Annotated in this window: 48 protein-coding genes (1 of these 48 running past the window's edge); 17 read left to right on the plus strand and 31 right to left on the minus strand. The window is 34.9% G+C overall.

What is annotated here, in order from left to right; genetic code table 11:
* Positions 1-83: 83 nt before the first annotated feature.
* Together ACFS6I_RS00005 and ACFS6I_RS00010 are read right to left on the minus strand one after the other, a co-directional pair.
* Positions 84-998, minus strand: coding sequence for an Rpn family recombination-promoting nuclease/putative transposase (locus ACFS6I_RS00005; protein WP_380917196.1), 915 nt, complete (start codon positions 996-998; stop codon positions 84-86).
* A 219-nt stretch (positions 999-1,217) separates the two neighbouring features.
* Positions 1,218-1,667, minus strand: coding sequence for a nuclear transport factor 2 family protein (locus ACFS6I_RS00010; protein ID WP_380917198.1), 450 nt, complete (start codon positions 1,665-1,667; stop codon positions 1,218-1,220).
* 187 nt (positions 1,668-1,854) lie between these two features.
* Between ACFS6I_RS00010 and ACFS6I_RS00015 the strand changes: the two genes are divergently transcribed.
* Positions 1,855-2,415 carry a suppressor of fused domain protein gene (locus tag ACFS6I_RS00015; protein ID WP_380917200.1) on the plus strand — a complete coding sequence of 187 codons (561 nt, stop codon included), beginning with the start codon at positions 1,855-1,857 and terminating at the stop codon, positions 2,413-2,415.
* Positions 2,416-2,460: 45 nt separating this feature from the next.
* Here ACFS6I_RS00015 and ACFS6I_RS00020 read toward each other — a convergent pair whose 3' ends face one another.
* Positions 2,461-3,231 carry a hypothetical protein gene (locus tag ACFS6I_RS00020; protein ID WP_380917202.1) on the minus strand — a complete coding sequence of 257 codons (771 nt, stop codon included), beginning with the start codon at positions 3,229-3,231 and terminating at the stop codon, positions 2,461-2,463.
* Between the two features lie 497 nt (positions 3,232-3,728).
* Here ACFS6I_RS00020 and ACFS6I_RS00025 point away from each other — a divergent pair, with 497 nt between their 5' ends.
* The 5 genes from ACFS6I_RS00025 to ACFS6I_RS00045 all read left to right on the plus strand — a co-directional run bounded on the left by ACFS6I_RS00025 (position 3,729) and on the right by ACFS6I_RS00045 (position 11,692).
* Entirely contained in the window at positions 3,729-4,310 is a 582-nt protein-coding gene (locus ACFS6I_RS00025) for an RNA polymerase sigma factor (protein ID WP_380917204.1), read from the plus strand.
* A gap of 90 nt (positions 4,311-4,400) precedes the next feature.
* On the plus strand, positions 4,401-5,423 hold the full coding sequence (locus ACFS6I_RS00030) for a FecR family protein (RefSeq protein WP_208696868.1): 1,023 nt from the start codon (positions 4,401-4,403) through the stop codon (positions 5,421-5,423).
* A gap of 24 nt (positions 5,424-5,447) precedes the next feature.
* A complete protein-coding gene (locus ACFS6I_RS00035; RefSeq protein WP_380917206.1) occupies positions 5,448-8,798 on the plus strand; it encodes a SusC/RagA family TonB-linked outer membrane protein in 3,351 nt (1,116 codons plus the stop codon).
* 11 nt (positions 8,799-8,809) lie between these two features.
* Positions 8,810-10,192 (plus strand): RagB/SusD family nutrient uptake outer membrane protein, encoded by a 1,383-nt coding sequence (locus ACFS6I_RS00040; RefSeq protein ID WP_380917208.1) that lies wholly within the window; start codon positions 8,810-8,812, stop codon positions 10,190-10,192.
* 27 nt (positions 10,193-10,219) lie between these two features.
* Positions 10,220-11,692: a TlpA disulfide reductase family protein gene (locus ACFS6I_RS00045; protein WP_380917210.1), complete on the plus strand. Its 1,473-nt coding sequence runs from the start codon at positions 10,220-10,222 to the stop codon at positions 11,690-11,692.
* A 325-nt stretch (positions 11,693-12,017) separates the two neighbouring features.
* Here ACFS6I_RS00045 and ACFS6I_RS00050 read toward each other — a convergent pair whose 3' ends face one another.
* The 6 genes from ACFS6I_RS00050 to ACFS6I_RS00075 form a co-directional block, all read right to left on the minus strand.
* Positions 12,018-13,520, minus strand: coding sequence for a glycoside hydrolase family 32 protein (locus ACFS6I_RS00050; RefSeq protein ID WP_380917212.1), 1,503 nt, complete (start codon positions 13,518-13,520; stop codon positions 12,018-12,020).
* Between the two features lie 154 nt (positions 13,521-13,674).
* On the minus strand, positions 13,675-14,298 hold the full coding sequence (locus ACFS6I_RS00055; RefSeq protein ID WP_380917213.1) for a hypothetical protein: 624 nt from the start codon (positions 14,296-14,298) through the stop codon (positions 13,675-13,677).
* 119 nt (positions 14,299-14,417) lie between these two features.
* The gene (locus tag ACFS6I_RS00060) at positions 14,418-16,100 is read right to left on the minus strand and encodes a RagB/SusD family nutrient uptake outer membrane protein (RefSeq protein ID WP_380917215.1); all 1,683 of its coding nucleotides are present in this window, start codon (positions 16,098-16,100) and stop codon (positions 14,418-14,420) included.
* 33 nt (positions 16,101-16,133) lie between these two features.
* Positions 16,134-19,259 carry a SusC/RagA family TonB-linked outer membrane protein gene (locus tag ACFS6I_RS00065; RefSeq protein ID WP_380917217.1) on the minus strand — a complete coding sequence of 1,042 codons (3,126 nt, stop codon included), beginning with the start codon at positions 19,257-19,259 and terminating at the stop codon, positions 16,134-16,136.
* A 59-nt stretch (positions 19,260-19,318) separates the two neighbouring features.
* Complete coding sequence (locus ACFS6I_RS00070) at positions 19,319-20,248, minus strand: carbohydrate kinase family protein (protein ID WP_380917219.1); 930 nt, start codon at positions 20,246-20,248, stop codon at positions 19,319-19,321.
* Between the two features lie 65 nt (positions 20,249-20,313).
* On the minus strand, positions 20,314-21,642 hold the full coding sequence (locus ACFS6I_RS00075; protein ID WP_380917221.1) for a sugar porter family MFS transporter: 1,329 nt from the start codon (positions 21,640-21,642) through the stop codon (positions 20,314-20,316).
* A gap of 547 nt (positions 21,643-22,189) precedes the next feature.
* On the opposite strand from ACFS6I_RS00075, the gene ACFS6I_RS00080 reads away from it, so the two are divergent.
* Complete coding sequence (locus tag ACFS6I_RS00080) at positions 22,190-24,946, plus strand: substrate-binding domain-containing protein (RefSeq protein WP_380917223.1); 2,757 nt, start codon at positions 22,190-22,192, stop codon at positions 24,944-24,946.
* A gap of 461 nt (positions 24,947-25,407) precedes the next feature.
* Entirely contained in the window at positions 25,408-26,088 is a 681-nt protein-coding gene (locus ACFS6I_RS00085; RefSeq protein WP_380917225.1) for a YiiX family permuted papain-like enzyme, read from the plus strand.
* 369 nt (positions 26,089-26,457) lie between these two features.
* On the opposite strand, the gene ACFS6I_RS00090 is transcribed toward ACFS6I_RS00085, so the two are convergent.
* Together ACFS6I_RS00090 and ACFS6I_RS00095 are read right to left on the minus strand one after the other, a co-directional pair.
* Complete coding sequence (locus ACFS6I_RS00090; RefSeq protein WP_380917227.1) at positions 26,458-28,467, minus strand: hypothetical protein; 2,010 nt, start codon at positions 28,465-28,467, stop codon at positions 26,458-26,460.
* A 200-nt stretch (positions 28,468-28,667) separates the two neighbouring features.
* Positions 28,668-29,117, minus strand: a complete 450-nt coding sequence (locus ACFS6I_RS00095) for a nuclear transport factor 2 family protein (protein WP_380917229.1) — start codon at positions 29,115-29,117, stop codon at positions 28,668-28,670.
* Positions 29,118-29,906: 789 nt separating this feature from the next.
* On the opposite strand from ACFS6I_RS00095, the gene ACFS6I_RS00100 reads away from it, so the two are divergent.
* Both ACFS6I_RS00100 and ACFS6I_RS00105 read left to right on the plus strand, forming a co-directional pair.
* Entirely contained in the window at positions 29,907-30,638 is a 732-nt protein-coding gene (locus ACFS6I_RS00100; RefSeq protein WP_380917231.1) for a hypothetical protein, read from the plus strand.
* Positions 30,639-30,885: 247 nt separating this feature from the next.
* On the plus strand, positions 30,886-31,662 hold the full coding sequence (locus ACFS6I_RS00105; RefSeq protein ID WP_380917233.1) for an esterase/lipase family protein: 777 nt from the start codon (positions 30,886-30,888) through the stop codon (positions 31,660-31,662).
* Positions 31,663-31,885: 223 nt separating this feature from the next.
* Here ACFS6I_RS00105 and ACFS6I_RS00110 read toward each other — a convergent pair whose 3' ends face one another.
* The 5 genes from ACFS6I_RS00110 to ACFS6I_RS00130 form a co-directional block, all read right to left on the minus strand.
* Positions 31,886-32,410 (minus strand): NADPH-dependent FMN reductase, encoded by a 525-nt coding sequence (locus ACFS6I_RS00110; RefSeq protein ID WP_380917235.1) that lies wholly within the window; start codon positions 32,408-32,410, stop codon positions 31,886-31,888.
* A gap of 22 nt (positions 32,411-32,432) precedes the next feature.
* Positions 32,433-32,927 carry a GNAT family N-acetyltransferase gene (locus ACFS6I_RS00115; protein WP_380917237.1) on the minus strand — a complete coding sequence of 165 codons (495 nt, stop codon included), beginning with the start codon at positions 32,925-32,927 and terminating at the stop codon, positions 32,433-32,435.
* 541 nt (positions 32,928-33,468) lie between these two features.
* Positions 33,469-33,840 carry a nuclear transport factor 2 family protein gene (locus ACFS6I_RS00120; protein ID WP_380917239.1) on the minus strand — a complete coding sequence of 124 codons (372 nt, stop codon included), beginning with the start codon at positions 33,838-33,840 and terminating at the stop codon, positions 33,469-33,471.
* A 129-nt stretch (positions 33,841-33,969) separates the two neighbouring features.
* A complete protein-coding gene (locus ACFS6I_RS00125; protein WP_380917241.1) occupies positions 33,970-34,239 on the minus strand; it encodes a hypothetical protein in 270 nt (89 codons plus the stop codon).
* 197 nt (positions 34,240-34,436) lie between these two features.
* Positions 34,437-35,609 carry a hypothetical protein gene (locus ACFS6I_RS00130; RefSeq protein ID WP_380917243.1) on the minus strand — a complete coding sequence of 391 codons (1,173 nt, stop codon included), beginning with the start codon at positions 35,607-35,609 and terminating at the stop codon, positions 34,437-34,439.
* Between the two features lie 345 nt (positions 35,610-35,954).
* Here ACFS6I_RS00130 and ACFS6I_RS00135 point away from each other — a divergent pair, with 345 nt between their 5' ends.
* Positions 35,955-36,764, plus strand: a complete 810-nt coding sequence (locus ACFS6I_RS00135) for a hypothetical protein (protein ID WP_380917245.1) — start codon at positions 35,955-35,957, stop codon at positions 36,762-36,764.
* Positions 36,765-36,964: 200 nt separating this feature from the next.
* Here ACFS6I_RS00135 and ACFS6I_RS00140 read toward each other — a convergent pair whose 3' ends face one another.
* The 7 genes from ACFS6I_RS00140 to ACFS6I_RS00170 form a co-directional block, all read right to left on the minus strand.
* Positions 36,965-37,879 carry an NmrA family NAD(P)-binding protein gene (locus ACFS6I_RS00140; protein ID WP_380917247.1) on the minus strand — a complete coding sequence of 305 codons (915 nt, stop codon included), beginning with the start codon at positions 37,877-37,879 and terminating at the stop codon, positions 36,965-36,967.
* On the minus strand, positions 37,866-38,273 hold the full coding sequence (locus tag ACFS6I_RS00145) for a hypothetical protein (RefSeq protein ID WP_380917249.1): 408 nt from the start codon (positions 38,271-38,273) through the stop codon (positions 37,866-37,868). The genes ACFS6I_RS00140 and ACFS6I_RS00145 overlap by 14 nt, the downstream gene beginning before the upstream one ends.
* Before the next feature lie 49 nt (positions 38,274-38,322).
* Positions 38,323-39,321 carry a DUF6268 family outer membrane beta-barrel protein gene (locus ACFS6I_RS00150; RefSeq protein ID WP_380917251.1) on the minus strand — a complete coding sequence of 333 codons (999 nt, stop codon included), beginning with the start codon at positions 39,319-39,321 and terminating at the stop codon, positions 38,323-38,325.
* A 66-nt stretch (positions 39,322-39,387) separates the two neighbouring features.
* Positions 39,388-40,230, minus strand: coding sequence for a helix-turn-helix domain-containing protein (locus ACFS6I_RS00155; protein ID WP_380917253.1), 843 nt, complete (start codon positions 40,228-40,230; stop codon positions 39,388-39,390).
* Positions 40,231-40,768: 538 nt separating this feature from the next.
* Positions 40,769-41,989: a TCR/Tet family MFS transporter gene (locus ACFS6I_RS00160; RefSeq protein WP_380917255.1), complete on the minus strand. Its 1,221-nt coding sequence runs from the start codon at positions 41,987-41,989 to the stop codon at positions 40,769-40,771.
* A gap of 117 nt (positions 41,990-42,106) precedes the next feature.
* Positions 42,107-42,979, minus strand: coding sequence for a helix-turn-helix domain-containing protein (locus tag ACFS6I_RS00165; RefSeq protein ID WP_380917257.1), 873 nt, complete (start codon positions 42,977-42,979; stop codon positions 42,107-42,109).
* Positions 42,980-43,284: 305 nt separating this feature from the next.
* Positions 43,285-44,268, minus strand: coding sequence for a hypothetical protein (locus ACFS6I_RS00170; protein ID WP_380917259.1), 984 nt, complete (start codon positions 44,266-44,268; stop codon positions 43,285-43,287).
* Between the two features lie 443 nt (positions 44,269-44,711).
* On the opposite strand from ACFS6I_RS00170, the gene ACFS6I_RS00175 reads away from it, so the two are divergent.
* The 3 genes from ACFS6I_RS00175 to ACFS6I_RS00185 all read left to right on the plus strand — a co-directional run bounded on the left by ACFS6I_RS00175 (position 44,712) and on the right by ACFS6I_RS00185 (position 46,560).
* On the plus strand, positions 44,712-45,425 hold the full coding sequence (locus ACFS6I_RS00175; RefSeq protein ID WP_380917261.1) for a hypothetical protein: 714 nt from the start codon (positions 44,712-44,714) through the stop codon (positions 45,423-45,425).
* Between the two features lie 239 nt (positions 45,426-45,664).
* Positions 45,665-46,186 carry an alpha/beta hydrolase gene (locus tag ACFS6I_RS00180; protein ID WP_380917263.1) on the plus strand — a complete coding sequence of 174 codons (522 nt, stop codon included), beginning with the start codon at positions 45,665-45,667 and terminating at the stop codon, positions 46,184-46,186.
* 92 nt (positions 46,187-46,278) lie between these two features.
* A complete protein-coding gene (locus tag ACFS6I_RS00185) occupies positions 46,279-46,560 on the plus strand; it encodes an alpha/beta hydrolase family protein (RefSeq protein ID WP_380918153.1) in 282 nt (93 codons plus the stop codon).
* Positions 46,561-46,895: 335 nt separating this feature from the next.
* On the opposite strand, the gene ACFS6I_RS00190 is transcribed toward ACFS6I_RS00185, so the two are convergent.
* The 8 genes from ACFS6I_RS00190 to ACFS6I_RS00225 all read right to left on the minus strand — a co-directional run bounded on the left by ACFS6I_RS00190 (position 46,896) and on the right by ACFS6I_RS00225 (position 55,675).
* A complete protein-coding gene (locus tag ACFS6I_RS00190; RefSeq protein WP_380917265.1) occupies positions 46,896-47,561 on the minus strand; it encodes an ATP-binding cassette domain-containing protein in 666 nt (221 codons plus the stop codon).
* Positions 47,562-48,345: 784 nt separating this feature from the next.
* Positions 48,346-49,779 carry a serine hydrolase domain-containing protein gene (locus ACFS6I_RS00195; protein ID WP_380917267.1) on the minus strand — a complete coding sequence of 478 codons (1,434 nt, stop codon included), beginning with the start codon at positions 49,777-49,779 and terminating at the stop codon, positions 48,346-48,348.
* Between the two features lie 44 nt (positions 49,780-49,823).
* On the minus strand, positions 49,824-50,939 hold the full coding sequence (locus ACFS6I_RS00200; RefSeq protein WP_380917269.1) for a nuclear transport factor 2 family protein: 1,116 nt from the start codon (positions 50,937-50,939) through the stop codon (positions 49,824-49,826).
* 99 nt (positions 50,940-51,038) lie between these two features.
* Positions 51,039-52,079: a helix-turn-helix domain-containing protein gene (locus tag ACFS6I_RS00205; RefSeq protein WP_380917271.1), complete on the minus strand. Its 1,041-nt coding sequence runs from the start codon at positions 52,077-52,079 to the stop codon at positions 51,039-51,041.
* Between the two features lie 360 nt (positions 52,080-52,439).
* The gene (locus tag ACFS6I_RS00210; RefSeq protein WP_206368188.1) at positions 52,440-52,631 is read right to left on the minus strand and encodes a hypothetical protein; all 192 of its coding nucleotides are present in this window, start codon (positions 52,629-52,631) and stop codon (positions 52,440-52,442) included.
* Positions 52,632-52,646: 15 nt separating this feature from the next.
* The gene (locus tag ACFS6I_RS00215; protein ID WP_380917273.1) at positions 52,647-54,212 is read right to left on the minus strand and encodes an ABC transporter permease/substrate-binding protein; all 1,566 of its coding nucleotides are present in this window, start codon (positions 54,210-54,212) and stop codon (positions 52,647-52,649) included.
* Positions 54,209-55,129, minus strand: a complete 921-nt coding sequence (locus ACFS6I_RS00220) for an ABC transporter ATP-binding protein (RefSeq protein WP_380917275.1) — start codon at positions 55,127-55,129, stop codon at positions 54,209-54,211. Before ACFS6I_RS00220 ends, ACFS6I_RS00215 begins: the two co-directional genes overlap by 4 nt.
* Positions 55,130-55,534: 405 nt before the next feature.
* Positions 55,535-55,675, minus strand: a complete 141-nt coding sequence (locus ACFS6I_RS00225; RefSeq protein WP_380917277.1) for a hypothetical protein — start codon at positions 55,673-55,675, stop codon at positions 55,535-55,537.
* Between the two features lie 278 nt (positions 55,676-55,953).
* Between ACFS6I_RS00225 and ACFS6I_RS00230 the strand changes: the two genes are divergently transcribed.
* The 3 genes in view from ACFS6I_RS00230 to ACFS6I_RS00240 are tightly spaced (at most 21 nt apart) and all read left to right on the plus strand, a layout consistent with a single transcriptional unit that may run on beyond the window.
* Positions 55,954-56,526, plus strand: coding sequence for an RNA polymerase sigma-70 factor (locus ACFS6I_RS00230; protein WP_380917279.1), 573 nt, complete (start codon positions 55,954-55,956; stop codon positions 56,524-56,526).
* Between the two features lie 21 nt (positions 56,527-56,547).
* Positions 56,548-57,150, plus strand: a complete 603-nt coding sequence (locus tag ACFS6I_RS00235; protein ID WP_346599187.1) for a hypothetical protein — start codon at positions 56,548-56,550, stop codon at positions 57,148-57,150.
* 9 nt (positions 57,151-57,159) lie between these two features.
* A protein-coding gene (locus tag ACFS6I_RS00240; RefSeq protein WP_380917281.1) for a hypothetical protein crosses the window boundary here: on the plus strand, positions 57,160-57,671 show its 5' portion. 688 nt of this gene lie beyond the right edge of the window; 512 of the gene's 1,200 nt are visible here — the first part of the coding sequence; the start codon lies at positions 57,160-57,162; its stop codon lies beyond the right edge, outside the window.

A 57,671-nucleotide genomic window follows, 5' to 3' on the forward strand; every position in this document is an offset into this window, starting at 1 on the left:
GAAATAGTCAAGTAAGGATAATTATCGTTAAATTTATATGTCAACCTATTCTAGGACGCTACATTTTATATGATCTATTTGATTTATTTCAGCTTTCCAATCTCGTCGATGGTAAGGCCTGTAGCTTTGGCAATCTGTTGAGTAGACAAACCCATCTCTTTCAAATTCAAAGCTGTCTCAATGGCTTTTTTGTGTTCGCCTTGGGCAATCCCTTCTTTTAAACCTTCTTTTAAGCCTTCTTTTAAACCTCGATCATGTCCAATACGCTGAGCAGTAGAATAGGTATTCTCTGCATCGCGCTTATGTTTTAAACTTGCTTCGTATGCCATCTTATCCTCCGGTGTTAATTTTGCGACTTCGCCTATGTCAAAGATAAGACCAAATACCCGCTTATCCAAAAAATCCGGTATTTTATCAAGTTTACTCATGTTTTTCAATAGATATAACCACATATCCATATCTGTCTTTATATCAGCCTCATTCTTATTAAAATTTGGTAATACTAAGAGCTTGTAACCAAGCTTTTCATAAAAAACACGATTACTCCGCTTATCGCAAAGGGCAACATCGTAAAAATACTTACCGCGTTCAGTTTCTCCTAACTCAAACTCTAAGATACCGATAAAATATACTTCGGGAAGTTCGTATGTATTTCCCTTATAGCCCTTGGGTATAAGTTTATTGATAAGCCTGGATGTATAAAAAACGGTCCGGTCTTTAAAAAAATCTTGATAAAGCTGTTGCATCTCTATAATGAAATGCTCACCATCAATACCGGTACAATAGAGATCGAAAATAACCTTCCGATCATTTTCAACATCGCCATCATGCTCCAAAGGCCGATAATAAAGATCTTGAATAACTTTCTCTCCCTCAAAGAGTCCATTTAAAAATCCAATTAAAATAGGCTTATTTTCTTCTCTTCCAAAATAAAATTTAAAACTCCAGTCGCCACTAAAACCAACATACTTGCCCATGTTACTTTTTGTCTTTTTCATAATAATATGCTTTGCTTAAATAATTAATATTGCTAAGCAAACATCAGAAAAACTAAAATTATTAGCCGGTTATTAAACGTTTGTTGTCGATAGTAGTCGTTTGTTGTCGGCTAGCTGGCAACAAAAGCATTAACTTGTTAACCTAGTCTTGCTTTCCAGACACAAAAAAAGCCACATCTTACGACGTGGCTTTAACTAAACATATGATTAAACAATAAATTACTTATAAGAATTGATCGATTGGGATACTTTCCAGTTACCGCCGTCATTGACTAAAGTCACGAGATCGGTTTTGGTAAAACCTTCAAACTGCATGGTTACTTTGGCGATCATATAGTCTGCTGACTCCTGTACGATAGTGGTGCTGGTTTTACAATTCAGCTGCTCACCTTTTTGCTTTTTTAAGAAGGAAATAACTTCTGAACGGCTATTGCTTTTATCTTCTGATGCATGAACTTTTTGACTAAAATCGGATGTAAACAACTGCTCTACTCCTGCCGACTGACCCTCTGTCATAACTGCTACATAATGATCAATGGCTAAATCTGCTGTAGATAAGTTGACTACTGCTTTTTTAGGGTTTGATACCTCTGGTTTGCCTGCTGCCATAGTGAATGTTGATACTGCGATCAAGGCTGCTGCTGCGAATGTTTTTGCTATAGTATTCATAATGTCTTTATGTTATATTGTTAGTTTTATCTTATTTGTTGATTCAAAAGTAGGGTGTGATTCGTCCCTACCCTATGGCAATTAGATTAAACCAATTAAAAACTCGGTGAATGAGGGAAATAGATAGGTGAAGTTGCATGGATCGATTCAAAATGCTAAATTCAGTACATAAATTGTTGTATAAAATATGATCAATGTTTATATAGATAAGTTGAAGAGGCATTATGAACAATACTTTGGTATTTCAGGAATTGTGCATAAAATTGATAAGGGACCAATAAATAAACTCGATCCTGAATTTTTCATATTAGAGTTTCCTCCCAATCAGATTCATAATATGTACACCTATTGTACAGTAGGAATGTCATTAAACAGGTGGGATGAAAACTTGATTGAGTTATTCATTTATGCCGCTGAAAAGAATTCATTACTTGTAGACCTTCTCTGCTACTGTGCAAGCTACCATCGAAACGATGCGCCATTGAACTTACATCACACAGTTAATTTAGGACAACCTTGGTTGAGGGAATCGTTATGCGACCATGGCTTTATATCTTTTCCTTATCTGGAAAAACCTGACTATGAGCAAATAGATATAGATCATAAAACCATCAAATGCTTTTGGTATATTCCTATAACAAAAGCTGAACGGGATTTTAAAATTGAATTTGGATATGATGCTCTAGAGACAATTTTTGAAGAAAAAGAATTAAATTATCTAAGTCCTGAAAGAGCCAGTTTAATTTAAAAATTAACATTTTTTGATTCAAGATTATTGTTCAAAATCTTATTACTATTCTTTCTTTTTGATCACTTCTCCACTTGATGATATTATATTGGTGAATGAATAATCATATACGCGGTGCAGTATTCCCATTTTCTTTAATATTTCTTCAGCATCAGTTCTTATGTTTATCCAGCTCGGATGTTCTTCCAAATATTCCCAATCCCATATCTCACTTGGCATTTGATCCACCTTAGTTTTGAACGTCAGTAGTTCTTGTTTGTATATGATTGGTATTAGCTTTTTCCTAAATACCGTTTCGAAGCACACAGGTATATACGCATATTCCAATTCCTCATAAAGCTCTGTCATTGGGTTGAAAAAGGGAGATGCCATTAACGCTAGTTCTCTAGAGTTATAAGTGAACAGAATAAGCGAATTTACGATATTGGTATAGTAGAACTTGACGTGCTTGTCATACTCTTCCAATTCAGATTTTGTAAATCCTAATTTATCAACCTCGTCTATTTCATAAATTTCAGATGTTATCAGGTCAATTTGTTTTCGGCAATAATTTGCATCTTCATCTAGCCCTATTTCGTTAGCCAGCTGATATAGTTCAACCCACACTTCTTTAGTGAACTGTACGGTTCCGTTAATACCTAACTCTATCAGACTTTCAATTGTAAGCTCCCACTCCTCCTGATGGTTGTATTCTACACTTTGTTGAAAATATTGCTTATCAGCAAATGATTCATTAAAGGAATTAAGCAGTTTTCTTAATCTCTTCTTTATTGAAGGTTTGCTATTCCATCGTTTCAAAAAATCAAATGTACCCATTTTAAATAGACGCTTTATTATCCCTTATTAAATATGTTGATTAATGATGAATATTTCAGCATTTTATTCACATAAGAATTCCTTTCTTAAATCATAAAACGATTATTTAATATAAAACAATAATAAATTTTGAAAAACTGGTATTATGCAATAAAAATTTCAGCATAACAGTCGTGAAAAATTTATGTACAATAATATATTCGAAAGTAAAACACTGTTACGCTTTCTTCATAAACAAATGTTAACTTCGACTATAAACCAATTGATTATTAACAGCATAAATCATGTATAAAATTCTTATTCAAGAAATTATGGACTCCTCAACTCATGCAAATATTATCACCCATACAGACCGAATACGTTTTTTCATAAAGGATATATGAATAAAATTAACAAAAAAGTTGTCATAAGCCATAAATATTATTATAATTGAAAAAAAATACAATATTATTTAAACATTTGGAAACCAAAACCAAGTGATTCACACTAATATCATAATGAAAAACGAACATGTATGGCATAGTAACGAGAGTTTACTAGAGCGTCTAAAATTGGGCGATCTGGATGCTTTCAACGTTATCTATGAGCGATACTGGTCCGTTCTAGTGAATGAGTCCTTTAAACGACTTAATAATATGGCTCTTTGTGAGGAAGTGGTGCAAGATGTATTTATAGATCTTTGGCAGCAGAGAGCGGTGAGAGATATCCAGAATCTTGAAGCCTATCTGCGTACCTGTATGAAGTTCAAAGTTTTTGAAGTTTACAAGAAAAACAGGAGAACAAAATCAATGCTCGAAGAAAATCTATCGTTAATGCAGAAAAATGAGATTTCCGAATATGATCAATATGCTGAAAAAGATTTAAAATCTCTAATAGAAGAATGGATTGCCCATTTGCCACAGAAAAGAAAAGAAATTTTTAAAATGAGATATCTCGATGAATTTTCTACAAAAGAAATAAGCGAAATGACTGAAAGCTCACAAAATACAATACAAAACCATTTAGGTATCTCCATTGCTAAGCTAAGAAAATTAATCATTCAACATTTTTTAGTTTTTATACTAACTTTATTTTATTGATTTCAAGCAAGTTGCAAATAAATCACTTTTAGACTAGTACGATATTCCGATTTAAGTACACTGTATATATAAATACTGTACTAATCAAAAATGGAACATCATAACCCAAGGCTTCAAAATCTTATAGATAAATACTTAAAAGGTAAATGCAACAAAGAGGAAGCGGAAATTGTCGAAAATTTTTTTGAAAGTTTTTCATCACGCCCAGATATCTTGGATCAACTTGATCATGAAAAACAGAATGAAATAAAAAGAAGAATCCAGGAAAATGTCGTAAAGAAAATTTCTCCAACACCCATCCGAAAAATCGGTATGATTAAACTTGCTATTGCCGCGACTGTAGCACTTTTCTGTATTTCTATTGCATATCAATATCTGTACAAAAACAGTAGCTTAAAAAATATAGAAATCAACTTAGCAAATGGACAACAGCGCCATATTACCTTAGAAGATGGAACAAAAATTACGCTAAATGCATCCAGTAGAATTATTTATCCTAATTCTTTTAAAGACTCTTCTAAACGTGAAGTGATTTTAATAGGTGAAGCATTTTTCGATGTCGCTAAAAATCCAAAAAAACCTTTTATCATCCATACTCCTAGAATGGAAATCAGCGTCCTGGGAACTGCTTTTAATGTTCGTGACTATGAAAATGAAAGAAATGCAGAAACTGCTTTAATACGGGGAAAAGTTTCGATATGGAAAACTGGCCATACGGATAAAAAATTTATCTTGAACCCGAATGAAAAGTTTGTGCTGTCTAATGCGATTATCCATAACAATGCACAATCTACCAATCCAAAAGTTGTTTCTCTGCAAAATGCCACAGTTGCAGTCCAGCCTTTAGTTGTCTCAAATCAAGACGGTACTGCACTCGAAACAGAATGGATGCTTAAACGGATGACCATCCGTGATGAAAGATTGGCAGATATTGTTATAAAATTAGAACGTATGTATGGTGTGGAGATACAGATCTTAAGTAGTAAAATCGCAACTCAGCGCTTCTCTGCGACATTTGAAAATGAAGATTTAGACAATATCTTAAAAGCACTGCAGACGGTCAATTACTTCCAGATCAAAAAGACAGGTAACAATCAAATACAGCTATTTTAAAACAAACTAACCTACATAACTCATATGAACAAAACAGTACCTAAATTTAAAAAAGAATCCAGATTGGCACTGCTTCTGGTTTGCCTCAGCACAGTGCATGTGCAGAGTTTTGCCTATTCACAAACTGAAAAAATTGATGTATCCATAAAGTCTGGCAAACTGGAAGACGTGTTTCAGACAATAAATGAAAACAGTAAATACAAAATGTTCTTCAGCAAGGCTATACTTCCCAATTCAACAGTAAATATTATAGCTGACAAAATCAGTATCAAGGACGTGCTCTCAAAATCTCTTTCAGGAAGTAATCTGACCTGGGAACTGCTGGATAATAATATAATAGCCATAAAAGAAAAGAAACAAAGTCAGCTACATTTGGCCGGACAAGTACTTAATGAAAATGGCTCTCCGTTAGCAGGTGTGTCCGTGATAATAAAAGATTGGCAAAAAGAGGCATACCGGAATATACAGACAAGTACAGCTACTGATGTGAATGGACAGTGGGGATTGAGGATACCCAATGAAGATATCACCATCATATTTTCTTTCATGGGTTACCAGAAGGTGGAGATCTCAGCCAAACAGCTTCTAGCAAACACGACTCCTATCCGGTTGAAGCCTGAAGAAGGCAGTTTAGAAGAAGTTGTCGTGATCGGATATGGAACAACAACACGTCGATTAAATACGGGATCCGTAGCTTCGATAACAGCTAAAGATATTGCATCTCAACCTGTAAGTAATCCCCTGGCAGCATTAGCGGGTAGAATGTCAGGTGTACTGATTGCCCAAAATAACGGTGTACCAGGAAGTGCGGTACAGATACAGATCAGAAACCAGGCTTCATTAAGCGGGACGACCTCAGGGTCTATTCCTTTGTACGTTATTGATGGGGTGCCTTTCACGAATTTTAACGGCGGTCAACCTGCAACCGACAATCTAAACTCTTTTGGTATTTCTGGATCTTCTGGCGGTCTAAGTCCATTTAGTATGATTAACCCTTCTGACATTGAACGTATAGATGTACTGAAGGATGCCGATGCCACAGCAATTTATGGTAGCCGTGGTGCCAATGGTGTCGTATTGATTACGACAAAGAAAGGATCATCGGGACGCACGCGCATCGGTGTTAATTTTAACACTGGATTTACGGAAGTTAATCGATTTATCCCGATGATGAATCTGGAAGAATACCTATCCTTGAGAAAGGAAGCTTTTGTTAATGATGGTATGGTACCAACTGCAACAAATGCTCCAGACCTTTTGTTGTGGGACCAGAATAAATCTACAGACTGGCAAAAAATGCTGATCGGCAATAAAGGTCATATTACCGATATGCAAGCGAATATGTCCGGCGGAAATGAATCTACACGCTTTTTCTTTAATTCAGGATACAGACGCGAAAGCACGGTATTTTATGGAGACAGTAAAAATAGCAGGTTTACCTCTCGTCTCAACCTGGATCATACGTCTGCAGACAAGAAGTTTAATGCGGCACTATCTGTAAGTTATGCCAATGATAATTCGGATATGCCATCTTCGGATATTACTTCCATGTACAACCTGCCTCCCAACTACCCTATTTATGATGACAACGGCAGATTTTATTGGCTACCGTCATCAGCAGGGATCAACAATCCTATTGCTATGCTCAACAGAAAATACATAGGAACTACAAATAACCTTATTTCAAATGCAAACTTGAGTTATAAGATTATCCCTGGACTGACCGTTAAAACAAATTTCGGGTACACCATAACACAGCTGAACCAAAATAACCAGACACCGATTTCGTCCTTAAATAATACCCTGACGAATCCATTGGGCTCATCTGCTTTTTCTAATACAAAAGCTGAGAACTGGATTATCGAACCCACATTGGATTACGTCAAAAATATTGGTCAAGGTAAATTAACAGCATTAATCGGTACGAGTTTCCAGCAGAATTCCTCCCGCTCACAGACAACTAATGGATCTAATTACAGCAATGATGCACTTTTAGGATCGCTCAGTGCAGCAGGAACTTTCACTGCAAGCAACAATCTTGTTTATTATAAATATAATGCTGTATTTGGAAAAGTGAATTACGACTGGAATGAGAAGTATTTATTTAATGGAACATTCAGAAGGGATGGTTCTTCACGTTTTGGCCCAAAAAACAGGTTTGGAAATTTCGGCGCGATAGGCCTTGGCTGGGTATTTGGAAAAGAAGATTTTGTGCAGGACAAACTGCCGTTTCTAAGTTTCGGGAAGTTAAGAGCAAGTTATGGTACAACCGGGAATGATCAGATATCAAACTATATGTATCTGCCACTCTATTCCTCTGCTACAGCCTATCTAAATAATCCTTCGATGAACATTGGAACACTTCCTAATGAATATATCAAATGGGAAACAACCAAAAAGATGGAATTTGCGCTGGATCTTGGTTTCTTAAGAGACCGCATCTTATTCACGGGTAACTATTTTAGAAACCGGTCAGGTGATCAGATTACCGATCTTATTCTAAGTACTCAAGTTGGGTATAACAGTTATAAGGCTAATCTTCCTGCACTTATTCAAAATACAGGTCTGGAATTGGAATTGAATACCACCAATATTGCTACAGAAAATTTCACATGGAAAACATCGGCCAACTTCACATTCTATAAAAATAAATTAGTGGAATTTCCAGGAATTGAAAATACGTTTTATGCAAGCAGTTTTCTAGTTGGAGAACCGCTTAATCTGATCCGTCTTTATCATTATCAAGGGGTAGATGAAACAACTGGCAGAGCAACTTATGAGGACCGTAATGGTGATGGAGTTATCAATGGAGATGACCGTTATGTTGCTGATTTAGGAACACCTTTTTATGGTGGATTTAATAATACGTTTTCATACAAAGGATTTGAGCTGGGCGTATTTTTCCAGTTTAACCATCGATTTGGAGTAACCAAAATTTTAAATACAAGACCTGGAGCAATGGTTAACCAGAATGAATACTGGCTTGGAAGATGGTCTCCAACAAATCCGAATACAGATATTCCTGGTGCGATCACCCCGTCATCACCAACTTCTACGCCTGCAGGAACTGCTTTAAATAATTCATACAATCTATACAGTAGCTCTGATGCTGTGTACGGGGATGCATCTTATATTAAATTGAGGTCTATAAATCTTTCCTATAACCTGCCAAAAAACTGGACTTCAAGATTGAGAATGTCCAATTGTAGTGTATTTATGCAGGGGCAGAATCTGTTTACCTGGGCAAAAAATAAGTATGTACTGGATACGGAAACTACCGTCCAGGGTGGTCCATCTGGTTTAGGTACAGGAACTATCGCACAAGTGCTACCTCCACTGCGCACAATTGTCTTTGGATTTAACTGTCAATTTTAAAACGTACAACAATGAAATTAAACAATAAAATCATCATATCGCTTATACTGACCAATGGGGCACTTTTATTTAGTTCCTGCGAAAAATTTGTAGATCTTGGCGCTCCACCGACTCAGGTTATCACTGGAGATGCGTTTGCATCAGATGCATCAGCAAATAGTGTGATCCGTGGATTGTACAGCACAGTATTAAATATCAACTTGTCTGGTACGACCACGTTCTTTACTGGAATCGCGGCAGACGACCTTCAATATAATGCGACAGATGCTGGTATAACAGAGTTCGCAAGTAATAATATCTTAAATACAAATAATAATGTGGCTAACCTGTGGTATAATTGTTATCAATTGATCAAGAATACCAACAACGCTATCTCAGGTTTGGATGCTTCCAATTCCCTCACGCCAACTATAAAAGATCAGCTGATAGGTGAAGCTAAATTTTTTCGAGCTTATGCTTATTTCTATCTTGTGAATCTATATGGTGATGTTCCTTTACAATTGCGGAATGACCTGTATTCATTTGAAGATGCTTCTCTACCAAGGACAGATAAACAGCAGGTCTATGATCAGATCGTCAGTGACCTCAAAGATGCAGAGAGTAAAATGCAGACCAACTATGATGCAACTGCCAGTCCAAGAGGACGGGCAAATAAAGCTGCCGCCAGTGCCCTATTGGCCAGAGTATATTTATATCAAAAAGACTATCAAAATGCCGAATTGTATGCGACCAAAGTATTGCAGTCTTCTGATTATGGTATGCCTGCTCCAGACAAAAACTTCCAAAACACCAGTAGCGAAGTTATCCTTCAACTGGGAAATCTGACTGGTGTCACAACTTTCGGAGCAAACTACATTACCGCAGCGACTGCTGTCCCTGGTTATACGCTTCCCGATGCAGTATACAACAGTTTCGAGTCATCGTCCACAACGGATTTAAGAAAAATGAACTGGACAAGTCTTAAAACCATTTCAGGTAAGAACTACTATGCCATCACTAAGTATAAAGTAGCTTCTGGAACAGGTGCAGAATATCATATCATACTACGTTTGGCTGAACAATATCTTATACGTGCTGAAGCCAGAAGCAGACTCAATAACCTAAGCGGTGCACGCGCTGATATTGATGCTGTACGCAGTCGTGCCGGATTAACAGGTATCAATAACGGCAGCAACCAAACACAATTATTGACCGCGATAGAAACTGAGCGTCTGCATGAATTTTTTGGAGAGTATGGTCATCGCTGGCTTGATCTTAAACGTACTGAACGTGCTAACGAGGTTCTTTCGCCTGTTAAATCAAATTGGCAACCTACAGATGTGCTTTTTCCAATTCCTCAGGCTCAAATTCTGATCAATACTAAACTGACACAAAATCCTGGATACGAAAACTAAATTATTATCTAAACTGATTATTAAAAAATGAAAACAACAATCTTAATCATTGCCTTGACTTTTGCCCTAGCTAATGTAATGGCACAAAAGGCATCAGGAGACAAATTTCAAAAATATCTCCCTATAATAGAAAAAGGCAGCATAGCTCAAAAAGATTCGCTTACAAATGTACTTTTGACCGAAATTAAGAGCTATAAAACAGAGCAAGAGTTCCGTACAACAATCAATATCCTAAGGTCATTGGGAAAGGAACAGCAACAGGCTTCGGTAGAAGCTATTGCGAAAAAAAAATATCCTAAGGGATCACTGACCCGCGATGCTTTTATTACCAATGTTTTTTATAACGCATCTACTGTCCAGGAGAAAGAAAAAGCTTATAATGACCTGAACAAAAAGTGGCCGTCCAAAAACTTCAGCGAAGAGCTTTTGACCTATGATTATGTTTTAGCCAATTTAGCGCAGGGATTTGCAAATGATGGAAATGCCCCTAAAGCTATCCATTACCTTGGCGAAATGAAAGAAAAATTTTGGCGTGGCAATGGATATCTACCCGTAGGCCAGATTTTATTATCGGCAGGAGATACAGTCACCGCAGCACCGATCCTAAAAACTGCGATGGATGACAGTTATTATTACCTAAGCCTGCCTGAGGATCAAAAAGACAATAAAGCAAGATTTGCTTCCATGGGTTATGCCAGCTCTATGTCTGCTTATGTCAATATCTTAGTAGCTCAGAAAAAATATAACGATGCACTTGGTTACATAGAAAATGCACTGAAAGCAGCTCCTGAACAAGCTGACGGATTAGCAATGGTTTACTACAAGTCGTTGATGGGAACCGGACGAAAACTTGAGGCATACAATATTTTGACGAAATTATATGCTAAAGGACAATTTGCTGTTGAAAATGATCTTAAAAAACTCTATTTGGAATTGAACGGATCTGCTCAGGGTTACGAAAATTTTAATGCATCATTAAAAGAAACTTTAACACAGACCATACGTGACCATATTAAAGAGATGGCAACCTTCAAACCTGCTCCAAATTTTGAATTGCTCAATTTAAAAGGTGAAAAGGTATCGTTAGCCAGTTTAAAAGGAAAAGTTGTCATTCTTGATTTCTGGGCTACTTGGTGTCAGCCTTGTGTGCGTTCATTTCCGGGGATGAAAGCTGCACAGGAATCATATGCAAATGATAAAGATGTTCAATTCTTGTTTATGAATACTTGGGAACGCGACAAAAATTATAAAGAAAATGTGTTGTCTTTTATAACAAAAAATAATTATCCTTTTGAAGTTCTTTATGATGATCAAAAAGATCCTCAAACTGGTGAGGTAATGGCTGCCAAATTTGGTGTGAAAGGTATTCCTGCTAAATTTATTATTGATAAGGAAGGAAATATTCGATATTTCTTAACAGGATCAACGCCGAATGTTGACTATATAAAATTAGAAATGAAGGAGTTGATCGAAGCTGCAAAGAAACCCTTTAAAGGTTAAAAAATACTAGATTTAAAATTAAAATAGTAGGGAAAATTACTACCCTACAATGGTGCGGTTGTGCTAGGTTAATATTAAAAAATTATTGCAAATTTTCACTTTATCACAAAAGCCAGCTTTTTTAATAGAAGCTGGCTTTTCTAATTTTAAACATATTATAAATTTATAATACTAAGTTGCGGATAAGTGAAGTTTTGAATGTAAATAAATCAAATTGATGCCACACCTATGCTAAAATCCAAAAAACACTTCCTCCAATCTAATGAAGAAAGCGTTTCTGGGCTGGCTAAAATTAATTCCTATAGCCGTCTATTGCTGTAATTGACTATTTTTTATATTCTGAAATAATGATATTTTGATATTCTAAAGGAGCATTGCTTGAAATTTTTAAATGGGTCATAGGACTATCAGGGAAAAATATGTCTGTCATCACCGAAAGTCCGTTATCTGCAAAAAACTCGACAGAAGTCACATCAAAAAATACGTTCATGTCTACTTGAGACTCTTTTGAAAGACGGGGAGCTACATGTTTTTTAGGAAAATCGTGACTAAAGGATATATTTCCAGATTCACTACGATTGATAAAATACTGATCTTTGGCTTTATTATACCCAACTGTTAGCTCATTTCCTTCTTTATTGAATAAAATAATCTTAAAATCCTGTACTTTCAGTTTACTGATGTCCAATTGGAATCCTGTAGGCAGATGATCACTTAACAGAATCTCGTTTACTTTTTTAGGAGCAATTGTTTTCGATATTTTAAAAGCATTTTCAATTTCTTTAGCGGGTTTACTTGCTACATAATACTGTTTATTTATGCTTGTCAGTGATAATTCACGTGGGATCGTAGAAGCCGACCGCCATTTTAATGTGGGTACCTCATTCGCATACTGCCAATTGCTCATCCATCCGATAAATAAATGACGATCCTTCACATTATTCCAGGTTACACCCGCATAATTATCTGTTCCCCAATCCAACCACTTAATCTGGGTATCATCTGTTGTGAAATGCTTTCCATCAAAATCGCCAACAAAATACTGTGTCGCAGAACCACCATTTGGTCCTCCTGGATTTATACTGACCAATAATATCCATTTTGTTACCCCATTATCTGTCATTGGAAACAGATCTGGACATTCCCATACGCCACCATGAGCTCCGTTTTCTTTTCCGAAACTACTCTCCATCTTCCATTCTTTCAGATTTTTAGAGGAATAAAATGTGATACAGTCCTTTGTTGCTAAAGTCATGATCCATGCTTGTGATTTTTCGTGCCACATCACCTTTGGATCTCTGAAATCCCAGATTCCAGGATTTGGTAATACAGGATTTCCCTTGTACTTTTCCCAAGTTTTACCTTGATCTAAACTATATGCCAAGCTCTGGTATTGATGTAAACCGGTTCTCTTGTCTTCTTCTTTGTGGTTGTGATGCGTAAAGATTGCGACCATGGCATCTTTACCAAAACCAGCTGTATTATCTTTATCAATAACAGCGCTCCCTGAAAATATGGTCCCCAGGCTATCCGGATATAGCGCTATTTTCTGTTCTTCCCAATGCACAAGATCTGTGCTGGTAGCATGTCCCCAATGCATGGGACCCCATTTAGGTTCATCTGGATTATGCTGATAGAAAAGATGATAAGTACCATTGTTATATACCATTCCATTTGGATCGTTCATCCACCCTTCTTTAGGTGTAAAATGATATAAAGGGCGATAATTTTCCACTTGTACCATTTGCTTATCTTGTTTCGTACTTCCAGTCTGAGCGTAGCTAAATAAAGGAAGTGCTAGTAATATAAATGCTAATTTCTTCATCATGATTTAAATTTTTCTATAAGGTTTATCAAATACAAATTAATTGTTTTATTATTATTTCTCCGTTTAATTCCGCTAACTTTAATCAATTCATTAAAAAAGTTTCAAACTTTGATTTATAATATGTGCATTATAAAAGCGGCAGTATACATATTCTTTATGCTGGTTCGTCGCCCAAAACTACAGTCACCGTGTATGGAAATGTTTGCCCCATATAAGTAAGCGTATACTTTACGGCTGAACTGAAATCAACATATCCGCCCTGCCCCGGTGCTATACTTGCTCCATTAGTAAATTCTACTGATGGATTGAGTTCTTTTACAGCTGTACCAACCGGTAAATATATGGTGATACTTTTATTTTCTTGATTAATAATACCCACTTTGTTACCGATACGGAAAGCTGTTATTTCGGCTATAATCTCCTTAACTGTTACCTGGTAGGTATTAAAAACGTTTCCATTATATACACGATAAACTAACGGTGTTGTTGAAGAAAAGGTGAAATTCTGAGCACTTCCAGAAGCTGGGGCGACAGTTGCATTTTCAGGTAGCGCAATACTCGGCTTTACCGCAGAAAGATCCGTCCCTGCTGGTACAAGCACACTAATTGTTCCTTTCTCGTTATCGACAACGCCTGCTGTATTTACCACTTTAAAAGAAAGGATATTGACATCCGAACTCAAATCGAGCGATGTAGCTGAGTCCTCCTTACAAGATGTAAACAATCCGATAAATAGCAGGAAAATTCCTAAGCCTATATTATTTTTTAATGTTTTCATTCGTTTATAATTGTTTTACAAGTGATATCAATGCATTCGAGCATTGATTGATTCATGTCTCTATTTATTTAGCAGAAATTTTTTTCCACTTCATTTCACCATCACAAAATGAACAAGTGTTAATATCCTGCATTCTGCTTATACAAGTATTTACTCAATCTGATCTGTGCTTCCGGAATAGGCAGATACTCATACTTATCGGCAGTAAAATGGGAAGAAGCATAATATGATCTACGTGATTTTTCGACATCGTAATAAGCGTTCATAGACTCACCTGCGATCCCCCAGCGCACAAGATCAAAAAAACGTCCGTTCTCCATGGCCAATTCTAATCGGCGCTCCCAACGTAAGGCCTTGCGTGCATTTTCTTCGTTCCAAATGATATTTTCTCCATTTTTATACGTTTCAATGAGCATCTTATCTGTTGCATAGCCCGTCAGTGTCACACTGTTTTTTGCACGTATGCGTACCTGATTGATTAATTGTAGTGCTTCTTGGGAACGGTGAAGTTCAATAAGTGCTTCGGCACGCATTAACAATACATCGGCAAAACGAAGGACGATACGATTTTTTGTATTCGCATAAAAGGGTACCATCGGAACAAAACAATCACAGTCTGGATCAACATTTTCTTTCAAAGAGGCGTACATAGCGTATTCCGACGGATTACGGGTCCAGCTTTCTTCATACACATGTTTCGCACTGTATTTATATGGTAAATTTGGAATTGCAACAGTATGAAAAAGCCTAGGATCGTATTTCTCCGCAACATTAAATGTATTAAGTGTATTATAGTTATCCAACGGCAGTCCTTTTCCCGTGGTACGGAAGGCATTCACCAAACTTTGACTAGGTTTATTGAAATCACAGCACCCCAATCCCATCGGCACAGAAAGGACATCAGATAAGTTCACTCGACCAAATTTCGTTCCGTCATCTTTGGAAAATTGAATCGAAAAAAGTGCTTCGGTACCGTTTTCATATTGACCCGGCAGGAAATTAAATCCGAAATCTGTTTCTAATGTACGATTTGAGGATAAGACAATATCTGTACTCTGTACTACTTTTTCAAGATCTGTCTGATTTATACTGGTGACCGCATGTCGCTCTTGATTGTCCTGACGGTAAGCTTTATACAAATATGTTTTTGCTAAGTACGCGGCAGCCGCAATACGGCTGGCACGACCAACCTCTGTCTGAACAACTGGCAAATGATCTGCTGCATATTGAAAATCATCTGCGATCTTCTGCCATAATGCATCATTGGTTAACGCTCGGTTATCAATCGTTTCATAGCTATCTATCGGCACTTGCTCATCAATATACGGTACATATTTGAAAAGGATCTTGAGCATAAAATAAAAGTGTCCACGGAGAAATCTTGCTTCTGCCATTTTTTCGTCTTTATTCGCAAAATCACCCATTTCCTGAATCGTCCGGATCGTGGTATTAGCACGGGAAATCGATACATATAGTTGAAACCAGAGACGGTTTACTTCATCAAAAGTCGGTGTAATATTGTTTGCCGTTTCCAGAAAATGAAAGACCTGTATATCTTGGGGCCCTGAACCTCCTTTATAGGCATCGTCAGATCGTACCGTTCCATATGGCCATAAACTAAATGGAACATCATAGTGATCGTTTCCCAATGCTGCATAAGTGGCTGTAAGTAATCTTTCAGGCTCCTTCACCTGATCGGAACTCAATACGCCTTTTGGTGTTTCGTCCAAGAACTTATTACATCCGGACAAAAGTCCTGCGGCCAATACCGTTATTATTATTTTATTAAATGTTGTTTTCATGAGAATAATTTTTTTTAATCACACACTCATTAATTAGAAACCAATGTTAAGTCCTGCTGTCCATGTGGTCGGTATGGGATATCCCCATCCGACGTTTTCAGGATCAACACCCGTAAAATTCTTTGATTTTAAGGTAAATAGATTCTGACCGGTAACATATATGCGTAAACGGCTCATGCGTAACCGCGAGGCGGTATCTGTTGGTAATGTATAGCCCAGAGATAAATTACGAAGTTTCATATACGATCCATTTTCTATAAAATAATTGGATAGACGTCCCTCATCGTTATTGTTTACTGTCTGCAGTGCTGGAATAGTAGAATTAGCATTCTGTGGTGTCCAGGCATTGAGTAAGCGGGTACCTTTATTGGAGTTTACATCATCAACACTCCAAAAATCGGTCTGCTTCTTTAACCAATTTTCAACATCAATACCCTGTACTCCCTGAAAGTAAGCCGATAGATCAAACCTTTTGTATTTCAATGCAATATTTATACTGTATGAAAAATCGGGGTGCGGACTACCGATCCAAGTACGGTCCAGATCTGTAATCTGACTATCGCCATCATAGACATTCACATACCTTAGGCGTCCAATACCTTTACCTGCCTGATTGACATGCGCATCGACCTGATCTTGATTCTGAAAGATTCCGTCAGTCACATAACCATAGAATGAGCCTAATGGCCGACCTATGATATTATCACCCTGACGGCCACCATATGAATTTTCAACGGCTTCTGGTAAATGGGTAATTTTATTTTTATATGCTGAAAAAACTCCTGTTATATCATAGTCTAAACCAAAAGCAGTTTTATTACGATATCCTGCAGAAATGTCCACACCTTTATTTTCCATCGAAGCTCCATTAGCCCAACGGTAGCCACCTTCTCCTACTACACCGATATAGGCAGGATTGATCAACATGTCTTTTGTTGCTTTGACATACCAGTCGATCGATCCATATAGACTCTGATTAAAGAATGAAAAATCTAACCCAATGTTGGTCTGTGTGGTTGTTTCCCACTTCAGATCATTATTTTCGGTTTGAATTTTACGGTATCCTGATGGCAATATTCCCGATCCTGTTCCCGAAAGATCGTATGCTGTCCCGTCTATAATATTCCAGGTTGGATCGCCAATACCATACTCTGGGACAAACAGTGCATAAGTAGCTAGATCTCCAATTCCTTGATTTCCGGTCTGCCCCCAACCTACACGAAGTTTTAAATCTGATATATAACCTTTTGTTCCTTCCATAAAGCGCTCTCCTGAAATCCGCCATCCTGCGGTCACGGCTGGAAATGTTGCAAAACGATTATTTTTTCCGAATCGTGATGAACCGTCATGTCGCACAGTAAAGGAAGCGAGGTAACGGTCATCGTATGCATAATTCGCCTTTCCGAAGTAAGAAAGAAGCGAAAAGCCAGTTGAACCGCCACCTACTGCTGCTGTTCCAGTACTTACACCTGGCCACATGTATTCAGGTGTTTCAATAGCAAAGGCACCATTACCTGCAGTATATGCATTGAAGCTGATATCATTTTGACGATTCATTTCCATACCAGCTAATAAATCAATTGCATGCTTTTCAATAACTTTCCTATAGTTTGCCGTATTGGATAAGGTCCATTTCATACCGTGCTTCTGTTCCATATTCACACCGCTCCGATCGCTGTTCATGAAGCCCGAACGATAAGAAAACTCCATATTCCGCTTGTAAAAATTACTATAATCAATACCATAACTGGTACGGACATGTAAGTCTTTTATGATCTGTAGATCGGCATAGACATTGCCAAATAGACGCCAAAAATTATATTTATTATTTCGATTATCATACAGTAAACGCATTGGATTATGACGGTCGTTCATACCTAATGACGGGCCACCCCATCCTGCTCCGTCTACGGTATGTACCGGTATAATCGGCAAGGCTTTTAAAGATAGATCTAGGACATCTCCCGGTACTTGAACTTCACCCGTATTGTTGACCGTGAAATTTTCTCCGATAACCAACTTACCGTCGAAGAGTTTGTAGTCTGTATTCATACGTGCTGATATCCGTTGGAAATTTGTATGTTTAATTGTACCGTTATTGTGCAGATATCCTAAAGAAAAAAACGAACTCGATTTTTCTGTCGCTGAACTAAGTGTCGCATTATAAGATTGGAGCAAACCTGGTTTGGAAACTTCATTGAACCAATCTGTATCAGCAGCATACATGGTATGCTCCCGGTCAATATATTTAGAAACGTACACATGATTTAACTGTGGATCACCATTGGCATTATTGTTCCAATCAAATTGATATCCAATATTATTAGCATTAGGATTTCCGCCACTGTTCATGGTTGCCTGCCATAAAGCTTGACCATATTCCAAGGAATTGAGTACCTTCATACGGTTATTAAAATAGGTATTGGTTAGAAATGCGTCGAATGTAAGCTTTGGGGCTCCAATTTTGCCTTTCTTTGTCGTAATTACAATGACACCATTGGCAGCACGAGAACCATAGATACTCGCCGATGAAGCATCTTTCAATACCTGAATACTTTGAATGTCATTGGAATTCAGTTCGTGCATACCCCCCTGTGATGGCATCCCATCGATAATATATAGTGGGTCCTGACTACTGTTGATTGAGCTGATTCCTCGCATGCGCACTGTAGCAGCACCGCTTGGATTACCATCAGATGTCACGGTCATTCCTGCTACCCGGCCCTGAAGTGCTTTGATGGGATTATTTTCAGGGGCTTTCATCATTTCTGTAACATTGACCACACTGACTGCACCTGTGAGATCTCGTTTCCGCTCTGTCTGGTACCCCGTCACCACGACTTCATCAAGTCCTTGTTCTGTGTTGACTAGACGGATCTCCACAAACTTCTTTTCCCCGATTGCGATAGTTTGTGTTGTATAGCCTACATTCGATATTTCAAGTGTAGGATTGCTACTGGATACCTGGATCGTAAATTCTCCTTTTTCATCTGTCTTGGTTGCCTGCCCCGTACCTCTGGCAATCAAAGATGCACCTTCTAATGGTGCTGCCGTTCCACTATCTGTGACTCTTCCTTTAATCGTTGCCTGCTGTGCATAACTGGCTACAGAAAAAAGAATCAAAGACAGAAACAGCATGATTTTCTCTCTCGTAAACATAATTTGGTTATTTTATAAATGGATAATTATTTAGATTGATTTTCTTATGTAAAATTTAATTATTGCAACTCATTCAGCCACACAAATCGATTTATGGCCGTAGCATCATAATTTGGGCATGCACCGCTACTCTGCGTAACATAACCGCTTAGCGTAGCTGCAAACTCCAAAATTTCTTCTGCAGGGATATTCTTGTCATTGCGGCAACGTAACGATAAAAAAGCTGCTAAAAATGAATCGCCACTACCAATTGTGTCCTTCACTTCCACTTTCAGCGCAGGATAATGATGACTGAAATGTCCCGTTGTAGAATGATAGATTGCACCGGCGGCGCCATAGGTCACAATCAATTCCGGAACTGCAAAATGTTTCATCACGGCCTCCGATTTCGACTGATCGCTCATATCTGGAGGTAAGCCTAACCACGCCGAAACAAAGCCCAATTCTTCTTCATTCATTTTGACTAAATCAGCATAGCCTATCAATTCAAAAATCCGTTCTTTTGTATAAAATGGTGCGCGAAGATTCACATCAAGGATCTTATATTTTGCTTGTTTAACTAAGCCTTTTAATGTCTGGTAGCTGACATCATTTCGTGTGGATAAACTCCCGAACACAAAAAAATCTGCTTCACGAACTGTTTGTAATTCTAGTTCGCCAAGTGTAATGTGATCCCAGGCGACGGGATAGACGATTTCATAGCGAACATCCTTCTTGTCATCAATATGGACTTCTACTGTAGATGTAGGTAAGATATGATCTTCCTGAAATAATGTTAAAGGAATCGAAAGCTCACGGCACAATGAAACAATTTCCTGACCATTTGCATCGCTCCCTACCCTTGTAAGCACATCGGTATAAATCCCCAATTTATTGAGGTGATAGGCAACATTTAGCGGAGCACCACCTAATTTTCTTCCTGTAGGCAGATTGTCCCAGAGAATTTCTCCAAAACAAACCCCCTTAATATTTAATACCTCGTTTTTCATAATATTTTTATCTGAATCAGATGTTTATGATCTTAATTAACCGTAATTCTGTTTTAAATCCTGACTTAGTGCATGGGTATCGGTCCATCCATATCTTCCAAAGATTTTCCTTTGGTTTCTGGCATCATCTTCCATACGTACAATAGCTGCAAAAACATGCAAACTGCAAAAATCATGAAGGTATAACCTCCACCAAGCAGTTCTGTTAATGCAGGAAAACAAAATGTAATTACTGCGGCCATCACCCAGTGGGTTAAGCTTCCCAATGTTTGCCCCTTGGCACGGACATCATTCGGAAAAATCTCAGAGATAAAAACCCAGATTACCGCTCCCTGCGAGAGTGCAAAAAATGCGATAAACAACATCAAATAAATGGTGACTTTTATTCCCTCAATTTGACCCGCAAAGAAAGCGTGCGAAACAAGAGAAAGAGAAGCGATTAGCCCAAATGAACCAATGAACATCAGTTTGCGACGGCCAATCTTGTCGATAAAATTTATACCAATCAAAGTAAACACAAAATTAACAACACCAATACCAACAGTAGAAAGTAAAGAACTCTGACCGCCTAAACCTGCCATCTCAAAAACACGTGGCGCATAATAAATAATGGCATTGATACCGGATACTTGATTAAAAACTGCAAATAGTACCGCTAGAATAACAGGTGTACGGTTCGATTTGGAAAATAATTGGCTCTCACCTTTTTCTTGACCTCTTTGACGGCTGTTCAACATCTGTTCAACATCATTTTCAGCTTGATCACCGCTTACTTTACGCATAATCGCTATTGCTTCATCCTTTTTACCTCGGTGCAAAAGCAACCAACGGGGACTTTCCGGAATAAAGAATATCAGCACAAAGAAAATCAATGATGGGATTGCCTGTACTCCGAGCATCCAACGCCAAGACTCTTCCCCTGTTTGACCTATAAAATAATTTGAAAGGTATGCGACCAAGATCCCAAACACAACATTGAACTGAAATAATCCGACTAGCTTGCCACGGGATTTTGCAGGGGAAATTTCAGAAATATAAATTGGTGCGGTTACAGAAGAGACGCCGACTCCTATCCCGCCTAGAAATCGAAACAAAATAAACATGTTCCAATCTAGGACCAGAGCTGTACCTATAGCAGAGAAAAAATAAAGTGCGGCAACCAGAAACAAAGTATTCTTACGTCCTAATCTGTCCGATGGATATGCGCCCATTGCTGCTCCTATAACTGTACCTAATAACGCGATCGCCATCGTAAGACCATGTTGAAATTCACTTAGAGACCAGAATACCTGAACAGCCTTCTCGGCACCTGAAATAACTGCTGTGTCAAAACCGAAGAGAAATCCCCCCAAGGCCACCACGAATGACCATATCAAAACTGAATTTTTGTTCATTTTAAATTTATAATTGATTTACTCAAAATTAACAGCTAAGATTACAAGACCTGAATTTTTACATGACAAATTGCATCAAATTTATATCAAGATCAAAAAACACATAAACAATTAAAAAACAGCACATTAAAATACTTTACTAAACAGTGAAAAAGTGTTTTTTTGACAAAAAACATAGGTGATGTTACATTCATCTATAAATCAAAAACTGTGTTGTTTTTACACTAAGTGTATTTTAAAATCTTTGAAAATGGGTGAAATTTGACATTTGTCTACACGAGGATCTGCGCTTTATCATAATTGATCAAGATGATCGGTTTTATTTTCTGCGACCTTGAAATATAATTTAGAATAAAACCAATTTATCAAATACGCTGAAAAAGCAATTGGGTGATTAAAAAAAATATGGTTCGTTTTTTTCTATAAAAATAATTCTTGATGACAGTGGAGATATCAATATATTTGTTTAATATGTGATGCAATTGTATATGAAGCAATATATACATCTAAGTTTGAGCATATATCATCAATAATCCATTAATCCAACATGTTAAGAGTATACTGTATATTGTCGATCATGATATCGCTATTGTTTCATTCTTGTAATCCTAAGAATGAGGGCAAAAATTACACAATAGCATTCTCACAATGTACTGGTAATGATTCTTGGCGAGAGACCATGTTGGAGGAAATGAAAAGAGAGTTGTCTTTCTATCCTAATGTTAAATTTATATATCGAGATGCTGAAGGGAGTAACCAAGTACAGATTTCGCAAATTAGGGAACTGCTAAAAAATGATATTGATCTCTTAATTGTTTCTCCGAATGAAGCGGCTCCCGTGACACCAATTGTAGACTCAGTTTTCCAAATGAAAATCCCTGTCATCGTTACAGATCGAAAAACGTCTTCGGGTCTTTACAATGCTTATGTTGGAGCTGATAATCTTACAATTGGTAAATTAGCGGGCCAATATATTTCAAATGTTCTTAATGGAAAGGGACAAATCGGGGTTATTACTGGCTTAAAGGGTACTTCAGCTTCTATAGAAAGAAAAAAAGGCTTGATGATGGGGCTAGATAGTGCCGGTAAAACGCAGGTAGGATTGGAACTTCATTCTGATTGGAGCAGGGCTACAGCTTATGCTTTAGCGAAAAAACAAATTGAAGATTTACAGAAACAAGATCTTATCTTCGCTTTTAATGACCAAATGGCCTTTGGGGCCATCCAGGCTCTCCGTGAAAATGGTAATGACAAAAAGAAAATTATTGGTATCGATGCATTGCCTGGAGCAAACAATGGTTTGGAAGAAATAGCAAATGGTGCGCTTTACGCTTCTATGCTTTACCCAACCGGGGGCACAGAAGCGATCCGGACGGCAATAGCAATTTTAGAAAAAACTCCTTATAAACGGGAAAACATACTGGGCACGCTGGTTATAAATAAAGAGAATGCGAACCTGATGATGCTCCAGTCGAATAAGATTCAAGAACAACAAAAAGATATCGACAAGAGACAGGAGTTTATCGTAAAGCAAAATCAGATTTACAACAACCAAAAAACAACTCTCCAGGTTGTCATGACGAGCCTTGTGATCTCGATTATTCTAGGAGGTATTTCGATTGTTATGATTGGCAACAACCGTAAAAAAAACAAGCAACTTAAAAATCAGAACGAAGAAATTTTACAACAACAGCAACAGATTGTTGAGATGAATCAACAGATTCAAAATGGAGCAGAAGAACAGAGCAAGTTTTTCACCAATGTTTCCCACGAATTCAAGACTCCCCTGACCCTTATCATGGGACCACTTGAAGAATTAGAAAAAGAAAAATCTCTTTCCGCTAACAGTAGAGAAAAACTTGCGTACATCGAACGGAATGCTAAAAAACTTCAAGACCTCGTGCACGACCTCATTGATATCCATAGGATTGATAAATCTAAATTAAAATTACAGGTTACTGCGGTACACATTGATAATTTCATCCAACAGATCATTGCTAATTTTAGACCTTTGGCCAAGAAGAAGGGCATCTCCTTAAGTTATCTCAGCAAGACACCTGTGAAAGAGATCTGGATAAGCGAGCAACTGATGGAACATGCTTTTTCGAACCTGCTATCCAACGCATTTAAATATACCCCAAAAGGAGGAACCATCAGCTTGACCGTAGAAGAAAATACATTTGGAGATTATTTTCTTATCCGTGTAATTGATAATGGATCAGGTATCGCAGCCAGTGACTTAGATCATATATTTGACAATTTCTACAAAGGTGAACAGCATCTTCCTGGATCGGGAATAGGTCTTGCTTATGTAAAACAGATTGTTGAACTTCATCATGGACAAGTAACCGCTAGCAGTAAAAAAGGAATGGGATCTGCTTTCACTTTACGCTTGCCTACGGGTCATCTTCATCTTTTGGAAGAAGAAAAAAAGAACTCCCAATATGAGCCTTCAATATTACATTTTGAAAGAAACTTGCCACAGGAAAATTTGGAAGATTTTGATGTTGATTCGGTCTCCTTCTGTTCCAACAGAGCAGCTAATATCTTGATTGTTGAAGATCATCCTGATATTATGCGTTTCTTGAAAGAAATTTTAGAAAAAGAATATAATCTCATTTTTGCCAAAAGCTATTCCGACGCTCTTAAAAAAATGAAAACCAATTATCCTGACCTGATCCTCAGCGATATTATGCTTCCTGATGAAACAGGTATCGAATTATTGAAAACCGTTAAAAACAATTCGCAGTTCAACCAAATACCCGTACTTCTACTTAGTGCTCTTGATACGGAGGAAAGTATCATTGAGGGAATGCGCCATATGGCAGATGCCTATCTGACAAAACCATTTAAGGTGGACCACCTTAAAGCAGTAGTCGCCAACTTAATTCTGTCCCGTCAGAAACTCAAAGAGCAGTATGGCACTTTGCCCAAGCCTTCGGAAAATAAAACAGAAATTGATTCATATACTCCGCAGGACAAACGTTTTTTACAGGGATTGTCCATGGTTGTCGAAGGACATCTTTCCGATAAAACCCTGAGTGTCGAGGACATTGCCAAGGAACTGAATTTATCACGGATACAACTTTATCGAAAAACAAAAGCATTATTAAATTGCAGTGTCAATGACTATCTGTTACAACGGCGTATGGCTAAAGCACAAAACCTACTGCTCGAAGGCCTACATGTAAATGAAATTGCAGAAAAAGTAGGTTTTTCGTCCGGGACATATTTTACGGCAGCATTTCGTAAACAGTTCGGTGTAACTCCAACCGTTTTTCGAAAGGATCAATTAAAAGGATAAGTCGTTGGAATTTTCTACGGCGAAACCCTTTGGCTTGAAGTGCTTTTGTAAGTAATATAATTTGAATTTAACAATTTTAGTGTATTAACTGGAATGGACTGTAAAAAATTAACAGGGTAGTAATCAAGATTTAGTCTGACAGTTATGATAAATTTATGCCTGAATCAGAAATTAGAATTATTACTACACAAGAAAAAATTAATAACAACAAGTTCGGTGTTTTATAGCTTGCTCAAAACTTGAGGAATGTTTGTCTTGCATGAAAAATAATAGTGTATTCTAGATATAATTTTTAACTCTTTAAAGAATTGTACGAGCAAAGTGACGAACAGGCTCTTCAATACTTATCAAAAAAAAAACCTATCTTAAAAACAAAGTAAAAGCAAAGGAATATTGATCAATCTAGGTGATGTTAGAAGCATTTGTAATGTTTTCAGAGACCAAAACAACAAAAGACAAGTATGAAAAAAGGGATAATTTTACTAGGGCTTTGTGTACTGATTGTCGTCGGTGGCCTTTATGCTAAAAGAAAATTTTACGATCCGAACCATCGACTGAACAAGGTAAAAACAGAGGCAAAAAATTTTGCAAACAAAAGAGAAATTAAAAATGGCGACTTAATTTTTCAAACTTCACTTTCAGGACAAAGCAAAGCAATCCAACTTGCAACAAAATCAAAATATTCGCATTGCGGTATTATTTACATTGACAATGGAAAATTTTACGTTTTTGAGGCAGTTCAGCCCATTAAGGCAACACCACTTGACAAATGGATTGCACGGGGCAAAGACGGACATTACGTAATTAAGCGACTAAAAAACGCTGATAAAATTTTGACAACTGAAACGATTCAGAAAATGAAACAAGAAGGCGACAAGTTTAAAGGTAAAAATTATGACATGATTTTTGAATGGAGTGATGACAAAATTTATTGTTCTGAACTGATCTGGAAAATCTACAAACGTGCGACAGGGCTCGAAATTGGCAAACTTGAAAAACTAAGCGACTTTGACTTAACAAACGAAGTTGTTAAACAAAAAATGAAAGAGCGTTATGGACACAAAATACCGCTGAACGAAGTTGTAATTTCACCAAAAGCGGTATTTAACAGCGAACTATTAGAAACAATAAATGCAAATTAATAAATAGCCATTATACCTGTATGGCGTTTGGGACTGAAACCTATAATCGCATCAGTCCAATAGCTACGGTCCATTTTGCTTGAAAGCCTACACTATTATATAGCTTCTGTAATTTATCTTCATAATTGTGGGAACGTCCACCGAAGAAGTCTACGAAGCGGCGCCTATTTCACTCAAAGCATTGGCTCCAATAACAGCTGTTGATGAAATGGGATTGTTATTGTGACCGGTTTGATTAGAAATTACGGGAAGTAGTAAGAATGGTATATGAATATAGTAAGCCATTCTTACAAAAATGGCTTACTATGTTTAATGTAGTTTATTTATTTCTATCTCCTCTATTAACTAGAAATGTGATAGTTAATATTGTTATTGCCAAATATATAAATATAATCCTCTAACTTTTTGTCCAATGTTATTCACTGGCCAGGTTTGCCCTGCATTAATAGAATTAATATCGTAACTACCCATATTTCCTTTTTTCTCCATCGTAAACTGCCAATATCCAGAATCACCATAAGGATACCAATAAGGTGCCATTAAAACATATCCTTGCTCTTTTCTGACAATTTCTTTTAAATTATTGAATCCTCGACCCAATGAATCTGCTAAGTCTGTACCTAAAACTATCGCCTTAAAATCATTTTTATTCTCTCTAATAGCTGAAGGGATGTAGTCATTTAAATCAATATCAGCACCATTATAAGGAATATAGATTTGAAAATTAGTGTCCTTTTTTATATCAAAATTACTGATTGAATTAAATGAAGTCATATTACCACTTGTCATTGACTGGACTTTACTGGAAGAAATACAGTTATGAAAAAATACATTTTTGAACGTGCTTCGGATGTAAAAATTATCCGGGATTTGGAAAATACAATTATTTAAATAAAAATCATTGGACCATTGGGTGTATCCATAGAAACTATCAAACTTAATATTTGCACTCCCAAAATTTTTAAAAATACAGGAATTAAAACTCACATTCTTGGCTCCGTCGTAAAAATTCACATTTTGTTTTTTAAAGTCAAAATATGTATTATTGAAACTTTCGGCAGAACCTAGAACAATATGCTTTATTGCATTTAACTTTGGATTTACAATAACTGTACCCCCATTGAAAATAACATATCCATCTCCGAATTTTATATTAATGGATGTTATATTTAATCCAGCTTCTAAACCATCTGTTTCAGACAGTTCAATATTACAATTATTAAAATGGAAAAATGAAGTGGCTGAAGCTTGTGTTGATAACGTATCCAAATTGGAGATATTCACGTTATTAAAATTTATATTCCAAATGCCCGAAAGCTCAGTATGAATTCCTTTTGCGAAATTTTTAATTTCACCACCGTAAATGTTAAATATGCTTTCTTTTTGATAAGATTTCATAAATTCAAAAACAATACCTGCTCTTGAAAAAGTTCCTGAATTACTTAGTTTACCGTGGAGTTTACAATCATACAAACTATAAACCGCATTTTCTTTACTTCCCATGAAATGAAAACCATCACCATAGCTATCTCCTAATTCAGTTTTTCCATTTACTAACTTCTTATCACGGCTACCGTAATCAAATACATTAACTTTAGAAGCCTCAAAATATTTGGCCCCTAGAATTTTATAGCAACTACCAATACCTCCATTTGTATTGATACTTTTCAAAATAATTTTTTCAGCACTAATTTGAATAGGTGATATTAAATCATTATTATAAATAGTTTCACTTCTTTCCGCATTATAAACAGAACAATCAAAATTTAAACCTTCGATTGAAACCTCATGCTTCAAATTATAATTAAAGGCTTCATCGACATTATTTATAGGCCATTTGGCGGGTGTACCTATTGAGAAAAGAATATTTTCTCTATTTTGAGTTGTTTTCCAGATTGTTTCACTAGCAATTAATTTTTGATCAAGTTTTATTATTGCTCCATTTGATCTAATAGATAAACTTTGTGCCTTATCTTTTTCTAGTATTACTCTTGCAGTATACTTAAAATTATATGTTTCATTTAAACGGTCTATCCAAACATACCCTCCATTATTAATTACGTAATTACAACAATTAGTAAATTTGATATGGTTACTTTCTGTTTTTGGAAATAATCCAAAATATCTAACATCAACTAAATCTAGCTTTGATATTTTCAATTTTATACTATTGATAGCGATAAGAGAGCCTCCGTCATCTAAAGAATTAGAATTAGTTAGAAAATAATTAATAGGTGCCGGTGTATCTCCTTTCTCGTAATACCCCAATAGTTGTACTCCAGTATAAGTTGGAGTTGGGCCTTGCAATGATGTGATTTCCATTGCAGATAAGTTTCTCATATCTGCCATCGTGTTCTTAATTAAAAATTGATTTGCCATATTTTATGTTTTTTAAATTTGTACAACAAAAGTATAGCTAACCATAGGGGTATCTAAGAAGAATAGCTGTTATCTAAGCGGTAAATGAGATCTACCGAAAAGTCCGTCATCTTGAATAACTCAACATGAGCAATTATAGTAAAAAAAAGAAAAGCCACATCGTGAGATGTAGCCTTAACTAAACATATGATTAAACTTGATTAATTATAAGAATTGATCGATTGGGATACTTTCCAGTTACCACCGTCATTGACTAAAGTCACGAGATCGGTTTTGGTAAAACCTTCAAACTGCATCGTTACTTTGGCGATCATATAGTCTGCTGACTCCTGTACGATGGTGGAACTTGTTTTACAGTTTAACTGCTCACCTTTTTGCTTTTTCAAGAAGGAAATAACTTCTGAACGGCTATTGGTTTTATCTTCTGATGCCTGAACTTTTTGGCTGAAGTCTTCTGTAAACAGCTGCTCCGCTCCTGCCGATTGACCTGCTGTCATAACCGCAACGTAATGATCAATGGCCAAATCTGCTGTAGATAAATTGACCACTGCTTTTTTAGGGTTTGCTCCCTCTGGTTTGCCTGCTGCCATAGTGAATGTTGATAATGCGATCAAGGCTGCTGCTGCGAATGTTTTTGCTAAAGTTCTCATAATGTCTTTATTTTATAGTTTGTTAGTTTTTATTTGTTGATTCAAAAGTAGGATGTAAATCGTCCCTAGCCTATGGCAATTAGACTAAACCAACAAAAAACTCGGTGAATGATCGAAATGAATAGGTGAAATTATTTTAAACTTTTTTGAACTATTTTATTCGACAGGTGTTCTTATTATACAAAGCGATAACAAACATACTTTCAGAATGAAAGTGGATAACGATAAATGACGTAGTACAGTAAATAAATCCAATTGCTTGAAAACAATTTGGATGATGAAACAAAAAAGAGGAAACGATAAGAAACATAAAATTACTGTGCAGTTAAACGCCAAGATAAAGGGTCTAATGAGAATTAGGCCCTTTTGATGTTTAAAAATGGCCTAATTCTCATGATTATTTACAGTGTTATATATCGTTTTATACGTAACTTAATACGATTAAATTTATTGGTTATAATGACTAAATCTATTTCTTCAAACTTTATCAAATATAGCTTATCTAGGTACTTTATGATTGTTTCATTATTGCTCTGTAGCTATAGCGCTAAAAGTCAAGAAGAAGAAACAATTCAATTTTAAACACTCGAGAGTTTTATACCGACTCCTCGAATTGCTATATAATTTGTATGAAGAACTTTTGAAAGCTTTTCTAAAAACTTATGAAAGAATCATGATAGAATTTAGTGCAATTAAAGTCAATAATTTATAAGACATAAATTCTGTAGGTAAAATTTATAGGATATACTCTTTGAAACAAAAATTTGAAAATAAAACAAAGAAATTAACATGAAACTGATCTTCCTTTTTTTCTTTTCAATAGGACTTACTTATGGTCAGTCAGGCCAAGAGCTGGCTGTAGGCTATGCAGATCGCTATGACAGCCTTCCAGAAATACATATTGAGATTGCAGAGAAACAACTTTATGAAAGGACTGCTCCAGCTGCGAAAATGATATTTTCCCACGTTTCCATAAAGAAGAACACACTGATAGTACCTACAGGAAAAGGTCTCATTAAACTCAAAAAATATGACGATTCGCCCAGACAAGACGACGGTTTTCGCGGCTGGCAGTATATGGGATATTTGCCGCGCTTGCAGATGCATGCTTTAGTAAGCCATAGTGTTTCTGAACATCTCGGATTCAGCGACATGGTATTGCTGGACAGCGCTACTTCCGACCAGTATGGGATTGTCTCTATCGGGGATGCTGCCGTATCGCTCCCCATCCATTCTCCCGACGGACGCTTTCTTGCCTACTACTACAACCATGTATATGAACGCAATAGTTGCTTTATAGGACTTCTAGAAATACGCGATGGCATGATCAGCTCTCATGCCCGAATTTCAGAAATGGCAAGCTTTCAGACCAAGAATTGGGCAGTGGAAGATATGAGATGGGTCGACAATACGTCCTTTATCGTGAAAACTTATGTCCTAAAGGGACGAGGAGTACTGGGGGAAAGGCAGTATACTTATTACTTGGCTAGGCTGAATAGTGCGATTAAGAAAACTAAATAATTTCATAATTAAAAATAAGGATGTGAAACCATCAAATATCTTGGTTGGCACGTCAGATTTATTTCTAATGCTGGAGTAATAGCCTATACCCAAAATAGTGAATATTCATGGAGTGGAGAGATTACTGTCAAATTGGTACAGGATATGGAAGCGATAATTTGAAATGAATATATAAAAATAGGTATATTGTATTTTAAAAATTCAGACAATCCTATTATGCTTTGTATCTGCACAAAATAGAAACTAAATGTTAAAATATCCACTTATACTGATACACGGAACTGGAGCAAAAGACAATACTTTGTTCTGGGGAAGAATTCCCAAATTGTTAAAGGAGTTAGGAATTAATGTATTTTATGGGTATACAGATGCTTGGGGCTCAATTGAAGATAATGCAAAGTTACTTCAATTAAGAATAGAAGATATAATCCATAAGACCGGTGCAGAAAAAATTAATTTAATAGCGCATTCAAAAGGTGGGATTGACGCGCGCTTCCTGATTTCGACTTTGCAATATGGACAAAAAATAGCTTCCTTAACAACAATATCAACCCCCCATCATGGTACTTTAATTGCAGATTATTTTTTAAATAACAGAACCTTCCAAAGTTCACCTGCGAAACGTATACTCCCTGTTTTGGTCAAAATATTCGGTGACAATAACCCAAATATTTATAATGTAATAAATGAGCTAAGCATAAATTATATGGAAAGTTTTAATCAAAATAACTTAAATGATCCATTGGTATATTACAATAGTTATGCATCTGCTATGGCTTCTAAAAAAGATGACTTCCTATACTCCTGGACATATCAGTATTTAATAAAGAACGCCGGAGAAAATGATGGACTTGTACCTGTGAAATCGGCAGTTTGGGGTGATAAATTTCAATTATTAACGGATAGTAGTCGTGGTATTTCACATGGTGAAATAACTGACATCAAACGGAGGAAAATTGGAGCATTTGACATTCCCGAGATTTACCGTAAAATAACCGATGATCTTTCTAAAAATGGTTTTTAATGGTATACTTCTGAAAAACATCATGTTTCTTAACTAGATAATGAAATCAAAATTATTTAATAAAATGCCTAATGATGGAAAAAACATGATTTGCTACTTTTTCAATATCTTCAAATAAAAGATAAATAAAAATTTGTTTTTTCAAAAAGGAAATAACTTTAGAACGACTGCTGGTTTTAATTCTATGATCAATCTCGCAATAAATCTGATTCCCAATTTCAAACTATGACATCAGTTTTTCAAAGGCATCTACAAAATTTAATAGCGCAATATTTGTTTTAGAATCCGTTAAATGCCCTTTTTCATTTATTTTCCCTTTTATTCCAGAAATTAAAAGTGTAGTCTCTGTCGTGAAATTTGCCATTAAAGTTTCCATAATTAGCTGCAATTCTACATGTCCTTTTTCTCCATGAGCTGATGCTGTTATTATCCCCAACGGTTTGCCAGAAAATACAGTTGTTGACACACACCATTCGATCACATTTTTGAGTCCACTGGGTATACTAAAAACATACTCAGGTGTACAAATTAAAACCCCTTCAGCTATTTCAATCTCTTTTCTAAATTTTAAGATTTCTTCTGGTGTATTGTCGATAGAAAGTTCAGGATCAAAATGCGGAAGAGTTTTAAGATCATTAAAAACTTTGATATTTAGAGTATCCTGTGTAAGGTCAACGATTAAAGTTATAAGCTTTTGATTTGAGGAATAGCTACTCGCACTACCATTTATTACAAAAATATTTTTCATAAGTTATTTTTATCCTAAATTATTAAGAGCCAATCGCCTTTTCATAACAATTGAAGACTCCTTTTCGAAAATTAACAGTGCCTACCAGATGATATCCTTTTTTTAAATAAACGGCATTCGCTGTTTCATTTAATGAAAAGGCATCAAAACGAATGGATTGGTATTTGTGTTCAACAGCATATTGTTCTGCATATCTGATCATCTTACTAGAAATTCCTTTTCCTTGAGCAACTGGTTTTACATATAGACGATGAATCACAAGAAAAGGAATACTGGTATTCCAATTTAAGTCATTATATTCTTCATCACATTTTTCATTTAGAGCCATATACGCGACTAGCTCGCCCTGCTCTTCATAAATAAATGCCTGCTCCTTATCAATATCCTGTATAAGTACCATCTCATTTGGATATTCTTGATCCCACTGGTCAACACCTTCACGCAACATATCAATCTTTACCTCCTCCAGCACCTTTGACGTTTGAATAATATCGCTTTGAATTGCTTTTCTAATCATTTCGTTAACTATCGTTCTATTTTGAAATTTATGCTTGCAAAGCTTAAACTAATAATCATTTTAAAATATGGTTATTTAACCTAAACTTCCTACAGTTGTGTATAGCTATAAATAGCATTAACCTTAATTTTTCCTATTCTAGTTGAAAGATATTATCAAATCTAACCAAGTCAAAACTACAATCTTTTTCTCATTTAACAAGTTCTAAAAGAAGTTAGATTAGTGCTTAGTCATGGTTTAGTTTTACGCTATGGAACAGATTTAGACATTACAAATTAAGCCGATGTAACTTCATTCTTCTGTATAATTGCCATAACGCAACGAATCAAAATAAATTATATTGTCGACCTTAGTGCGAGTTATTTCAGCTCTATATTTCTTTGAATCAAAGTCACTTAACATTGTCTATTTTCGTGAAGCAATAAAAAAATATTCAATACTTTGTGAACGTGGTCTTTCTATCGAAAAGCAGAAGCCACATCTCTCAACGTGGCCTCAACTAAAAATATGATTTAGCAGTAAATTACTTGTACGAGTTGATCTATTGGGATACTTTCCAGTTATCGCTGTCATTGAATAATGTCACGAGATCGGTTTTGGTAAAGTTTTCAAACTGCATGGTTACTTTGGCAATCATATAGTCACCCGACTCCCTTACGATGGTGGTACCGGTTTTAAAGTTTAACTGCTCTCCTTTTTGCTTTTTCAAGAAGGAAACAACTTCCGAACGGCTATTAGTCTTATCTTCCGACGCCTGTACTTTCTGTTTGAAATCTGATGTAAACAACTGCTCCACTCCTGCCGATTGACCTGCTGTCATAACCGCGACGTAATGAACAATGGCTAAATCTGCTGTAGATAAATTGACCACTGCTTTTTTAGGGCTGGCTACCTCTACCTTGACTAATGCCATAGTGAATGTTGATACTGCGATCAAGGCTAATGCTGCGAATGTTTTTGCTAAAGCTTATTATCTAGCTAATTTGTTATTTAAGGGTGATAAAGCTATCATGAGAAGACCAATTGTTATTATTTCGGCATGTTAACTCAATGACTTTGTTTCGATCATCAATTGCGGTTGTAAAACAGCTATTTCACCCTCTTTTATTTCATATTCAAGAAAATGGATTTGCGATTTCATGGATCCTTTTATCATAAATCCCAATAATAAACCATCAAACAGACGACAATGATTTGTATATTTCTTATTTAGGTCGTTTTGCTGACTAAGAATTACTATCCCTTCCGTCTTTTCCGAAGGATCGAGATCATATAATTTATAGACATTATCCAAAGTTATAAATAGAGCCATGTTCAAATGTCGGAAAAAAAACAAATGTGTAGCAATGGTCGCAAGGTACTATCCTAGAAATTATATGTAAAGACAATAAAATTGCAAAATTATATATGAAATAATTTAACTGCTTATATATAGGAAGAAATGTTTGATATGATGCTAGCCATCCCTGATTTTGGAACAGTCAAAGTTGAGCTTATTACCCCATTAATCTACATCAAATATTTTTGTACATATACCATCAGCATCTGTTTTTTGTAGTCATTCATTCCTTCTGATATAATATCTATTTCCTTCTCGAACATTTTTTCATTTCTCATTTTGCGAAACTCCCTAGCGATCTCTAACCTGATTCTTTTCTTTAAGGAGATATTACCAAAAGGATCAAAATAAGAATCTAGACGAGTCTTATCCTTAATACCATTCCAAGTAAAAACTGTAGTATCATCCGTGATGGTGAGTAATTTTTGGTAATGGTCTAAAGCCTGTTTCGATGATATTTTATTCAAATATAGATCAAATTTTACTTTAAAAAACTCCTTCTCTGCTGATGTGGTCTTTTCTAAGTGCTCGAATGCGTGATCAATAATTTTAGGATTTATTTTATTAATATGGGACTGCATGCCAAGTAAGTTAAAAGACAATATAGCATAAGCATCTTCTAGTTTGAAATTCTTATTGATATCTTGCATACTTATTTTACCAAATGAAGAAGGCTGTATAACGGTGTATCCATTTTCCGCTAGATTCTTCTCAATATCATTTTTGTGAAATGAGCCAATGACTACCAAAATAGTATCTTTCTCTGAATAATTTTCTAAAACTTTTTCAATCCGCTTGGCCTGTAGAAAAGTACGGTATAAAAATAGCCTCCTTGGAAAATCTAAACTCGTTTTTTGTGGATGTTGAGCATACCATTTCTCGATTCGGTTACCATAATCTGGAGAATCGGCAAAATAAAGCCCATCTTCAAAGTCGTTTTCTTCGCTAAAAACTGTAAAGCCTAAAAACCCGCTTCTACTTCTGATAAATCGAGGAACCTCAAGATTCTTTACACCAAAAGCAAGATCCGAATCAGCTTCTTCCGGCAGCCAGTCTATTGGATGCAAAGGCTTCATTAAAGCTTTCGCATAAGGTACGACCACATATTGCTGTTCGTATGTAAATTCGTAAAAATCATTTTTTGTAAATTCTTCAGGCGATCGTTCAATACAAATTGCAGCTGGATCTACCTTATTGATAAACGCTCGTATTGCAGCAGGTTGCTGATCAAAGTTGATTAGCTGCGTAGAATGTCCGACACCGAGAACCACAACTTTAGGTTTTTGTGCATAAACTGAACTAATTATAATAAAAGAAAAAACAATTAAGAGAAACTTTGGCATCACATTCATTTTTATAAATCATCAATTTGGCTAAAATACACAGTAATGTCAAAATTGGCAAGCCATAAGCGAAAATGTCTCCGAAAAAATAGCTTGCCCAGTCAAAATATTAATCGATTAAAAAAATAGGATGAATTCGTTAATTTCATTATCTTGATAGGTGAAATATAATATTATTAAATTATAGCTTAGCTAAATATGATATTGCCCAATTATACGCTTTTTCTAAAAAAAATAATAAAAGATATTTTATTATTACTTTTTATGAGTTATCCTTTGTTTTGTTTTTCTCAATATAAACTTAAGGATACTACGCAGTTTATAGAAGATAATTTATCAGATTATATGAACAAGTTGGATCAATATAAATTTAAAAATATACCGACAATTAGCAGAGAAGCAACTGTTCGAATATTGATGCGTGAATATTATATTGATGAATTGGTCTCAGGAAATGATACGTTAAATAAGGATCATTACTATGCTCTTAACCATCACCTTTCACAAAAATCATTAAATTCGCTCACAAGTCGTGATCTATTTAACTCCTGCATGATAGTACAAGAATATTATTCGCAAACTTGTGGTCGATTTGCTAGACTAAAATCAACTGGTATATTTGGAATCTTTTACCGAGATGATATACCTTTAGAATATTGGAGTCCCAGACAAATAAATTTGCTACGTAAGAATAGAAAAGAAATAATCGGTTACGTGAATCAAATGTGGTCCGATTTAAAATTTATTGGTGATAACACAAAAGATCTGTTGGTCGAATTGATCATGTGGGAGCAGATCCCCAATATATTGAAGCAAATCGAAATATCTCCTGAAGATAATAGTTTATACTCATTACTAGTTCAAATTATGATGCGTGCAAAATTCACGACATTTGAAGCTTCAACTATTTATGAAAAAATTTATGGACCAAAGAGATATGTAACGGGTACTGAGGAAAACCGAACAGCAATAATTGAAATGGCAAAAAAGTGCTTTATGGAGTTCAATGCGCTGCCACAATATACTGTACCTATTTATGTTAAGCAATCAAACCCTTCTTACTCTTCTGAAGGGCTTAAAGAGGAATTGATTACAAGAAAACAGGATTGGCCATTAAAAGAAGTTAAAACTCCTAAGTTTAAACTAAAAAAATAATCTTTTTGGATTACTGCTTACATCAAATATTCATATCATATCCAATTATAAATTCATTAATCTCTATTTGTGTACAATCTCAACCTAACTAGTTATATTCAAAACTCAATAATTCCAAAAAATAACCTCTCCCAGAGCTATAAAAATATTAGCGAAACCTCAAATATACTGTTAGCCAAATACATAATGGAGTATACGCTCTAAAACAATAGCTCCCAGAGAGGCTTTCTTTTAAAAAGATGCCGATATTCTTGCAGGTATTCATCCATAATACGTGGTTTTCTGAGAATTAAGTCAGTAATGGTATCGGTTTCCGGCTCCGGAAACTTAATTGCCAGATCATCAAGCTCAACAATATGAGTCGCCAACCATCTAGGTAATTTTGATTTTGTAGTTAATCGACTAAATAATTCGTCAGGCGTAATATCCTCATATTCGATTTTACGACATGTTATGTGCGATAATTTTGCGGCCATTTCTAGGTTCGTAATAGCTTGAGGCCCTGCAAGAACAATTGACCGTTGCTTTAATTCATCCGTTGCCAATAAATAATTTACGGCGACCGTTGCTACATCACGGCAGTCAATGTAATTTCGCTTAGCGTGACCTAAAGCGCCGTAAATTTTACCAAAATATTGAATTGTTAGTGCATTTCGCTCCCAATTTTGCATAAATGAATGCGGTCTTAAGCAACAGAAATCATCCATATTTTGTGAAAGATAGTCCTCTATTTTACTATGCCATTGGCTTACCTCCACTTTGGCAGGAGACTGAACTACTGGTGCAGACAATTTAACGATTCGTTTTATACCACTTTGTTTGGCAGCATCAATTATATTAATCTCCTGTTCAACCTGATCTGGAGATGTTGCAGTTAAAAGAAACAATACATCTGCACCAATACAAGCTTCTTTAAGTTGGCCCCTTGAATTTAAGTCGGCACTTACATAAGTTATATTCGATGGTTGGGTACCTACCAGTACAGGATAATGTCGTTCAGGACTTCTGAGAACCCCTCTTGCTATACAATCAGAATCTTTTAGTTGACGCATTACTTCTCTTCCAACTGTACCTGTACATCCAAAAACAACTATGATCGGCTTAATTTTTTTCATTTTTATAATTTTTTATATGCTGACGGATTGTTAATATTGTTGCACCTAGAAATGCTGAGGTTATTATATTAAAACGTTCTGATTGAAGTTTAAATAACGATGTGCACAACATCCCAAGACCAATCATTAACAGAATAATCAAAAGTGATCCTATCCATTTTTTTCGTACGAATATTTGTCTCAGCTCGAATTGCCAAAGTATAATGAAGCTAAGTATCGTTGACAGCAGCGAGGATAATCCTATAGTCGTATAGCTTGCCATCATAAGATCAGTTTTTTGAAGCACAAAAGCTGATATAAAAGACATTAAGGCAGGAAATACATAAGCGGGAATAGCTGCAACCATCAATAAGCGCAGGCTGAAATCTGAAGGGGGACAATCTCTATTTTTCATATGATAGTACGAATAGTGATTTTCATCTGTGTATTTAATGGATAATTATTTATCTCCTACCAATACGATAGCTCAGTGCAGCTTTTCCGTAAGCCATGTTAGAAATAGAGAAATCATTCACTGTCTTTTGTGTGCTGTCGAATAACTCATAACGATTCAACAGTCCCATTCCACCTTGTAGCTGAAGCCAGACCCCTCCTATCAAGTGTTGATGTACCTGTAGACCGCCATGTATAGTGGAGAACTGCGCATAATCGACTACCTTGCCATTGTACCCACGATAATTTTTCAAGTTAAATCGAGTCCAGTCTATTGAACCCGCCAAACCTACCTGTGTGCTTGGACTCACATTATAAAGCACGTTTAATCTAGGCCAATAAAACTGGGCTAACCATTTGTTGTCGGTGCTTCGATAATCAATTGATATTCCTGGAGTAATTAAAGTCTCTCCGAAAGAATGTAAGGCATGAACACCAAATCCTATTTCGAGATTCGATGCAGTTCCAAATTTTTTCGATACACCAAGTATTCCGTCCAGAATCAGATCATCAAAGGAAAGAGATTTTTTAAAATCCGTAGCTAGGGTTGGCATTGCGATTCCCAAAATAGACCATTTACTCGAAATCGGGTGCCGGATAATAATTACCGATTTTATCTCATGAATTCTTTCAATCCGGTTGGGATCATCAATCGTTTCGTTGTCATAATTGAAATCCATTAAACGATAATTCAAATTACTAAAAATGCTTGTCCTGCCTATTTTTACAGGGGGAATTGACAGCCATACATCATAGGTATTCAGTTGAAATTTATTTCCTGAAAGGGAACTTTCTTGTGGTAAATCTTTGAAGTTAGCTTTACTATGAACAGTAGCGGCAATCCCTCCAACGTCCTGAATGATCTGACTATAGCTTTTATTTGAAAAGAGGAGCGCTAAGATAAGAATACAAAAATATGGCCATTTGGTTATGACTTTGTGTTTACAATAAAAGGTAATTTGGAGGCCAGTCCTGATACCGAAGTTTCTAATAGAAATTAATGTTTTCATTTTCTTTGGATTTAATAATACAAAGGTGGACTGAAAACAAGAATTGCTTTAAAACTAAACCGATCTTTACTCGGACAAATCCTGCATAAAGGTAATTCTATATTCCGAGGGGGTTACTCCAGTTATTTTTTTAAATAAGCGTCCAAAGTAGCTAGGATCGCCATAATTAAGTTCAAAAGCAATTTCAGAAATACTCTTAGTCAGGTCCTGTAATAGCAACTGACTTTGCAGAATACTAACTTTATTGATCCATTCCTTTGGACTTTCACCAATCGTTTCCTTGACACATCTATGGAGATAGTTTTCAGAAACAGACAGTTCACCTGCATAAAATAAAATTGACTTATGTTGCAGATAGTGTTTATAGACAAGCTCCTTAAAGTTAAAAGTTATTTCTGCACTCCGGTTAATACTTTTATTCAGTTCTTTACTGGAGGTAAAAATCTTCTGTAGTCCTGCCTGCAAAAGAGAATAACAAATTCCAAGATTTGGATTTGGGTCATATAGCTCAATACTCAATAGCTCAAAAAGAGATGTTAACCATTCGCTACTCTCCTCTGGTAGGTGAATAATGGTATTAGCAGAAAAGAGTTTAATGAGTTCCTGCTTTGACAGCAATTGATTGAGTGTCTGGTCTTCAAATAAGATCATGTGTCCCGCGGCATCTGGGCTTACTTCCTTCAATGAAGTTACGTTCCCTTGTTTGACAAATAAGATTTCATCTTGTTTTATTGACACCAAATTAGCATCGACCTGTTGTTTTGCACTTCCTCTTGTAATATGAACAATAAAATTGAATTCGGGTCTATGTAACGGCGTGGGGACTTTAATGAAACCAGATGTTTTTCCAATATCATGTATCTGAACAGGTGTTCTTAAAATTGCAAAGTCAGTTGACATCTCTGACATAAACTGACCCCTGAAATCTGTTGGAGTTATTCTCTTTATTTTAGACACAGCACAAAACTATAGGATAAATGATATCAAGTATAAACTTTTAGTAGCAAATGAACGGAATTTAGATTTACCATCATTGTTTTTATTGATAAAATAATTTCATTTTTCCTTTTTTCATATTTTTGAACTGCAAATAAAATCATAAAAAAAATGCTTAGCTACATACTGGGGACTTTATTTGCTATTGCAGTGATATACCTATCGTATTTTAATAGTAGATTCATAATGAAATTTATTTTTAACATGATTTTTCTTCATTGAAGATCGTTTATAATGTTATTCCAAACATATTAACAATGTTAGTTTTTGTTTCTAATTGCATCAGCCCCACATCCCCCAACTCAAACCTTGATGCTCTGCTTAAGCAATTGTTGATTCAAAAGTAGGGTGTAATTCATCCCTACTCTATGACCATTATACTAACACAATAAAAAACTCGGTGAATGAGGGAAATGGATCGATGAAATTATTTTATTTTTCTAACCCTAGCTTACTGTTTGTTTTTTCGTCGAAAAGCAAAATAAATAATAATTGCACTAACTGACATTAATACGGAAGCTAAAAAAAATGGTGCTCCAGAAAACTTAAACGGTGCTTTATCATGTGTAAAATAATAGAATAGGTTTGTCATAATCGGAGGACCTACTATTGAAGTCGCACTCACTAGACTGGTTAATGCCCCTTGAAGCTCACCTTGTTCATTTGAAGGAACATTTTTACTTATTATTGATTGTAGTGCCGGTCCGCATATTCCTCCTAAAGAATAGGGTACGAGGAAAATAAACAGCATCCATCCTTCATTAGTAAATGCAAATAACATTAAACCCAATGCATATAATAATAACCCAAAATAGATACTTTTCTGTTCTCCTAATTTGGGAGTGGTCCATCTTATTAAGAGTCCTTGTACTAATCCGGTCAATAAACCCAGTAAACCTAGTGATAGACCTACAACTCGCTCTGTCCAATTAAATTTATACATGGTAAAAAAATGCCAGTTACTCTGTACTGCATGAAGAGCGATGTAGACCAGAATTAAAGCAAAAATAAGATTTGATATTTTTGACTGTTTTCTCAAAAAATTAAATGTACCGATGGGATTTGCTCGTTTCCAGTCAAATGAACGACGTTTATCTTTATCTAAACTTTCTGGTAGTACAAATAACCCATAAAGAAAATTCACCATACATAGCAAAGCTGCTGCATAAAAGGGAACTCGAGTTCCATAATACCCAAGTAAACCGCCAGTTACCGGGCCTATAATAAATCCTAATCCAAAAGCAGCTCCGATTAGGCCGAAATTTTTCGTTCTATCTTCATCGGTGGATATATCTGCAATGTACGCACTTGCTGTGGAAATACTTGCCCCTGTAAGCCCAGCAATGATTCTTCCAAAAAATAACCAACCCATGGATGGTGCAAATGCTAACAGCATATAGTCAACTGCAAATCCAAAAAGAGAAATTAAAAGGATTGGGCGCCTTCCATATTGATCACTAAGATTTCCCACTATAGGCGCAAATATAAATTGGGTGATAGCATACGCAAATCCGAGCCATCCACCATATTTGGCGGCTTCACTAAGGTCACTATGAATAAATTCTCCGATGAGTTTTGGAACTACTGGAAGTATAATTCCCCAACCTGTAATATCAATCAACAATGTGATAAATATAAATCCTATGGCCGCTTTTTTATCTGTTTTTCTCATGCAGTAAAAGTAAAAAGAGACAAAAGGAAGGTATTGACAATTTAATGGTATTTACATACAATCTGAAAGTTGATCTTATTTACCCATCAATAACGGTTAAAAAACAACTATCATTAATTATTCATTTCTGTAAGTTTTAGGCGATATTCCTACTGCTCTTTTAAAATATCTGCAAAAAACACTTGTTTCTTCGAAATGAAGCTCATTGCTTATTTCTTTAATGGATAGACTAGAGGATTTTAGTAATGTTTTAGCATGTAGAATGGTGAGATGATCAATCCATTGTAAGGCAGATTTTCCAGTTTTCTGTTTTAGAAAACTGGAAAGATACTGCGGTGTTAAATGAAGTTTTTCAGCATAAAATGCAACGCTTCTATGCTGGTTAGCATACTTAGCAATAAGGAGATAAAAATCATCTATGATCTCATGTTTGCGGCTCTTTACTACGCTTTTGCTATGAGGTAAATTAGAATATACTTCAGAAATCATACTTATTAAAACTAGAACAAGATGCCGTAGCATTTGTGTTTTATTTGGACTCGCTTTCTTATGATAGAAATTTTGTATAAGTGTGAGTAAATCATGTTGAAGCTTCATTTCGTCGGGCTGAAGCCTTACAATTGGTTCCCATCTAATTTGATCATTCATGACAAACTCACGTAGAATGGGAAATTCTGTAATAAAATCTAATGAAAGACCAATTGTTATTATTTCTGCATGTTCACTCAATGACTTTGTTTCGATCATCAATTGCGGTTGTAAAACAGCAATATCACCTGCGTTTATTTCATATTCAAGAAAATGGATTTGCGATTTCATGGATCCTTTTATCATAAATCCCAATAATAAACCATCAAACAGACGACTATGACTTGTAAATTTCTTATTTGGGTCGTTTTGCTGACTAAGAATTACTATCCCTTCCGTCTTTTCCGAAGGATCGAGATTATATAATTTATAGACATTATCCAAAGTTATAAATAGAGGCATGTTCAAATGTCGGAAAAAAAATACACCTATAGCAAGTGGCGTCCAGGTAGTACCTTACAAATTGTATGTAAACACAATAAAATTGCAAAATTATAGATGAAATGATTTCAATAATTGATAAATTTGAGAATTACAATATTGACTTTCCACTTGATACTGCGATCAAAGGTTTTTATAGATCTCTTGATCAATATTATTCGATAATTCGAAAAATGCTTTTACATCGTCTTTTTTCACGAACCCGCTTCCTACTTTCCAACTTGATAAAACCTCAAAATTGAAGAAAGTTAACGCCGTAGGCGTGTTTATTTCTTTCCGTATTTAGTTATTGCATAACCGTCAAAGCGTATTAATTCTAATTCTTGTTTTCCCTTTGGTAGATTGTAATAAAAATTATAAAATTGAACAACTCTACCTTTGGGATAATTTTCTTTAGTAAAGTTAGAGGTTATGGCAGATTGCTTGATTATTTCTAGATTCTTTTGAACTAGCGTTGCCCTAGTTCCGTTTCCATAAATTTTGACTTCACAACTATCTTTTGGCAACAATGTAAAAGTATTTGATAATAATGCTTTTCTTTCGGTTAACATCCATTCTTTTTTCATTCCTCGTAATTGTGCTACTTCAAATTCAGCGCTTTGGATAATTTCCAAAACATTATTGCTATCTCTATCATTTATGCCTTTTGTTAGTTTAGCAACAGCATTATAGAGTTTATCAAGTAATTCCTTCGAATTTGTCAACTGAACTGATTTATTTAAGGTAGATAGTTCGATAGGAACTTTAGCTTTAAACTTTATGGTTTTCAAAAAGTAACCATTCTTAATGTTTTCTTGGGTTATATCATCATCAGATAATTGATAATTTACTAAAATATTTTCTTCAGGAAAATCAGATTTATTTGAAATGATCGATACCCCTTTAGCTGACTTGACCAATAGAATTTCTAAAATCGGTTTTCCTTGTTTTTTGTACTTTGTCAAATCAATCAACACTTTTAATTCTTGCTCTCCATTTTTGTCAATCGCTATGTCAATAAAATTCGGAATGGTATTTCCGAAGAATTCAAGCCCTCGAAATACTGGATAATCATTTATTGAGATTTCTGTCGGATAATAAAAAGTCGTTTGAATGCCATAGTTATTCTGTTCCAAACTGGATTTTAATCTATCTAAAAGTTCTGTCTTTCTACCTTGCCCGTTGGAATAAGTTACCGCAAGTAATGCGATGATAAATAAACAATATTTTTTCACAATTCTATATTTTTTCACAATTCTATATTTTTTCACAATTCTATATTTTTATATGTGTCGGTCTAACCTTTTAAGCTGAAGAATTTAGTATTTATGAAGGAGGAAAAATAGATGTATATTCCGATAATATTGCCCCCATTCTTATGATACTTCACTTCCCTGATTTTGGTTATCTAATGATTTTTATCAGTAACTTGACAATATTACCTTTTTTTTCTTAGACATTCCCTTTAAATTCAATAGGGTGTGAAGTATGCAAAATCATATCCAGCACGGCATCTGCAATTGTGCCTTCTCCGATAAAATACGAGATCTAACTAACAATTATAAATCATCCCTAACTTATGTCAAGTTGAAAAAACTTGGTGAATAAAGGGATGGGATAGTGAATTTATGGGCTTTGATTGTTTTTTATTACATTAGAAAAAGATATCGCCCTCGTATAAATAATAAGGACGAATTGGTAAAGATTAAATTATATGAAACCAAACTATTTAAGTGCTAGTTACTCATTCATTATTATTTTAATCAGTTGTGGATTACTTTATAAATTCTATATAACTAATGTAAATAATACTTTTATAAGGGGAATTGTATTTATAGTGATAGCTGTTTTTATTTTTGTATTTATTTCATCTTTTAAAGGTATTGGAATATTTAAAACTGAAAAAGAGGCTAATAAGTATAAAGGAAAATTATCATATAATAACGATGCTTATACGGTCATTACCTATTCTAAGGATATTGTAGTATCCTGGAATTCTATAGAGGCTATATTTTATATTAATTCCCCCCCGCTTGATGGCGAATATCATAATAAGGAATACAGAATTTTTTTAAATAATGACCCTGTAATCATAAATAAAAGACCTTTAAAATGGTATGATACCATACTGCCATCGCCTAAAAAAGAAGAACATCCAATGATTAAAATTGATGATTATTATAACATTGATTTTGATACATTTTTACCTTCCATAGAAAGGTTTCTTATGATTAAAAATATACCACTAGGCTTTTTAAATGGCAAATTTGGAAACCAAGTAGACTATGCAAAAAAAGAAAACACAGTCATTGGAGTTCCCCATAATAAATTGTTAATGACGACAGGATTTTACGTATTATATGATAAAGGAAGTCATAGCGACTTTGAATTAAAAGAATATAGAAAAAATGCAACAATCCTTCGTTAGCGACGTACAATTTGCTCTAAGGACTCAACTACGCTCTTATAGTTTGTTTTCATGATTACCAAGAGCACTTGAAAGCAATTATGTAAGGTTTGTCATACGAAATCTTACATAATTATTTCAAAATTCTACGTTAACCTAAGAAATTCCACCTTTCACCGAATAATCTCAAGCTACTAACCGAAAATATGTTGATAGTTACCGTTTATTAAGTGATCATTGCATAAATTTAAAATCTAAATATGACAATCATCAACACGGCCAATTCTGTTGCTTTTAGCAAAGCATGTCTGATCTTTTCATTTCTACTAGTATCACTGACACTATATGCTCAATCCACAACTATAAATCCGATAAATTTTACGAGCAAAAAGATAAAATTGTCAGGCGCAATTTATGCGGCTAAAGACCCGAAAGCTGGTGTAGTTATCGTTCATGGATCTGGCCAAGAATTGAGGTCTATCGAATTAGCCTCATTTTTAGCCAATAATGGCATTTCTGTCCTTACATATGACAAACGGGGAGTTGGCGAATCAGGAGGCGAATATGCTGGCCCCGAAGTCGGTACCAATAACATTGACCCCTATAATCTTAATCTTCTTGCGACAGATGTACAGGAAGCACTAAAAACGCTAAAAGAATTTATCCAAGATAACAACGTCCCAGTGGGTCTTTTAGGAGGCAGTCAAGCAGGCTGGATAATACCCATAGCTGCAGATAAATGTAAAAAAACTGATTTTATCGTATTGTTAAGCGGTCCGTAATACCCACACTGGAACAACTTCGCTTTCAATTTTTCACGAACGGCAATCGCAACTTTTGGGATACACATTCTGAACTGGAGGTACGACAACATATCAGCAATGCACCAGACAAATTTCAGTTTGTAAATACTGACCCTGTGAAGTCTCTTAAAAGATTAAAAATACCCGGACTCTGGCTATTTGGAGACAAAGATATCCAAGTGCCAATAAGATTATCAATTGAAAAGTTAGAAAGTCTTAAATCTGAAGGAAAAGATTTTGACTACAAAATATTCCCCAACTTCGGACATAACATTTCCATCTCAGCAAGTATGGAACCCACTAAATTTGCTATAGGTTGGATCAAAAGTTTAGCAGAACGAATCAACAACTAAGTTTCCAATATATTTTTCATCAAAGCTGAAAGAAGTTTACTAAACTTAAAAAAGACAAAAAAAGGCCATTTAAATAAAAACCATCAGAAGAATTATTAAACTGGAGTTGTTAACCTAGTCGGTATATCATGAAATAGTTTTATGGATGGCAAAATTCCATTGGAAATAACAAAAGGAACGTCAAACCTAACATATAAATTCTATTCACGTTTGGATGCAACCTCTAATTAAAAATGAAGGGAAATCGTAAGAATGCTACTAAACAAAGCAAGCTATTCTTGACAGAATGGCTTGCTTTGTTTTTTTATATGATCTATGGAAATCAATATATTTTTTCATGGACTTATATACTGATTTCTTACTAAATCAGGAATATCTTGTACAACTAGAAGCTGTTGATTCTTTATCAGATAATTTCGATCTGTAAGATTTAGAACATCATGATAATAATGATCTGAAATTATAATGCCTTTTGTTTTTTTGACCTCTAATAAGAATTCATGGATAACATCCCGGTAGAGAGGCTCTATCATGGAAAAGGGCTCATCTAAAATCAAGAAAGAGTGATCTAAATTTCCGATCAATAAAAGTTCGAGGTATTTCAATTCTCCTTCAGAAAGTGTTCCAATTTTTTTATTCTCTAATAACGATATTCTTTTTGAAGAAAAAATTTTATTCTGGCCATCATCTGAAGGAAAGAATAAAGTAATGATCTTTTTAACTAAGTGGCCCTTGGGCAAAAAATGTTGCTGTGGCAAGAGACCTATATGCTTTTTAGGAATAATATGGTCTCTTGAAATAAAGGTATTGTTGATTTTAATATCTAAACTTCCTTTTTTCTCAATGCCAAAGATCATTCTAAATAAAGTAGACTTTCCTGTTCCATTTCTTCCAAAAATTCCTATGATTTCATGCATATCACAATAAAAATGTGCGTTTAATAGTAGCTCAGATTGTTTAGGGAATTGAATAGAAATATTGTCAACAATTAATTTTTTCATTTAATAACAAAATAATAAAGCAGCAGTAATAAAAGAGAGATAAAAGTATTCAACACAAGTATCTTGGCTATGAGCTGTCGTTTTGAATAACCTAAATTATAATATATATAATACTGATTAGAATAAATGTAGTTATAAGCTTTTAATCCAACCCAAACCCCTATAGTAGAGAAGATGATTAATGAAAAGAAAATTCCTGTTGCTAAACCAATTATAATACTAAAACCTACATTAAACATGGTGACATCTCGATAGTATGTTAACACAGGACTCATGATGAAATTGATTTAAAAAATGATTTTTCTTTACTGAAGATAGTCTATAATATTACCCCAAACATATTAAAAATTTAACTTTCCAGATGTTAAAAAAATATAAATAACCATATCTCACAACATTGCCTTGACTCACCATATGATTAAAACAATAAATTACTTGTAAGCGTTTATCGATTGAGAAACTTTCAAGTTACCGCCTTCATTAACAATATCACGATGTCTCCCCGGCTAAAGCCATCCCACTTCATGGTTACTTTAGCGACCATATTGTCAGTAGGTTACTGTACAATAGTGATGCTTGGCTTACAGCTTAGCTAGTCTCCTTTTTGTTTTTCCAGAAATAAAAGAACTTCAGAACGATGTTGATTTTGACTCTATAATCAATCTCACAATAACTGATTCTAAATTTTAAACTACGACATCAGTTTTTCAGAAAAATGATGTAACCCTAGAGCAGGTCATTTCAAAGTTGATTTGTTAAAAGTTACAATCTGCGTCTTATGTAGTTATTTCAACTTAATAAAGTTGACATTGGTTGCCCCAAAATTAGTAATATTCAATCCCGTTATTTCATTTTTTTTGTTTCTGTGAAAATTGACTTCCACGGCAAAAGTAATGACTCCTGTAAATTTATCTTTTTCGACTTCTGTTAGCACAGCATCACTCAATCTGTTATGTGACATTGTTAACTTTCCATTGATGACTTTCAATGTGAAAAGTGATGCCAAATCAGAGTTCTGAAATTGCCCCTCAAAACCCTTTAAATTCGTTGCGGCAATATATACCGGGGCTTCTTCAACTCTAATTTGAGACGCGATTATCGGCGATCTCTCTTTAAATTTGTTCGATAAATAAAATTCTGCGATGTCCATTCCTGCTTTATATGAAACAAAATCTTCATCATTACTCAAAAGAATGATGGATAATTTATTCTCCTGAAAACGACCTAAATAAGATTTAAAACCAGCATCGCTTCCTGTATGATTATAGACATTAAGACCTTTGTAGTTTCGGATAAACTGACCTTTGGCATGGTAAATATTTTCTCCATCTCTTACTGCTAAAATAGCAGGTTCGCCATTATCTAACAGTGATTTTTCATTGAAAAGATTAATAAAATCAAGATCCCCTACTTTAGGATTTTCAAAGTTAGCAGTCCACTTAACTAGATCTTCAACGGTTGTATAAACATTTGTCGGTCCTACGGAAGAACTGCTAAGGTTTCTTTTACTGTATAATCCGTTTGCACTTCCATAAGAATAAGCTCTATTTTTAACTATTTTTTCGTTATCATCATATATTAAGGTATTTTCCATACCTAGTGGATTGAAAATATTTTCTTTCGCAAACCGACTGAAACTTTTTCCCGAAACTCTTTTTACAATTTCAGTAAGCAATGTAAATCCTGTGTTACTATACTTAAATTGACTTCCGGGTAAAAAATTCAGTTCTTTTTGTTTCGTTATTATTTTCATTACTTGTTCGGTAGTAATGACATCATCCATTCTCCAACCTGCTAATGTTAACAAGGACCATTGATCCTTTAATCCACTTGTATGAGAACATAAATGCTTAATTGTTATTATTTTTTCATAAATCGGCAATTCGGGAATGTATTTTCTTATATCATCATCCAACGAGATTTTACCTTGTTTCTCTAATAAATAAATTGAAAAGGTGGTAAATTGTTTAGAAACAGAACCTATATTAAAAATCGTTTTTGAAGTAATCGGAATATCATATTCGAGATTAGCGGTACCATAGCCTTTTTCGAAAATAAGTTTTCCGTCTTGTACAATACCTACTGCAACACCGGCAGTTTTTGAATTGTATTGAGAAAATAAGGAATCAATTTTCTTTTCTGCAGCTGAATTTGTTTGTGCTAACAAATTGCTCGATATACTAATATGAATTAGAATAAATTTTATTAAATATTTCATGTGGCAATAATCTAAACCTGTGTTAACTGATGGAAAATCTTATCCTAATTATTTTTCTCAATCAATTCAATAATTTTAAGAGCAACACCTTTCGATGATTGAAAATTTTGCCCAGTAACAATGCGACCGTCCTGTTCCATATGAGCCACATTTCCTTTTGAAAATTTAAAAGTTCCACCCCTTTCTTCTATAGTCTTCTGAATTAAAAATGGAAAATGCTTAAAGTATTCACCATCTTGCTTTTCAAAAGAATCTGGATAGCCACTTATTATTTTCCCTTGCACTAAAAATTTACCATTTTTAGTCCTCAAGTTGACAATTCCCGCCGTTCCGTGACATACCGAAGAAATAATGCCGTTATTATTTTCATAAACCTGCATTGCAATATCTTGTATAGCATCATTTTCAGCAACACCGTACATCGCGCTTCCACCTCCAATATAATGAACTGCCTTGTACATGGTGTAATCAATTTCTTTAGGACTCAACGTATATTTAATGGCATACATAAAGTCTTGATTATATACATATTGTTTTTGCAAACTGTCTGAGGTATTGATGTAGGCTAAAGGAATACTACCACCTTCTGGACTTACAAAATCAACAGTATAACCAGAATTTACAAAAGTATCATAAGCATTTACGATTTCGGCAAAGCTATTTCCTGTTGAAATTATAGAATTTCCATAATAATGTGCATTGGAAACAATGAATAATATTTTTTTCCCGGATTTATGACTTGCTTTGCTGCTCGCAGATTTACTAATTATTTTCCATTCACCCTCAATCTTTTTTAGTAAGAACATATCCATAAATTCTTGTTTTTTTTCAGGAATAAGAATTTCGGCTTTTGCAAAAGCAATATCATTAAAATATTCTATAGAAATGATTTTCCCTATACGACCGTTATATTTGCCTTTATTCCCTTTTTGGAACCAGTTGACATATTCTGAAATTGGAACTATCCACAAAGGTTTTTCTTTGTGGCTTAAAAAAAGATTGGCTTCTGCATAAAAAGCCTTACTAATACTTTCAGGTTTATTATAAGATGTACCATTAATATAGTTCTGAATACAATTTTCAATGAGGGATTGTTCTGATTGTGCAAAAGATCCATTTGATAGGATTACAAATAAAATTGCGAAAAATATTTTTCTCATAAACTTTGGATTTTAATGATTTAAAAATGTTCCTCAAAAATATATTGCTTAAGTTTCAAATCAGTCCAAGTTTATCATAATGAAGTACGGATGTATATTTTAGGAGTAAAAATTATGTTTTTGATAATTTGAAGGCGTAGTTCCTGTGATTTTTCTAAATGAACTATAAAATGTACTGCTCGAATTAAAGCCAGATTCAAAACCCACAGCATCTATTTTCAACTGAGGGCTTTCTTTTAATAATCGTTTTGCTTCATCAATTCGATATTCATTAATAAATTGAGTAAAACTTTTATTCAAATTATCATTAATTAATTGTGATAGTAATTGAGGTCTAATATTTAATTCTTTTGCTAAAATTGATAAAGTGAGATCAGGGTTAGTATAGATTTTTCTTGTTTCAAAAAGTATATTAATTTTTTCTTGAATTTCCTTTACCAGCTTTTCATCTATTTTGTTGATGTATTTTTCTTTATTAATGACAGGATTTAACGTTTTGTTTTTTGCATAATAAATCAGCATAAACGAAATGTAAAAGCTAAAGGAAAAAGTCAAAGCACCAGAAATATACGACGTATATCTAGATAAAGAATAGGAAAGCCAAATTGCAAAAACACCACAAATAATTGATAAGATCCAAGTTTCTTCATAGCTAATCTGGTGGCGATTGGTCACTAACTTCCTGAAAACTTGTCTAGCCTCGTAAATGGATAATACAATAAAAATAAACCACTGAATAGTTATAGCATAATAAATTATTCCTCTCCATACCTCAGAATTATACTTGTATGGGAAAAGGAATCCAAAAACAGTTACAGCTATTACTATAAAAATGAGACTATATTTTGCAAAAGAATAATTAAGCTTTTGCAATATTGATTTAACAAAAAAGTACAATATTGGACCAATTAAAACACAAGCCGACAAACCTATTTGTAAATACGTTTTTGATAACTGTGGATTAAAATTGTAAAATATAGATTTCCCGATTCGTGTACTTAAAGATAATAATAGAAGCCCTAAAAATAAATCGGATACAACTTTGTTTCTTTTTAAGAATAAGAAATAAAAGCCCAAAACAAGACTATTAAAAACACCTAAAGCACTTAGAAAAAATAATATTTGATTCTGAATATTCATTAATTTAAAAATATGTTTTCTTTTTGGAATTGTTTACCGTTGGCCTAAATTTACTCGCTAAAACCGTTCGAGTAATTTTCTTACAATACTACATAAAAATATCAGTACAGTAATTAAATTTCTCATAAACTGAACGTTATTTTCTAAGCAAAAGAAAATTGGAAAAATGATCTCACAAAAAAAACAACACAATAGTAATCAATTAATTAACAACATATTTAAGAATAAAAACAGACATCTGTATAAGGAGTAGATAGAAGAGGATATTACGAGTTTGCAGTTAAAAATTTTATACCATTCTTTTAAAATCGATTCACAAACTAATACTGGAGAATGTTTCAAAAAATTAAAAACATTGTCTCATAAAGAAGCAATGATGCTGATTTTGAACTTATCTTTAAGATAGAATAAGGTAGTTTTTTCTTTTTTATTGCGGCAGATAGCAAAAAAAGGAACATTCAATAGCGCGCTATCTGTTTGAGGATTTTCCATGTGATGATCAGACAGATCATTACTGGGATCATAGAGTTGAAAAAAAAATGTATCTTTCAAATTGTTTTATTCATATTATTCTTTATCAAAATATTTTTTAAGATCGGATATGCTCTTTATCTGGAGTTCAACAGCATGTTTTCTGCGCATCATTAATGCGTAAGAATTGTTAAATCCTAATGGCTTCATCCATTGAATTCCATACTGTTTCTGAAATTCAGAATTGACGTATTGATAGGTTTCTTCTGGACTTTTTGTAACCCTTTTTAGATCTCCATTTGAGGGCTTTAACAATACCAACCACCCGGTTCCCGTATATTCAGGATAAAAATCTATTGCATCGTTCATCAATGCATCAAAACAGATCTTGGTTCCTCCCAGTCCTGTTTTGGTCTGCACCCTATAATTCGTATAGCCTTCTATCAGCATTTTATACATTTCGGCAAGAACATACTGCTCGCCAAATATCTTCGAGCCAATGCGCACTGTTCCCGCATTTCCACGGTTTGATTTTTTATATAACTTATTTTTAATTAAAAAATCTTTGGCAATTTTTTCAGGAGTTTGATTCAGATAATCGGATTTGTAATTCAGATCCGTCATAATAGAATCATTAAATTTTCCGGCCAAGAGATTGAGTGTTTCTTCAAGTTTCGGAAACTTCTCCAATGTTTTTGATTTAATAATTGGAGCTGCATAATAAGGCGGAAATATCTTTTTGTCATCTTCCAGAACATATAGATCGAAAGCCTTAATTCTTCCGTCAGTAGAATATCCACTAATCAGATCGAGTTCTTCTTCATAAGCTGCTTTATACATAATGGCATCACTTACAACGACAGGATTTACATTAAGTTCGTAAACAGAACGCAAACCAAGATCTCCATCCTGTCTTCCCATAAATTCCGGCGTAAAACCGGCTGTAATTTTTTGATGGGAAATAGAAGTAACTCCATAGACCACTCCCACCATGATAAGTGATGCAGGAATGATATATTTTAAGTTTTGAAAGATTCTATATCCGGATTTTTGTAGAACAGCAATTGTCTGATCTAGCATAACCGCCATTAGGGCTGCAGGAATTGCACCAGATAAGATCATATTGGTATTATTAAGCGATATTCCGCCAAAGATAAATTCACCAAGACCTCCTGCTGCAACAAATGAAGCCAGAGTCGCGACTCCGACATTAATAACCGCAGCAGTTCTTATTCCTGCAATGATTACAGGCATTGCCAACGGAAATTCTACCTTAAAAAGAAGCTGACTTTTATTCATTCCCAAAGCTTTTGCAGCTTCAGCAACAATCGGGCTTACCGTTGTGATTCCTGTATATGTATTACGGATAATGGGCAAAAGCGCGTAAATCAGTAAGGCAATAATGGCTGGTTTTGCACCGATTCCAAAAATAGGAATCATGAAGCCCAATAAGGCAATACTTGGAATTGTCTGTAAAACTCCTGCCATTCCGAGAACAGGAGTTGATAATTTCTTTTTGCGGGCAATTAATATTCCTAAGGGCACACCGATAACAATAGCCAGAAGCAATGAAAGAAAAGTCAACCCAAGATGCTGTATAATCTGTGTTAGCAGTTTTTCATGCTGCTCCATAATAAACTGCCAGAGACTTTGCTGCGTCATACGATCTGTAATTTTCTATAATCATTAAATCCCTTGATCAGATTTTCATAATGCCCGGTATTTTTATAATCTGAGCTTAATTTTTGAAGGGCATTCCAAACACTTGTCGTTTCTTTGAAATCGAACTCTTCTAATCTATTTTCAGGCTTCATATAGCCTAAAACATCTTTTAAAGTGGCTATTTTATATTCCAATAGAAGACGGTTTTCTGCAAAAAAATCATTTACAAAATCATTTCTTGAATGATACAGCATTTCTTTTGGGGTTCCAGTCTGAATAATTTTCCCTTTATCCATCAGACAAATCCGATGCCCCAATTCAAATGCTTCCTGTACATCATGTGTCACTAGAATAATAGTTTTATTCTTAAGTTCTTCTAGAGATTTAAATTCGCTATGAATATCGGCTTTTGTAATATTATCTAATGCTCCGAAAGGTTCATCCATAAGCAAAACAGGAGTATTTGCGATGAGTGCTCGGGCAATTCCTACTCTTTGCTGCTGCCCACCACTCAGTTCGCCGGGAAACCGTGAAAGCATATCTTCGGAAAGATGAAGTTTATATAAAAGCTCTTCGATTCGGTTTTGGATCTTTCTTTTATCCCATTTTAATAATTTGGGGACAATAGCAATATTCTGCTGAACAGTATAATGAGGAAAGAGCCCGGAATGCTGCATAACAAAACCTATTCCCATCCGTAGTTCTTCGATTTTCCGATCACGGATATTTTGACCATTAATTAAGATATCTCCCGAATCAGCCTCTATAAGGCGGTTGATCATTTTTAGCGTTGTTGTTTTTCCGCAACCACTCGTTCCTAGAAGCACTAGAATCTCATGATCATAAGCCTGAAAAGAAATTTGGTCAACGGCAGGCTTTCCGTTAAAACTCTTTGAAACCGATTCTACTGTAATCATAGTTACATTATTGAATTAGTTGCATGTCTGTGAACTGTCATTTCAGACTGGTTTGGACAAACTTTCAATTTGTTATTTCTGCTGTTTCCCGTGATGTGGTTTCAGAAGTTCATCTTATTAAATGATGTATCAAGCGCAGATTCAAAATCTTTTCTACATGCTGAAAAATCTCGACAATATACTGATGATAAAGCATTTATAAATAAAATAAGGATTACAAATTTTAACTTCATTATTAAAAACGTTAGGATCAAATAATCTATTATATAACAATTTACATATATTTTATCACTTTTACTATGATAATTTCATATTGTTTTTATATAACATAAAAGCCACATCTCAACATCTTGTCTTCACTAAACATATGAATTCAAACTTTATTTACTTATAAGAATTAACAGTTTAAGATACTCTCCGTTTACCGTTATCATTGACTAAAGTCGCATGATCGGTCTTGATAAAGTCATCAAACGGCATGATTACTATGACTGCCATATAATCAGCTGATTGCTGAACAATGATGGTATTTATTTTATAGTTCAACTGCTCACCTTTTTATTTTTTCAAAAAGAAGATGACCTCTGAACGGTTATTAATTTTAATTTCCGATGTCTTTACTTTTTGGGTGAAGTCAAATGTAAACAACTACTATCCTACTTTCATAACCAACATAATGTTAAATGCATTGTTCTACTCTTGTCTGAGGGAATAGAATTAATCACTATAATTCAGAACGTTTGATAATAATCAAAGCCATAATGCAAAATTACTTCAACAAAGCATAGACTTCTATTTGTAATAAGTCTAAATAGAACGTATATTTGAACGCTTTGAATACCTCAGTACATAAAATAGAGATTAACAAAAGACGATTTGAAGAGTTGTTCCAATTGTATTGGAAGAGGATGTATTCATTTGCACTCAAAAGCCTTGGAGACGAGGATGATGCCAAGGAGATCGTTCAAGAGGTTTTTAAATCACTGTGGGAAAGAAGGCAGCATCTTCAATTGCAAGATGCCGAACGCTATCTATTGCGTTCAGTAAAATTAAAATCGCTGGAATTTCTAAGAAATAAAGGAAATAAGGAGCGGCATCATGACTTGATTTCAAACAGTAAAAGTGAATTGTACGAGGATAATAATCTGTATTACAAAGAACTTAAAAATCATTTAGATAATGCGGTGGACTCATTGCCAACGCAATGCAAAAATGTTTATAAACTGAGTCGCGACGAAGGATTGACCAATAAAGAAATAGCAAATAACTTATTAATTTCAGAACGGGCGGTCGAATATCACATCAGTAAGGCATTAGCTGTTATTAAGATCAGACTTAAAAAATATTGCAATATCAACATTGCTCGATTTCTATTAATTTCTTTTTTGTACTTTTGAATGTATTCGGATTATCAAAAAATGGAAATCAACCAAGAAATACTAAAAAAATATGCTTCTGGGCAATGTTCAGAGGCGGACAAGCATTTAGTCGAAAAATGGTTGAATAATGATTCCTGGGATAGCATCTTGGAAAGCAATCATGCAAATGAAGAAGTTGGATCTGCGATATGGGATAAAATCATTACTGATGCTACTTTAAACAGGAAAATGAAGTGGGGAAAAATTGCAGCAGCAGCAGCGGTCGTTTTTGCGCTAGGTTGTTCTATTTTTTATCTTACCAACCCTTCTTTGGATAATCATACTTTTACAAATACATCTGTTGAAAATAGTAAATTCTTTATCGAAGACCATTATGATGTGCAGTTAAGTAAGAATAGTACCGCTAATATTAATCTCGTCAATAGAACACTGACTTTTTCGGGAGACTTTATCTTAAAACCTAAAAGAGATTTCGAACTATTAGACAGTAATCATAATATGTTAGTATTTAAAGCTGGAAGAGAATATTTTGTATCTGATTCTCCAGATTTTGGTAAAATCGTGGCGTTTCAAAAAAGTGATCTGGCTTTTTTACCATCAAATATGCAAATTAAAATCAGAGAACAATTTCAAAGCATTTAATACACAAGCATGAAGCGATTATTAGTGTTGTTTTTCCTTGTAACTTTCATTTTTTCTTGTAAACAAACTCCTGAAAAAAATATAGATCCCAATTTTGTCTTTTGCCTGTTCAACAAAGATGAAAGTCCAACAAGCTTTTTGTTTTCTGAAAATTTAGATGATACTGATAGCCCAACTCTTCAAATCCCACTTTCTACCGCCCGTATACAAGAGCGAGAATATATTTATAAAAACGGCTTCTTTTATCGATTATCAAGTAGAACAAGTGTTTTTACTAAATATCAATTGCAGGGTTCATCCTTGATTATTATAGACAGCCTACCATTAAAGAACAGTGATTTTGAAACCATAACATGGAAAGATAATAATAATCTAATTGCAGTTTGTAGAGAAGATCTTGCGGAGAAAAAATCTCAAGCCCACGTCTATCAGATCGATGTTGCCGCTATGAAAATCATAAAAGAAGATACAATTGTCTTACCTTTTGCGACAGAAGAATACAAGTCGCTACACCTCGGTCT

The sequence above is a fragment of the Sphingobacterium anhuiense genome (assembly GCF_042686355.1).
GTDB classification, from domain to species: Bacteria; Bacteroidota; Bacteroidia; order Sphingobacteriales; family Sphingobacteriaceae; genus Sphingobacterium; species Sphingobacterium anhuiense.

Bases quoted from the DNA above. Each gene is read 5' to 3' on its own strand.
- ACFS6I_RS00005 (WP_380917196.1), bottom strand. From the start codon at position 998: ATGAAAAAGACAAAAAGTAACATGGGCAAGTATGTTGGTTTTAGTGGC.
- ACFS6I_RS00010 (WP_380917198.1), bottom strand. From the start codon at position 1,667: ATGAATACTATAGCAAAAACATTCGCAGCAGCAGCCTTGATCGCAGTA.
- ACFS6I_RS00015 (WP_380917200.1), top strand. From the start codon at position 1,855: ATGATCAATGTTTATATAGATAAGTTGAAGAGGCATTATGAACAATAC.
- ACFS6I_RS00020 (WP_380917202.1), bottom strand. From the start codon at position 3,231: ATGGGTACATTTGATTTTTTGAAACGATGGAATAGCAAACCTTCAATA.
- ACFS6I_RS00025 (WP_380917204.1), top strand. From the start codon at position 3,729: ATGAAAAACGAACATGTATGGCATAGTAACGAGAGTTTACTAGAGCGT.
- ACFS6I_RS00030 (WP_208696868.1), top strand. From the start codon at position 4,401: ATGGAACATCATAACCCAAGGCTTCAAAATCTTATAGATAAATACTTA.
- ACFS6I_RS00035 (WP_380917206.1), top strand. From the start codon at position 5,448: ATGAACAAAACAGTACCTAAATTTAAAAAAGAATCCAGATTGGCACTG.
- ACFS6I_RS00040 (WP_380917208.1), top strand. From the start codon at position 8,810: ATGAAATTAAACAATAAAATCATCATATCGCTTATACTGACCAATGGG.
- ACFS6I_RS00045 (WP_380917210.1), top strand. From the start codon at position 10,220: ATGAAAACAACAATCTTAATCATTGCCTTGACTTTTGCCCTAGCTAAT.
- ACFS6I_RS00050 (WP_380917212.1), bottom strand. From the start codon at position 13,520: ATGATGAAGAAATTAGCATTTATATTACTAGCACTTCCTTTATTTAGC.
- ACFS6I_RS00055 (WP_380917213.1), bottom strand. From the start codon at position 14,298: ATGAAAACATTAAAAAATAATATAGGCTTAGGAATTTTCCTGCTATTT.
- ACFS6I_RS00060 (WP_380917215.1), bottom strand. From the start codon at position 16,100: ATGAAAACAACATTTAATAAAATAATAATAACGGTATTGGCCGCAGGA.
- ACFS6I_RS00065 (WP_380917217.1), bottom strand. From the start codon at position 19,259: ATGTTTACGAGAGAGAAAATCATGCTGTTTCTGTCTTTGATTCTTTTT.
- ACFS6I_RS00070 (WP_380917219.1), bottom strand. From the start codon at position 20,248: ATGAAAAACGAGGTATTAAATATTAAGGGGGTTTGTTTTGGAGAAATT.
- ACFS6I_RS00075 (WP_380917221.1), bottom strand. From the start codon at position 21,642: ATGAACAAAAATTCAGTTTTGATATGGTCATTCGTGGTGGCCTTGGGG.
- ACFS6I_RS00080 (WP_380917223.1), top strand. From the start codon at position 22,190: ATGTTAAGAGTATACTGTATATTGTCGATCATGATATCGCTATTGTTT.
- ACFS6I_RS00085 (WP_380917225.1), top strand. From the start codon at position 25,408: ATGAAAAAAGGGATAATTTTACTAGGGCTTTGTGTACTGATTGTCGTC.
- ACFS6I_RS00090 (WP_380917227.1), bottom strand. From the start codon at position 28,467: ATGGCAAATCAATTTTTAATTAAGAACACGATGGCAGATATGAGAAAC.
- ACFS6I_RS00095 (WP_380917229.1), bottom strand. From the start codon at position 29,117: ATGAGAACTTTAGCAAAAACATTCGCAGCAGCAGCCTTGATCGCATTA.
- ACFS6I_RS00100 (WP_380917231.1), top strand. From the start codon at position 29,907: ATGAAACTGATCTTCCTTTTTTTCTTTTCAATAGGACTTACTTATGGT.
- ACFS6I_RS00105 (WP_380917233.1), top strand. From the start codon at position 30,886: ATGTTAAAATATCCACTTATACTGATACACGGAACTGGAGCAAAAGAC.
- ACFS6I_RS00110 (WP_380917235.1), bottom strand. From the start codon at position 32,410: ATGAAAAATATTTTTGTAATAAATGGTAGTGCGAGTAGCTATTCCTCA.
- ACFS6I_RS00115 (WP_380917237.1), bottom strand. From the start codon at position 32,927: ATGATTAGAAAAGCAATTCAAAGCGATATTATTCAAACGTCAAAGGTG.
- ACFS6I_RS00120 (WP_380917239.1), bottom strand. From the start codon at position 33,840: ATGGCATTAGTCAAGGTAGAGGTAGCCAGCCCTAAAAAAGCAGTGGTC.
- ACFS6I_RS00125 (WP_380917241.1), bottom strand. From the start codon at position 34,239: ATGGCTCTATTTATAACTTTGGATAATGTCTATAAATTATATGATCTC.
- ACFS6I_RS00130 (WP_380917243.1), bottom strand. From the start codon at position 35,609: ATGCCAAAGTTTCTCTTAATTGTTTTTTCTTTTATTATAATTAGTTCA.
- ACFS6I_RS00135 (WP_380917245.1), top strand. From the start codon at position 35,955: ATGAACAAGTTGGATCAATATAAATTTAAAAATATACCGACAATTAGC.
- ACFS6I_RS00140 (WP_380917247.1), bottom strand. From the start codon at position 37,879: ATGAAAAAAATTAAGCCGATCATAGTTGTTTTTGGATGTACAGGTACA.
- ACFS6I_RS00145 (WP_380917249.1), bottom strand. From the start codon at position 38,273: ATGAAAAATAGAGATTGTCCCCCTTCAGATTTCAGCCTGCGCTTATTG.
- ACFS6I_RS00150 (WP_380917251.1), bottom strand. From the start codon at position 39,321: ATGAAAACATTAATTTCTATTAGAAACTTCGGTATCAGGACTGGCCTC.
- ACFS6I_RS00155 (WP_380917253.1), bottom strand. From the start codon at position 40,230: ATGTCAGAGATGTCAACTGACTTTGCAATTTTAAGAACACCTGTTCAG.
- ACFS6I_RS00160 (WP_380917255.1), bottom strand. From the start codon at position 41,989: ATGAGAAAAACAGATAAAAAAGCGGCCATAGGATTTATATTTATCACA.
- ACFS6I_RS00165 (WP_380917257.1), bottom strand. From the start codon at position 42,979: ATGCCTCTATTTATAACTTTGGATAATGTCTATAAATTATATAATCTC.
- ACFS6I_RS00175 (WP_380917261.1), top strand. From the start codon at position 44,712: ATGAAACCAAACTATTTAAGTGCTAGTTACTCATTCATTATTATTTTA.
- ACFS6I_RS00180 (WP_380917263.1), top strand. From the start codon at position 45,665: ATGACAATCATCAACACGGCCAATTCTGTTGCTTTTAGCAAAGCATGT.
- ACFS6I_RS00190 (WP_380917265.1), bottom strand. From the start codon at position 47,561: ATGAAAAAATTAATTGTTGACAATATTTCTATTCAATTCCCTAAACAA.
- ACFS6I_RS00195 (WP_380917267.1), bottom strand. From the start codon at position 49,779: ATGAAATATTTAATAAAATTTATTCTAATTCATATTAGTATATCGAGC.
- ACFS6I_RS00200 (WP_380917269.1), bottom strand. From the start codon at position 50,939: ATGAGAAAAATATTTTTCGCAATTTTATTTGTAATCCTATCAAATGGA.
- ACFS6I_RS00205 (WP_380917271.1), bottom strand. From the start codon at position 52,079: ATGAATATTCAGAATCAAATATTATTTTTTCTAAGTGCTTTAGGTGTT.
- ACFS6I_RS00215 (WP_380917273.1), bottom strand. From the start codon at position 54,212: ATGACGCAGCAAAGTCTCTGGCAGTTTATTATGGAGCAGCATGAAAAA.
- ACFS6I_RS00220 (WP_380917275.1), bottom strand. From the start codon at position 55,129: ATGATTACAGTAGAATCGGTTTCAAAGAGTTTTAACGGAAAGCCTGCC.
- ACFS6I_RS00235 (WP_346599187.1), top strand. From the start codon at position 56,548: ATGGAAATCAACCAAGAAATACTAAAAAAATATGCTTCTGGGCAATGT.